We start from the raw sequence: 55,664 nt of genomic DNA on the forward strand, positions 1-55,664 counted from the left end.
GTTCGCAGCTTGGTTGCGGAAGAAAACCTCAGTAGTGGCCGTGTTTTCACGGCTGGTGCCTGTGGTAACAATAGTGTCAGGAAGGTCTTCAACCTTCCTGAGCCATTCAGCACCGCGCAGTGGCGTGGAAGTTAGGATGATGCGGGGGTGACTGCCTTCACGCACGCAGTTTTGGATGTTTTGCCAGCTAATCTCGCCCTTAGGCCATTTGATAAGCTCGTCAGCATAGGCCCATGACACAGTGAGGCCTCGAATATCCTCTGGATTATCTCCCGTTCTGACAGCCGCACGTGATCCGTTGGGCCACCGCACTTCCAAATGGCGTTCGCTGTAAACGGGCTGGAAATCAGGGGGCGCAAGGGCTTGAAGGCCTGATTTGCCGGTGAAAATAGTAGACCAAAAGTCTTTGTGCGTTGCGGCGACAATGAGGCCTGTTTCACCAGCGAAGTGATAGCGGGCCATTTCATTGAGGGCTGCTGATGCAGCGTGGTTCTTGCCGAAATTTCGGGCCGTTCGCAGAAACCAAACATACCAGCCAGATTCCAGTGGTGGTATTTCCTGCTTTGGTCGCAAGGTAAAAGCTGGGTCTTGTAATTCGTAAAGAACTGCCTGATGCAATTCAGGAGAAAGCTCTAAGGCTCTGGCGATAATTTGCTGGCCTGACAGCCCCTGCTTAATGCATCCTTTTATCCATCCTTTAACTTTCTTTCGTTGTTCCAATATACTCACTCGATAGGCTTCTCCTGATCGTTATTTTCAGTTGGGTTTTGGTCTATGATCGCCCCAATGTCCGCGTATTCTGCGGCTTGAATATCGATCACATCGATTGCTTTGCTCAAGGTCTTGGCCTGAGCCAATTCCATCTTCTCAAGATGCTGGATGCGCTTCTCTTCAGCTTCATACTTTTTGAGAATGGCTTCCTCGACCTTGATCGCATTGGCTGCGCGGTCCTTGGATTTCATATCGCCATAGAGCAGTTCCATCAGCGCGATATCCAAGCTGGTTTCGACGTGCTTCTCTGCGAATTCCTCACGGCTGATGCCGTTGACGTAGACCGCTTTGATTTTCTTACGGACCGAGACGACGATATCCTCAGCCTCGTTCTTCCATGCTGCTGGGGTATGCAGGCGCACATGGGGAACGGCAGGCGTAACAGGGTCTTCCAGAATTGCGCTGATAAGCTCTCTGCCGCTTTCCTCGTCAGGAATGTACGTATGCAGGGGATCGCGCTCGTAAGGCGCTGAGAGGGGCGATTTTGGGCTGTTTCGCAGTTCACGGCGCTCAATGGCGCGGGGATCGTCTTTGTCGGTCATCCCGTATTTAGCGGACTCACTGCTTTTCTAGGACTTCGCGTTGAGCTATGCCTTTGACAAACAGAGGTGTTCTATGTCCAAGGAAGTCGAAGAAGCCGCACGGGAATTCATCGCTAATAAGCCCAATGCTCGTGCATCGAAGGCATTGAGGGCGATTCTTGAGCGCGGAACTGTAACAACACGCGAATTGAATAAAATTGGCTACGACCATCCCCCGCGCGCCATTGCTGACGCAGTGGACAATGGCATTCCCATCAAGAAAGAGATGATTAAGGCTGACGATGGGAAGCGAATGGCTCGATATAGCTTAGGGGAACCTGGCCAGTTGCGTGGTGGGCAGGCTGGACGTGCAAACTTCTCCAAGGCGTTCAAGACTAAGATCGTCAAGCACTATGGCGAAGTTGACACGATCACAGGTTGGGAAGTTTCTGGCCGTACGCTGCAAATCGATCATCGCGTTCCATATCGTGTTGGTGGCGATGCTGGAATGAAAGAGCAAGATGTTGGATCATTCATGTTGCTCAGTGGAAGCTCTCAGCGGGCTAAATCATTTTCATGCGAGAATTGTGAAAATTGGACCACAATCCACGACGAAGCGATTTGTCGCACATGCTACTGGGCATTTCCTGAGGCGTACACGCACGTTGCCATGCGCGAGGTGCGGCGCGCTGATGTGGTTTGGCAGGATGGTGAAACCAAGCAGTTTGATGCTCTTAACAAGCTGGCGCACGAGCAAGGCACGACTGTTAGCCAGCTTGTTAAAGATGCAGCGAAGAAGCTGCTAGACTAGCATCTCGTGTTGCTGAGCAGCCTGTTCTTTACCAACTCGTATGTTCACAAAGTCGGCTTCCAAATCAGATGACAGGTACAGGCTTTCGATAGTTTCGTCAGCCTTACCTGATAACGTGGCTTGGCTTGATCGGCCCGTATGAATGAATGTCTGGGTCATGCCCAAATGAGACGGGAGCGGCGGACCATAAGTCTTCTCGCCTGTTGATCCATCATATGACAGGGCGACAGATAGACCTCTTGCCAGCACTTGTTCGAGTCCTTCGACCAACCGCTCTTGTGTCATCTGCTCCGCGTAACGTAGATCGCGACCGACTGAGGTTCCCATGTATGGTGGGTCAAGATAGATAAAATCCCCTACTTGCGCGTCATGTACAGTCGTCTGCCAGTCACCTGTAACCACCTCCGTTCGCCCCTTTAGCAGCTTGCTGACGCCGTACACCTGATTAGCCATCTTGCTTGGATTCATTCCCAAGCGTCGCTTATCCACGGACTGCGTGAAATGCCCCTTGCGATTGAACCGCACGGCGTTTTTTACGCAACGACAAAGCAGATAGAGCAGGTCGACAGGATCTTCATGCTCGTTGAAGCGTGATCGCACATCGTTGAACCAATGCCCCTCTGCATCGGTCTGACCGTTCCAAACAGTCTCGTACTTTTCCGCGACATGATCGGGTTCATTGATGATGAGTGTCCAAAGCGCCGCAAGTGATGGAAGCGAGTCTCCAAGCACGATCCGCTCTGGATTGCGCATTGTCGCCGCCCAGATTGACATCGCGGCAGACCCAGCAAACGGCTCATACCAAGTGCCGATTGTCTCAGGGACGGTTTTGCCGATCGCCTCTGCCAGACGACGCTTACTGCCTTGGTACGGTATGGGGTGCGGTAGCTTGCTCATTCATCGGCCTCTTTGAACCCTATGGGTCTAGGCGGTAGCGCGTCTGCCCGCAAACTCGCAAGCCAGATGAGGAATTCATTCACACTTTGTTCTGCAATCCACCAAACGCGGGCGCCATCTTGAGGCCTGCAGACTGGGCGAGCGATACCCTAAAGGCTGAACCTTGGCGTGTGTCAGACAGGTAGTGCCTTGCCATTCCAAAGCCATGTCAACCTATGTCTTTACCATCCACCAAGATAACGATAGTCAATAAAAAACAGACAAAGCCTGACTTTACCATAGCAATCAGGCTTATTAACTGACACTCACCATGGACCATACAGCAAGAAAAAAGAAGTCAATACCATCTTTTTTGGCTAGATGGCTCGACTTTGACATATCAGACTATAGGTAGAAGATATGGAGGTCTGTCCACCCTTGATGGTGCTGAACGATGACCCAAACCACCCACAGAACCATGTCGAGCGATTAATTAGACGAAATAAAAATATATTTGTCTGATTCTGCTCGATTCGACATATCGCCAGTGTAGGCATTAATGGTGGAGGTCTGCCTTGGATATTAAGATCAGAATAATGATCTTAAACTATCGACACTATTAGTGATGGTGTTAGGTAATATATGTGGGGGTCTGCCTTCATGGTATGAGCCTGATATCCAGACAGGAAAAACCCTACGATTTCCGCCTTTCCTGATCGCTTGCCATACGCTCAGAGCGTATATACAATGGCATGGAACAGAAGCACACGATTGTCGAAACGCAGCCCTACATAAAGCAGGCAGAGCGCATTGGTCTAAGCCCCACTGAGATGGCTGCGATTAAGCTGTATCTCGCTGAGAACCCCACAGCAGGGGACATTATCAAAGGTAGTGGGGGCGTCAGGAAAGTGCGCTTCTCACGCCCAGGAACGGGCAAGAGTGGTGGGGTACGGTTGTTCACGTTCTACTGGACTATCGACGAACCGCTGTTCCTGCTTTGGGTGATCGCAAAGACGCAGCAGGCGAATGTAAGCCCTCAGTTCGTGAATGCGCTGCATGACGTGGTGAAGGAATTGAAGAATGGATAAGGAAGACGAAGAAGGCATCCTCGCTGGGCTTCGTGAGGCGGTGGACGATATCAAGGCTCGTCGTGCCGCCAAGGTGAAAGCCATCCGTGCGAAGACCCAGCTATCGCAACCTGCATTCGCTGCCCGTTACCATCTGTCCGTTCGCACGGTGCAGAATTGGGAAAGCGGAAAGTCAATCGATGGTGTCGGACAGACTTTGCTCAAGCTGATCGATCGTGATCCTTCTTTGGTTGACAAAATGCTGAATGGTCCAGCTTAGGATTTCTGCGGTTTCTTGGCTCTTTTTCTGGTCGTTTTTGGCCTTTTCTGGTCTTTTCTGGGTTGACAGGGTGGAGGAAAGAAAGGCCCAGATTCAGCCCATCCTCCTGTCTGACCGTCACCATTCAGCTTAGCAGTCACGCATTCGTTCCAACCATCTATCCGTATGGTTCGATTTCAGCGTATGTCACTTCTCGTGGCTTTTCTGCATTGGGGCATTTGAATGGGGCAGCTTCCTACCTTCGTGACGGACATTGATGGCTGGTCTGTCGTCGGTGCTATCTTTAAGTGGATCGTATTGCCTTCCACTGTTGCCAGTATCGTTTCATGGATAACTACCAATAAGAATATCGATGCTCAGCGCGAGAGATTGCGTCGTGAGTTTCAGTTAGAGTATGCCATTGAGGCAGCTATCCAGACGCTCTTATCCAGTGAAAACTATGCGATGCGTTCGTTCGATAAAATCAGGCACCATCTGTCTGGTTTTGCTGATGACGAACTGAGGCGGTATCTCATTCGCGCAGGGGCAGTCAGGTTCTCTGGCGACGGTGAAAAGGAAATGTGGGGACTGCTTGAGCGGCACAAGGGCGGCGTGTTCAAGTAGGATCGGGCTTTAGGGGAAATTGAATGTGCCATTGCGGCATCGAGTTGGATTGGTTGCCATCCGTCATCGCGTGGCTGGATAAATGGCAGACGCTCATCACTGGCTTCATGGCCCTTGGTGCGGCTTTCGTCGCCTTACAGCCTGTCAGGAAGCAACTTGCCCTCATGCGCGCCCAAAACAACGTCATGGTGCGTGAAACCATCGGGCATATGATTACCCAACTGGATCAGCATCGCGCCAGCTTGGACGAAATCACAGGCAAGACTATTAGCGAGATTTCCAGCAGCCTGTGGCACTTTGAGCAGTATGGCCCCAAGGGCATCGATGAATGGGCATCAGCTACCCACAGTTCGTTCAACACGGTGCAGGAGGGCCTAAAAGCTCTATTCATCACGGCCCACGACGTTGCAGCCGTAGAGAGCCAGAAGGAGCATTTGCTGGCAGTCTCTGCAGAACTGTCGAGTTGCCTGTGGGACATTGTTGCCCCTGTCTATGCGGTGATGTGGCCTGAGGAAAACACATGGACAGACGAGGAAAGCAAGGCGGCTGATGTGAGGGCCGTTGAGGCGCAGAAGGAACTGGAAGACAGGAACGCGGCTGTCTCGTTGGCTATACGCCAGTTGAGGGAAGCCTACGCCAATCAGCGCGCGGTGCTGGTGCGCCAGTTGCGTGTGATCGACGATGGATTGCTCAATGGCGTTGCCCTGAAAGAAACCTGATTTTCAGGGATTCTGCTGTTTTTAGGCTTATCAAACCCCCGTTTTCTGGGGCTTTTCAGGGCATTTATGGGTATGAAATCAGAGGGATTTCGCTCTCAGCTATAGTACATGGGCCTTGGTGGATCGCGGCGGGTTATCCTCTTTCGCAGGGCCATCCGCTCGTCTCTGCTCATGTTCGTTACGTCGATACCTTCGCCGTTTTGGAACGCCTTGATGCAGGTTTGTCCGTGTTGTTCAGTCTTCTTCATCGTCATCGCTACAGAAAAACCAAGCCAGTCCTTCAGGAGTATCGAGAACTGAATCACAAAAATGCAGCATGTAGTGGAAATCTGGGTCGTTCTCTGCGCGGGCTGCATACTCGGCGCTTTTGCGTTTAAAAGCCTCAAGGGATTGGTCATCGTCATTGCAAATGCAGACGGTATTGTCCTGATCCATAGCGATCATTGCGCTGTCTTTGGCCTTTAGTAGTCGGATTATCAGGGCTTCGCAGTCCTTTTCCTCTTGTGTCATTTCAGGTTCATTGTCGTTCATTCGATAAGGTTCTCCTTAATTCAGTTAGCATGGCATTGTGCAGTTTAAGCGTCATTTCGTATAGCGTAGATGTAAGTCTATTAATTGCAGTCAAATGATGATCCTCGCAGCGATTAAGTCCGCTTCTGTGTTGAAGGTTATGCAGAGTATGTCTCTGTCATCGTTCGTATAGCCAAACTCGAATTGCAGGCCGTTCGCTTTCAGGGCCAGATATGCGTCTATGAAAGCGTCTGCTGTAAGCGTGATGCTGAGGTCTATCACAGGAGCAACCTCGCTGCTGTGAGGTCTATTTCACTCTTGAATGCGATGACGGCCTTTGATTCTGCGCCGCCATATGAATGGGCGACTGCTTCGAATGACACCATCATGTGGTCGATTTCATGCACAGCGAGCATTCTGGAATAGTAATTTAATCCTATTACGATGCCATCCAATGTGAACGATGCTTCAAATGGATAATCGCGAAGGCGTTCTTCAAAATCGCCGCTCTCTTTCAATTTGGGTTGGGTCATAGGAGCAACCTCGCTGCTGTGAGGTCGGTTTCTGTGGCGAAATATATGCGGCCGTAGATACGGTGGAAGCCGCGTTTCCAAGGTCCAGCGTTCACCACATCAATACGGGCGATCTTGATTCCGAAAGGTTCAAACTGACTGGCCCACCATTGAGTGAACCCATTAATCTGCGTCTGGGGCGATGCTTCGCCCTCAAGCGCAGCGCCAATAGGCTTCTCGATGTAATCAGCTTCATAGACATTGTTCATTGCTTCTTCCCCCAAACCTGCTGGCGTAGTCCCTGCTGTTTCTCCTCGTTCTGGATCAGCTTCGTGATGCGGCCCTGTATGTTTTTCAGGACTTCGCGGGTCTTGGTGACACCGTTGATCGCCATTGAGACGCGGCCCATCACCAGCTTGAGGTATTTCGTCTGGCGTTCGATGGCTCTGGTGTTGCGCTCGATCTTCTCAGCGAGGTTCGCCAAAGATCGTTCGTGGCTGTCGATTGCGCGCCTGTGTTCAATCCAGAGGCGCTGTTTGCTCTGGCGAACGATCTTGCCCACGTATGTCTGTGAGAAGCCTACTTCCTTGGCGATGGCCGTCAGGGGCTTTCCCTCTGCGGCAAGCTGCTCAATGCGCTGTTTCTCTTCCGCTGTCGCTTTGCGGTATTCTGGGGTGTCGGTCATTTCGTCCCCCTGCAAATCTCGTCGTTAGACAGAAGGAGGCCTATCGTTTGGGAAGCTCTGTAAATCATACCTTTACGGGCTTCGCGGGCGGAATGATCTGCGCTGCTTTCGGCGATGTAGCTCTGTAGAAATATGACCGCGATGAGGCCTGCAATTGCCCCCAGCAGAATAGGACAATCCATCTTACTCGCCCTCCTTGGTGTTGAGGTTGAGCGTGAAGGACCGTACTAATTTCTCTGCTGCCACATTACAGGCGTCTTGCTGTTCCTTGATCTTGCGGATCAATTCCGCTTCCGCCTTTTTGGCTTCTTCCTCGCGGTAAACTACCAGCGCCAGCACTTCCTCAAGGAGTTCAATGCGCTGCTCTAAATCCGTTACCGCCTTTTCTAATCTATCCATTCCCATGCTTAGTTCCTCTTTTAGCATCCAAATGTATTTATACATTCGTGCCAAAAAGGTGCCTTAGGTGCCTGAATGGTATCGACTTCAGGCTTATTCACCAGCAGACGACTGACATAGGCAGTTGGAGTTGGTTAGATGAAGGCAGTAATTCACAGCGAAGCAGAACGCGCACTTATCTTAGAGCGCATCAAAGGTCATAATCCTGAGAAGGCAAAAGCGCTTTTGCAGCTTTCATGGGCAACTGGCTTGCGCTGCGCTGAGATTGCAGGCTTGCTTGTTACGGATATTGTCTACTCAGATAATCCCAAGCTGGTTGTCCGCGCATCTATCTCCAAAACGGGAGAGGCACGAGAAATCCCGCTGTCTGAAACTGCCCTGCAAGCAATCATCATTCTCGCAGAAACGCGCCTGTCAGGGCATTTGGTGCTTGGGCGTCAGGATAAGCCATATACCCCGCATTCACTCAGCGAGCGCTTTAAGAAGCTCTACCAGAGCGCTGGAATTAAGGGCAGCACGTATAGCGGGCGTCGTGGGCTTGCAACGCGCCTCGTAGATCAGGGCGCACCACTCCCTGTTGTCCAGCGTATCCTTGGACATAAAAACCTCACAAGCACCATGCATTATATCGGTGTAACAGATAGCATGGTTAGCAAGTGGATGCAGAAAGCAGCTTGACCGTTTGATCGACCTATATATCAGCTTGATACCAACGACGCAGAAGGAGTTTAGAAAATGGCACTCAACTGGAAAGCAGCCCTCAAGCCCGTCTCGCAGAGCAAGGAATTCAAGCCGGGCAATGCGGGTGGTATGTCTGCATCTGCGCGCACTGCCGCTGGCATGGACAAGGCGCTTGCAGCCTACAAGGGCGGCAACAAGGACGTAAAGCGCGCTACCATCATCAAGAAGGGCGATGAAGTGAAGTTCAGCGTCCGCTACGCCAATCAGGCGCTCAAGCTGGACGGCAAGGACGGCGAATTCGTCGTGCCCGCTGACAAGTTCGAGGAAATCTACGGCGCCATCAAGGCCGCTGTCCTCGCTGGTGAGTTCGACAGCCAGCTTGCCCCGCTGGAAGCCAACAGCAAGCAGCGTGGCGCTAAGATGGTCGCTGCTAAAGCCGCCAAAAAGTAAGCTGTAACAGCCTCAGAACGCAAAAAGCCCGTCGCTGTTATCAGCGGCGGGTTTTTCGTTTCACTATCTGCAAATGAGATAGGCGGTCTTGTCTGACTCAGAGGCAAAGCGTCGTGCGTGAAGCCATATTCCAAACTGAGCACCTGACTTCATGGTTTTGCCTGCGACGAAGTGACCGTTTTTGCGGTCATAGATGAACGCAGTCATGTCTGGGGCGATGATTACATCATCTTCTTTCACGTCACCGCCGATGTACGTGGTCGTACGTTGCCAAGATTGTTGAGCGTGATCGCTAACTGGCTCGACGAGCCATTCATTACCAAGTGCGACTGTTAGTGCGTCTGCAAGCTGCTTTTCGCGTTGTGTGTATAGAGGCATGACTTTGCTTGCGACTTTGATTGACCCATCAGTGAGGGTCATAACGACAGGCTGAGTTAGGTGGCGGAATGGCCTCTGCTTTTGCCAAGGCGGATTTGGAACGTCCGCTTGTTGGAGGCTGCGAATTAAAGGAACCATCCACGCGACTGTGTTTGCGAGGGTTGGAAGTGAAGTAGTGGACATTTATTCTCCTTTGATTTGAACGCACTTCCCCATCACGCAAAGGCATGTCTGCGTGTGGGTTGGTGCTAAGTTGTTAGTGATTGCTGCTGTTAAGCAGATTTCAGGTTAGCGTCGTTTGTCGCCAACTCACTTCTAGTGTGTTGGGAAGCCCCACAGCAAGCGTGGGGGTCAGTGCTGATTACTGATCTTCCTCATCCTGCGCAGGGATTGCGGCTGCGATCTTTTTTTCCTCCGCGATTGCTTTGTTCGCGCGACCGATCGCGTGCCTTTCGTAGTCGCTGGCCTCCCATGCATCATAGCCCACGATCAACATACGATCCCCCGCGATCTTGAAAACTGCCCTGCCATACTGGACTGCGGATGGCAGCTTTTCAGGCTTTGCAACGTCGAACACATCATCGCACAAGTCCGCGTTCTCACCGCGCTCAATCAGCTTGTTTCGCGCATTGATCTGTCGTGGTGTCTTTGTCTGCGGAGTAGGCTTGTTTTTCTGACTGTGTGCTCGGTATCGCGTTTCAAGAGCAATGATCCCTTTCAGTGTCTTGCCTGATGACTTCACCACATACTCGTATTCTGCAATATATTGTGGAACATCAGCGACGCGAACCTTGTCGATTTCCAGAAGTGCTAAAACGCAGCCATACTTTTCGGCAGAGCGGTCGCGCTTATAAGCTAGTCCATCTTCTGCATTTTCACTGACACTCTCCCATTCTCCGTAAAGCAGGGCAGTGATGGCATTCCACTTATTATAGCGACCTTTGTGAAGCAGGTTATATCCGTGGACATTCAGGTCATGCTCTAAGAGAACTTCGCGCAGGAAGGTCGCGTTGTAGATGCTGGCGAAACAGGTCAGGCCAAATGCATATGCTTCTGCAAGCTGGTTATAGAGTATCGTTCGGCTTGCAACTTTCAGCTTCGTGATTGCTTGGTCGTCAGCAGCGAGAGACTTCTTTTTGAACGCTGCCACCAACTCCATGATCCGCTCAGCGGAAATCGGGTTCATTCCGTTGGAGACGTCTTCTTTGAGAAGTCCAAAGCGCTTTGAAGCGTAGGTCACTTCTACCCCGTTCTCCGCTCCCTCAGTTTCATAATCAAACAGTCTAGGGTCGGCGTCGAAGCGGGTAGTAAGGTAGTGTTCGCTGATATCTGACATTTTCGTATCTCCTTTTTGACGCGGCACCGTGCGGCGTCGTGAGATATTGATACGGCAGGGTTGGCCTGATACGTGATTGCCAAGATCATTTTGAGTGATTGGGCCAACCCCCGAATGTCAGAAAACCCCCTGTCAATCCTGAGTGAAGACGCGAAGTGGTTCCAGCTATGGGGGTGGTATCTCAGGGCCAGCACAAGCTACGGAAGAGCGCGGTTTTACAGGTCTGGCACCAGTTTCCTTGGCGATGACCTGCCTGCTGACTTCGACGATGTTGTGAGGGTTTTTGACGCCCTTGGCAGCGTCAGAGATATGTCGATGTTGAAATGGTGGCGGACGGTTGCCATCCCGCAATTCGGTGTTTCAGCAGACCGCCCAAAGGTAACGAGCCTTGGGTCAATACGGTATTACGACGAGGACGATCATTTTTCGCGCCTACGGAGCAGCGTCAGGGACTATTTGCAGGAGGAATGGCTGGATCAGATCCAGCCAACCAGCATTATCGCTTCCATCCCTATAGGCTTGCCCAAGGCACAGATCATGAAGCAGCTATCCGCGATGATCGACGAATTGGCGGCGACTGAGGCTGAAAGCGGAATGGACACCATGACAGGCGATGCGCCCTTCAAACTGAACAGGTCGTCCAAGCTGCATTACGACAGCGCCGTTCGTTATCTCAAGTGCATCTACGTGAAGTCTGCCTATCCTAAGATGACGCTATGGCAGGTTGGGGCAAAGGCTGGCCTAAGTGCAGCACACAGGAACCTAAAAGCAACGGACAAGCCAACCGCCAGTAACGCAGATGATCGCACCAAACTCAAGGAACTGACAAGCCGTGCTTTGCTGCGCGGGCAGATGATCGCAGAAAACGCAGCAAGGGGCATCTTCCCCAGCTACGCCAAGTGCGAACATGCAATGCCGATGGATTACGCAGCAATCTATCGACGGCGCTTCAAGTTCTTCACCCGCTTTGGGATCGAAGAGTGATATCTATATCCGCTGCTCAGCTTCCAACATTACACCATCAGCATCAAACCAATACCATTCCTTATCGCTGATCCATATTCTCGCCGTATTAGTTGCCTCAACATCAACGCGATTAATCAGCCTCTTTAAAGCTGCGTTGACCTGACATCTGGTGGCAATCCGCTCGTCCTCATCACTACTAGTGAGTTTTGTTTGTAATGACATAATCATCTCGCCGTCATCTGCGCTGCTAGGCTTTGATTCCTCTAGTGCCAGTTTTTTGACCAACGAATCAATTTGCTCTGTCTGCTCCGCAATTACCTTTTCAAGCTCTCCTGCGCGCTGAATGAACGTCAATGCCCCGCCAGCTTCAATGGCGCTGACGATGTTGTCTAGCTTGCCCTGTGACGCCGCCCGCAGGCGTTCCATTTCAGCTATCTGCTGGCGCATACCTACGACAGTGTGGTTGACCGTCTTCTGTTGCACGATGCTTGGCAGCAGCCCTTCAAGGATCGTTTTTTCCAACGGCTCGTAAGGAAGCTGTGTGGAGTTCGTGCAGTCGTGCTTGCGGCGCGCTCCATCGCATTGGAGGTAACTCGTCACCTTGCGGTGATAAGTCCGCACTTCCCCGCTCTTGGTCACATATTGGCTTGTATCAGCCCCCTTGCGGATAAATCTGACCGGCGATCCGCATTCCTCACACTTTGCGATGCCGCTGAGCAGATTGTTGGCTGTGAACCTCGTTGGTCCACCAGAGCGCGCTTTGCCTGCTCTCACTGATTGCGCTTGGTTGAATTTGTCCGCGTTAACGGCCTGTGGGAAATAGTGCGCGTTGAGCAATTCGCCCGTGTCGTCACGACCCTCGTATTTTTCACCCAAACAGGCGCGCCACTGTAACAGCTTGTGGATATAGGTTTCGCCCCACCCACGTTTGTTGTCCCTGTAGCTGACACACCACGTTGGCTCGTTGCGGCCATTAAGCTGCTTGACGATTTTGGTGACGCCTAGGCCGCTGACGTAGAGGTCGAAAATCTCATTGAGCAAGCTGACACGGTATTCGTTCAAGGTCATCATCTTGGTGACTGGATCGACGTCAATCCAAGCAGGCGTTCCTGTGATGACCTCTTTGTGTGAGGTGGTGCGGATTTCCTCGCGCTTCTTTGCCCAATTGGCGTTCGAGCGTTTGCTCTTTTTTAGGCTCTCTTCGTGGGCAAGCTGGCCTTTGATGATGATGGAAAACAAATCCATCATGTCCGTGTCATCGCCAGCCTTGTAGACGTGGCTATCGTGCCAAGTGGCTACGCTCACCCCGTTTTCGTTGAGCATCCAGATAAGCTGGGCGGCAGCTTTCGCACCTTGGCGGCTCAGGCGGTCGATATTTTCGACACACAGGACTGTGGGGGTATCTTTGAAAGCACCAGAACGCGCTTTCGCCTCAAATTCGTGGAGTGCAGCGCCTTCTAAGCGATTGCCACCGTGAAAGGCAGAACGTCCTTCGTCTTTTAGCTCGCGATCAACGCTATGGTCCCAGCCCATGCGCTCTACATAATCGCGACCGTAGGTTAGCTGGCGCTCGATTGAGTAGCCATCTGCTTGCTTATCCGTCGAAAAACGGCAGTAAATCCACGCCTGAATATGCGCCTCCACACCTTCAGCACTCCCTACGTTTTTTGGGGAGAACTCTCAATAGCGTGTCCACCCGGTGCTGTTCCCACAGCCCCCCGCCATCCCGAAAGGTATCGATGCCGCTTTCGGCGCTTACGCCTGCTCCGGTGAGGATGACGATGTTGCGGATGTCCTTCATCCCGGCCATGAGACCAGCCTTCAACGGAGACGGCAAGTGGCACGAATCGGAATTATCGGCAGCGCGGGACGCATGGGGCAGGCCATCGCAGAGGCCATCACGGCGGCAGGCGAAGAACTGTCCGGCGGCATCGGCCGCGATGGCGACCTTGGCGCGCTGGCCGCACATTCGGACGTGTTGATCGACTTCTCCAGCCCCACGGCGCTCGAAGCCAACCTCGATGCCGCGGTGGACGCGGGCATTCCCATCGTTGTCGGCACCACCGGCCTTGAGGAACGCCACCACTGGCTGATCGATGCCGCCGCGCAGCACATTCCCGTGCTCCAGACGGGCAACACCTCGCTGGGCGTCACCCTGCTCGCCCACCTCGTGCGCGAAGCCGCCAGCAAGCTGGGCGAGGACTGGGATATCGAGATCGTCGAGACCCACCACCGCATGAAGGTGGACTCCCCCTCCGGCACCGCGCTGCTGCTGGGCGACGCTGCCGCCAAGGGCCGCGAGGTCAGCCTGTCCGACACTGCCGTGCGCGGCCGCGACGGCATCACCGGCAAGCGCGAGGCGGGCACCATCGGTTTCGCGGCGCTGCGCGGCGGCACCGTGGCGGGTGACCACACCGTGCACTTCCTTGGCGACAACGAGCGTCTCTCGTTCTCGCACCTCGCCGAAAACCGCACGATCTTTGCCAAGGGCGCGGTCAAGGCGGCGCAGTGGCTGAAGGACAAGCACGCCGGCCGCTACACGATGCCCGAGGTGCTCGACCTTTGAACAAGGCCGCGATCTTCGAATTCTTCCGCCGTCTCGCCGAGCTCAACCCCTCGCCCGAGACGGAGCTGGAATTCGGCAACAATTACCAGCTCCTCGTCGCCGTGGTGCTTTCCGCGCAGTCGACCGACGTCGGCGTCAACAAGGCTACGCGGGCGCTGTTCCGCGAGGTCACGACGCCCGCGCAGATGGTCGAACTGGGCGAAGAGGGCCTGAAGGAGCACATCAAGACCATCGGCCTGTTCAATTCCAAGGCCAAGAACGTCATCGCCCTCTCCGAGATCCTGGTCGAGCGCTACGGCGGCGAAGTGCCGGAAGACCGCGACGCGCTGGTCGAACTGCCCGGCGTCGGCCGCAAGACCGCCAACGTGGTGATGAACTGCGCCTTCGGAGCGGAGACCTTCGCGGTGGACACCCATATCTTCCGCGTCGGCAACCGCACCGGGATCGCCAAGGGCAAGACCCCGCTGGCGGTCGAGAAGCAGCTGGAAAAGCGCGTGCCGCAGCCCTTCCGGGTGGGATCGCACCACTGGATGATCCTGCACGGCCGCTACATCTGCAAGGCCCGCACGCCCGAATGCTGGCGCTGCCCGGTGGTTGACTTGTGTGACTACAAGGACAAGGTTCTGGACAAGGGTGCGAAGAAAGCCGCCTGACACGGGCGGCTGATCGGGAGTTTGCCCAATGGCTGACCGTCGTTTCGCTCTGCTGCTGTCACCGCTGGCGCTGGCCGCCTGCTCCGATCACGAACCCGCCGCGCCGCCTGCGGTCAGCCCCGCCGCCGAAGCGATCGGTCCCGCGCAGGACTGCCTGCCGCTCAGCCAGTTCTCCAACACGCGTATCCGTGACGACAGGACCATCGATTTCATCGGCGGGGCAGGCAACCGCGTGTGGCGGGTGACGCTGCCGAACCGCTGCTCCGGGCTCAGGTCGGCGGACAGCTTTACTTACGAGACCTCGCTGTCGCAGCTTTGCCGGCAGGACATCATCTATCCGTTGGTGCGGGTGGGAACTGGCTTCCAGCGCGGCGGTGGGTGCGGCCTGGCACCGTTTACGCCAGTGAAACTGAAGCAGTAGAAAAGAGAAGTCCTGGGGCCCTTCGACAAGCTCAGGAGATCCCCCAGACCCTCGGAGCGTCTTCGTAGCGCCCTGCCTATCCCGTAGCGCGCTCCTTGCGGCGCAGCCATTAAGTCTCCCGACGCCACCATAGGGGTGCAGGGGGGCTATGCTCCCCTGCTTTTCCCTTCAATCTTCGTATTGAACCGGATCGATATTCAGCCCGGCGCGACCGTCCGAGGAAGTATGCGCCGGCGCCTTGGGCATTTCCTCGTCCGGATCGACCAGCGGCTGGAGCATGCCTTCGCTGCGGGTGATGACGGCCGTCGCCACCGCGTTGCCCACCACGTTGGTGGCCGAGCGGCCCATGTCGAGGAAAGTGTCGACGCCCAGCAGCAGCGCGATGCCTTCGACCGGCAGGCCGAACTGCGAGAGCGTTGCCGCGATCACCACGAGGCTGGCGCGCGGCACGCCGGCGATGCCCTTCGAACTGACCATCAGCGTCAGCAGCATCAGGATCTGCGTGCCGATGGGCACGTGGATGCCATAAGCCTGCGCGATGAAGATCGACGCGAAGCTCATGTAGATCATCGAGCCGTCGAGATTGAAGCTGTAGCCCAGCGGCAGGATGAAGCCCGAAATGCGGCGCGGCACACCGAAGCGGTCAAGCTGCTCGAACAGCTTGGGCAGGCTCGCTTCCGAGGATGCGGTCGAGAACGAGAGCAGCAGCGGCTCGCGGATGTAGCGGAACAGGGTGACGATCCGCCCGCGCAGGAATGCGCCGCCGACCAGGAACAGCAGCACCCAGAGCAGCAGCATCGCGAAGTAGAACTCGCTGACGAGCACGCCGTACGTAACGACAATGCCGAGGCCCTGCTTGGCAATCACGCTGGCGAGCGCGCCGAACACCGCGAACGGCGCAAAGCGCATCACGTAGTCGGTGATCTGCAGCATCAGTTCGGACAGCGCCTCGCTCACCTTGACGATGATCGCGCCCTTTTCGCCGATGGCGGTCAGGCCGACGCCGACGAAGACCGAAAAGACGAGGATCTGCAGGATGTTGTTCTGCGCCATCGCATCGACGGCGCTGCTCGGGAAGATTTCGAGGATGAAGTGACGCAGCGTCAGCTCACCCATTTCCAGCTTGCCGAGGTCCGAACCGGTGGTGAGGCCCGCGCCGACGCCCGGCTTGAACAGGTTCACCAGCACCAGGCCGAGGCCCAGCGAGATCAGGCTGGCGGTGATGAACCAGCCCAGCGCCTTGCCGCCGATCCGGCCGAGCGCGGCGCTGTCACCCATGCCGGCGATGCCGGTGACGATCGTCGCGAAGACCAGCGGCGCGATGATCATCTTGATCAGCTTCAGGAAGACGTCGGGCAGCAGCTTGAAGTAGTCGGCCCACTGCCCAAGCCGCGGATCGGCTCCCGGAATGGTCGCATGCAGCAGCCAGCCCACGGCGATGCCCAGCACCATGCCGATAATGATATAAAGCGTCAGCCGCCGACCCATGCCCACCTCGTTATGAAATTGCGGCGGACACTAACAGCGCGTGCCCCCCGGTCAACGCCGGGAGCGGCGGTTTTCTTGCGATTTTACGCGAAAATCAGCCGGGTCGGCGTTGATTGAAAATCCGCCGAAGGCGGATTTTGACGGCACCGGCCCGCTCCCCCCACCCGACCACCTGCGAGTGTATCCTGATGGGTGGTCGGGTGGGGGGAGCGAGCCGGTGCCGTTCCAAAATGCCCAGACGGGCATTTTCCGGTCAGACGGACAGCGCCGCTTCGGTGACCCGGCGATAGATCTTCACCAGCGCTTCCAGATCTGCAATCGCCACCGCCTCGTCGCGCTTGTGCATGGTCGCGTTGCACAGGCCGAACTCGATGACCGGCGACAGGTCCTTGAGGAAGCGCGCGTCGGACGTGCCGCCGCTGGTCGAAAGCTCCGGCTCGACGCCGGTCTCGGCACGGATGGCGCCGGCCAGCAGGGCGGAGAAATCGCCCGGTTCGGTCAGGAACGCCTCGCCCGAGATCACCGGACGGGCGCTGCCGCCGTGGCGCTCGGCAATCTCGGTGACCCGCGCCGCGAGGCTTTCGCCGGTATGCAGGTCGTTGAAGCGGATCGAGATGCGCGCCGAGGCCTTGGCCGGGATCACGTTGGTAGCGGGGTTGCCGACCGTGAGGTCGGTCACTTCGAGATTGCTGGCCTGGAACCAGTCGGTCCCCTCGTCGAGCAGCAGCGCATCGAGTTCGGCAAGCATCGCCACCAGCCGGGGAATCGGGTTATCGGCAAGGTGCGGGTAGGCGACATGGCCCTGCACGCCCGCAACCTCCAGCCAGATGTTCACCGACCCGCGGCGGCCGATCTTCATCATGTCGCCCAGGCGGTGCACCGAAGTCGGCTCGCCGACGAGGCAGAGGTCGGGAATTTCGCCCACCGCGCGCATGTGCTCGATCAGCGCGAGGGTGCCGTAGCGGGCCGGACCTTCCTCGTCGCCGGTGATGACAAAGCTGATCGTCCCTGCCTCGGCCGGGATCTGCGCGGCGGCGGCAACCATCGCCGCGATCGAGCCCTTCATGTCGACCGCGCCGCGACCGTAGAGCAGTTCGCCCCTCACTTCGGGAGCAAAGGCCCCGCTCGACCAGCCCTCGCCCGGCGGCACCACGTCGAGGTGCCCGGCAAAGGCGAAGTGGCGCGAGCCCTCCGGGCCCTTGCGAATGGCAAAGAGGTTCTCGACCGGGCCGTCCGGCGCCTCGCCCGAAATCGCCCGGTGCACGGCAAAGCCCAGCGGCGCCAGCTGCGCCTCCAGGCAATCGAACACCATGCCGGTGGCCGGGGTGACGCTGGGGCAGGCGATCAGCGCTTCGGCAAGCGCGACGACATCGGTGGTGGACTGCACGGTCTCGGTCATGGCGCCGCCATTGCACAGGTCCGCGCGCATGACCATAGGGCGCGCAACCGGCACGCCCCACGACCCAGGATCAGCCCAGCGCTTCGTCGAGCATCTTGGCCAGACGCAGGCCGGCCTGCTGGATGCGCTTGTCGACGATCGGGATCGAGGCTTCGATGGCAGCCTCGCTCCAGGTTGCCTTCACGTCGCCCTCCTTCACGTCACAGGGCAATTTACCGCCATAGGCCGCCGGATAGATCACGTCGCGGCTGATCTCCCACGATTCGCGCGCCCAGTCCTCGGTCTTGCCGGTGGTGAGGCGGGCCTTTTCCTCGGCGGAATAGCGGCGCACCAGCGGCGGGTTCGCCGCGGTGATGGCGCGTTCGGCGAGCAGCCCGTCCCACACGGAGTGGAGGTTGAAGCCGGTGGCCTCGCCGTAGCCGGTCTCGACCTTGTTGGCGCCCTGATCGTGGTTTTCGCCGACATGAAGCGGCTGGTGCACGTCCCCCACGAAATGGGTGACGAAGATCAAGGCCTCGAGCCGCAGCGCGGTCGCCAGCTTGCGGTCGGCCAGCAGGCGTTCGTTGCGATCGATCTGCGCGGTCACGCAGTTGCCGTCGCGGCATTCGGTCTTGAGGTCGAACACGCCGCAGACCGGCTGATCGTGGTAGTGCCAGGACGAGGTGAAGGCGAAGCGCCAGCGCTCGTCCTTGTTCTTGATGCAATCCGGCCAGGTGGCGGCATCCTGCAGCGTGCGGGCGCTGCATTCGGGGGTATCGAGCTCGCCCTGGTGGCGCAGCAGCGCGGCGATCTGCGCGCGCGTGTTCGGCTTGATGTTCTCCAGCGCGATCGCCGCGACGGTACGGTGGCCGAGCGCGCCCCAGGCCATGGCCGGGGTGGCGAGCGTGGCGGCGGCAAGCCCGGCCATGGCGGCCAGCGTCGTCATCGTCTTTTTCATGGAACTCACTTCACCGGTGCTTCGAACTGCTCGATCACCCATTCCTCGGTCTGGGCGGCGTGGATCCACTGCTGCATCCATTCATGCTCCCACACCGCCTGCATATAGGCCTGCGCGAAGCCGGGCACGCCGATGCCATAAGTCAGGAAGCGGCTGACGATCGGCGCATAGAACACGTCGGCGGCGCTGAAGGTGCCGAACAGGAACGGCCCGCCGCCGCCAAAACGGGCGCGCGCCTCGGCCCAGAGCGTCAGCACGCGCACGATGTCGGCGCGCACGTCATCGCCCAGCGTCACGCCTTCCACCCGCATGCGGACATTCATCGGACAGGCCCGGCGCAGCGCAAAGAAGCTGGAATGCATCTCGGCGACCATCGAGCGCGCCATGGCCCGGGCGTCATCGGCCTTGGGCCAGAAGCGGTCGCGGCCCACCTTGTCGGCCAGGTATTCGACAATCGCCATGCTGTCCCAGACAACGGCATCGCCGTCCCACAGGATCGGCACTTTGCCATGGCTGGGCGCCAGATCGTTGGAAGCGCGCTGCGAATCCCATTCGTCGCCATAGAGCGGAACGGTGATCTCGTCGAAATGCAGGCCGGACTGCTTGCACGCCAGCCAGCCGCGCAGCGACCAGCTGGAATAGTTCTTGTTGCCGATGATCAGCTTCACTTACGCGGATTCCCCATAGGTCCCAGTGCGAGGTGCAGGTTGGGGACCTATCGGTTCAGGCGCAACAAGTCGAGAATGAACGGAGGGTGTTTTGTTCGGCCTGACGGCCCAAAAGCGGCACCGCCCGCAAGCGCGTCACGGATGTGACGAGCATGCCCCTCAAAACAGCCGCGTGATCTCGTAGAACAGCGCGCCGACCACGGCGCTCGCCGGGATCGTCACCACCCAGGCCACGATCACCCGGCTCGCCACCGACCAGCGCACGGCGCTGGCACGGCGGGCGGCACCGGTGCCCACCACCGAACCGGTGATCGCATGGGTCGTCGAGACCGGGATACCCATGGCGCTGGCGCCGAACACCACGATCGAACCCGCCGTCGAAGCGCAGAAACCCGAGTGGTGGTTGAGCTTGGTGAGCTTGGAGCCCATCGTCTTGATGATCTTCCAGCCGCCCGAGAGCGTACCGATGGAGATCGCCGTATAGCAGGCGAGCACGACCCATTCGGGGACGTGGAAGCCGCCCTGAAGATGGCCGGTGGAATAAAGCAGCACCGCGATGATGCCCATCGTCTTCTGCGCGTCGTTGCCGCCGTGGCTGATCGAATAGGCGGCAGACGAGAACAGGTGCAGCGTCTTGAACACGCTGTTCGACTGGCGCGGCGTGGTGCCCTTGAACAGCCACGAGGTCACCAGCATCATGGCCATCGCGATCACGAAGCCCAGGACCGGCGAGGCGACGATGGCGATCACCGTCTTGAAGGTGCCTTCCGATTCGACCACGCCGGGTCCGGCCGCGGCGATGCCGGCACCGAGCAGGCCGCCGATCAGCGCATGGCTGGACGAGGAGGGAATGCCCTTGATCCAGGTCAGCACGTTCCAGAACATCGCGCCGACCAGCGCGCCGAACACCACGGCAGGCGTCACCGCGTCCTTGTCGATGATGCCCTTGCCCACCGTCTCGGCGACGTGGAGGCCCATGATCCAGTAGGCGGCAAAGTTGCCGAACGCGGCGAACAGCACCGCGAGGACCGGCGAGAGCAGGCGCGTGGCGACGACCGTGGCAATGGCGTTGGCCGCGTCATGCAACCCGTTCAGGAAGTCGAACGCGAGGGCGAGCGCGACGAGGCCGATCAGCAGCGGCAGGGCAAGCGAGTGGTCCATGGGGGGAGCAGCCCGTCAGGCGTGATCGATGACGAGACCGTCGATCTCGTTGGCGACGTCCTCGAACCGGTCGACCACGCGTTCGAGACGCTTGAACATCTCCTGGCGGACGATGAAGTGCAGCGCGTCGCCCGTCTTGCCGTTGGGGCCCGTGTCTTCCTTGAACACGCGCTTGAGGCCGCGGGCGTGGATCTCGTCGGCATGGCCTTCCATGCGCACCAGGCGCTCGGTCAGTTCGTGCAGGCGGTGGCCATTGTCGGCGATCTTGCGCAGCAGCGGCATGATCTCGGCGGTGAGGCGCGCGGCGTCGACGATGATCGCGGCCATGTCGCGCATCTCGGGCTCGAACTCGCTGACCTCGTAAAGGTTCACGGCGCCGGCCACCTGCTGCATCTCGTCGATGGCATCGTCCATCGTGGTGATGAGGCTGGTGATCGCCGAACGGTCGAACGGCGTCAGGAAGGTGCGGCGCACGGTCTGCAGCACTTCGCGGGTGATGTTGTCCGCGTCGTGTTCGCGTTCCTCGATCTCGCGAATGTGCTGCGCGCGGCCGGGGCCGCCCTGCGCCAGACGCGCCAGCGCGTCGGCACCGGCAACAAGCGTCGCGGCCTGCTGTTCGAACAGATCGAAGAAATTGCCCTGCTGCGGAAGCAGCTTCTGGAACCAGGCAAACATTGTATTGATCCCTGTCTTGTCGGCCATCCGGTCAGCCATCGCGCCGATCAGGCGCGCGGGGCTGGCCGCGGCGCGGAACTCGCGCGCACCGAAGGATCGGATCAGCGCGCGAAGATCCTCTTCGTCGACCGCCTTAGCGGCGTCGGCGAGCGAGAACCAGCGGCGTTCGCGCTGGTGCTGTTCGTCCCACGAGTCAAGCTCTTCGGTGACGGCGAACGGAAATACGTCGACATCCGCCCAGACCGAGGCGCCCGAGGCGCGCTGCTTGCGATAGCGGTACGAGCCCAGCGGAACCGGACAGGCGGCGCCCAGTACGCCTGCCTCTTCTTCCGCTTCGGCAGCGGCGGCGGCGTGGGGCAGCAGGCCCTTCATCAGCCCGCCCTTGGGAATGACCCAGCGGCGCGTGCTGCGTGAGGTGATCAGCAGGATCTGGATCGGTGCATCGACCGCGGGGCCGATTGTACGATAGGGAAGAACGGCGATCTGGCGCATGGCGAGTCTCCTTTCTTCTCTGACGCGCGACCGCGTGCCCCTAGGGGAAGCTGCCTCGTCACGCAATCGTCACATTGATGGTTTCCCGGGGCCTGCCGCCGGCGGACCGCCCGACAATCGCACTGCACAGGCCGATGATGACAGCCCATTGCGATATTTTCATGACGGCGGTGCCGCCCGAAATCGGCTCAAATCCCTCAGGAAAAAGAAAAAACGACGGAAAGGCCATGCCATTGCGGCAGCCTTCCTGTCGTTCGATTTCCCGATCCAGCGAAAGATGCGATTCGGTGGAAAAGGCCCGGCGCGGCGCGCCGGAGCCCGGTCAGATCAGCGAATCGGCATATACCGCGGCACGCAGCTCGGCGATGCCCATGCCCTTTTCCGACGAGGTGATGTGCACTTCGGGGTAGGCCGCCGGGTGCTTGCGCGCCTCGGCGATGGTCTCGGCGTGGACCTTTTCCAGTTCAGTCGCCTTGATCTTGTCCGCCTTGGTGAGGACGATGCGGTAGCCGACAGCGGCCTCATCCAGCATCTTCATCATGTCGGCGTCGACATCCTTCACGCCGTGGCGCGAATCGACCAGCAGCAGCGTGCGCTTCAGTTCCACGCGGCCGCGCAGATAGTCGCGCACCAGCCGGCGCCAGGTCTCGACGACCTTGGGCGGCGCCTTGGCGAAGCCGTAGCCGGGCATGTCGACGAGGCGGAACTGCAAGGGCTCGCCGACGTCGAAGAAATTGAGTTCCTGCGTGCGCCCCGGCGTCACCGACGTGCGCGCGATCGACTTGCGGCCGGTCAGCGCGTTCAGCAGCGAGGACTTGCCGACGTTCGAGCGGCCGCAGAAGGCAATCTCCGGCTCGCCCGATTCGGGCAGGAACTTGAGCGCGGGCGCGCTCTTCAGGAACGTCACCGGTCCCGAAAAGAGCTTTCGCGCCTGCTCGAGCAGTTCTGCCTGTTCTTCTTCCATGTCGATTCTCAGGCCTTCTTCTCGCGCTCGCGGGCACGAGCCTTGTCCTGGGCTTCCTTCTCCTGCTGCGCCTTGAGCTGCGGATGCATCACGTAGAGCAGCTTCTGCTGACCGATCGCGAGCAGGTTGGAGGTAATCCAGTAGACCAGCAGGCCCGAAGCGAACGGCGCCATGATGAACATCATGAACCACGGCATCAGGGCAAAGACCTGCTGCTGCGCGGGGTCCATCTGCTGCGGGTTCAGCTTGAACTGCAGGTACATGGTGACGCCCAGCAGCAGAGCCAGCACGCCGATGCCGAGGAAGGCGGGGGGCGTGAACGGCAGCATGCCGAACAGGTTGAGGATGTGCAGCGGATCGGGTGCGGACAAGTCCTTGATCCACAGCACGAAGGGCTGGTGGCGCATCTCGATCGCCAGGTTCAGCACCTTGTAGAGCGCGAAGAACACCGGAATCTGCAGGAACATCGGGAGGCAGCCGGCGAGCGGGTTCACCTTCTCCTCCTTGTACAGCTTCATGATCTCAAGCTGCTGCTGCTCCTTGTTGTCCTTGTAGCGCTCCTGGATCGCCTTCATCTTCGGCTGGATCGCGCGCATCGCGGCCATCGAGGCGAAGCCGCGCTGGGCGACCGGGAACATGATGCCGCGCACGATGGCGGTCAGCAGGATGATGGCGACGCCGAAGTTGCCGACAAGCGCGAAGAGCTTCACCAGCAGCCAGAAGATCGGCTTCTCGAACCAGCGGAACCAGCCCCAGTCGATCGCGAGGCCGAAGTTGGTGACGCCCTGCTTCTCGTAGGCGTCGAGCACGGCGTGCTCCTTGGCGCCAGCGAAGAGCTTGGTCTCGCGGGTCAGCGCCTGACCCGGCTGGATCACGCTCTGCTCGTAGACGGCATCGGCACGGAAGAGCTGGTTGCCCAGCGAGCGGAACGAACCGGTGGCCTTGGCGTTCACCGGGATCACCGCCGACATCCAGTAGACGTCGGTGAAGCCGATCCAGTCGACCTTGCCGGCCTGGTCCTGGCTGCCGGCGGTCACCAGATCGCTGTACTTGGGGCCGAATTCGACCGAGCCGTCAAAAGCGCCGATGCCGCCAGTGCGCAGCGTCCAGGCATAGGCAGCGGCGGTGCGGTCGGTGCGGTTGACCAGCGCGAAGGGCTGGACGGTGACGGGCGCCGGCCCCTTGTTCACCACCTGCTGGTCGGCGGTGATCATGTAGTTGTCGTCGACCTTGAAGGTCAGCGCGTAGATCTGGCCATGGCCGTTGTCCCAGGTCAGGGTGACCGGGGTAGCCGGGGTCAGCTTCGCCCCGGCAGGTGCGGTCCAGACGGTGCCGGCGCTCGGCGCCATGCTGCCCTGGCTGACCCAGCCGAACTGCGCGAACTGCTGCGCCGGCGTGCCCGAGGGCGAGAACATGCGGACCGGGCCGGAGTTCTTCTCGACCGTCTCACGGTGGCGATTGAGCACGAGATCGTCGAGCAGTGCGCCGGTGAGGTTGATCGAACCCGACACGCCGGGCGCCTGGATCGGCACGCGGCCGCCGTGGGTCAGCGCGGTCTTGAGGTCCTGCTGCTCCAGCGCCACTTCAGCGGCGTCACGCAGCCCCCCCTCGCGGGTCGGCTTGGCGGCGCTGGCCGGATCGGCGCTCGGCGCGGCGGTCTGTTCCACCTTGGGCTTGTTGGCGTTCGGGTAGAAATAGGCGACGCCCTGCTCCCAGCCGAAGAGCACGAGCGCGGTCAGGACGACCGCCAGTATGATGTTGCGCTGCTTTTCCACGAAGGCTTTCCTGTCGTAATCCCGTCGGTGGCAGCGGCCGGGACGCGCCCTCCGCTACCTCAAAGTCAAGTCAGTCCGGCACCGGGTCGTAGCCGTGCCCACCCCAAGGCTGGCAGCGCAATAGACGCTTGAACGCCAGCCAGCCACCCTTAATCGCACCATGCTTGCGCACTGCAATGATCGCGTACTGCGAACAGGAGGGCGAATAGCGGCAGGAGGGCGGCAGGACCTGCGAAGGACCAAGCTGCCAGGCACGGGCAACCCCGATAAGGAGCAAGCCCGGAAGGCGGGCAAGCAAGGCGAACACGCGCTTCACTGACCCCATCACTTCCTGGGTTTCCGGGGCCCCTTGCGCCGGGGCGGATCGCCCTTGCCGGCATGGGCCCGCGCCAGTGCCGCCAGCAGTTCCTCGCGCAGCAGCGCGAAATCGCGCTCCACCCCGCCTTCGCGGCCGATCAGGACATGGTCAGTATCGGCAAGGCCATGCCCGGCCAGAAGCTCGCGCAGCAGCGCGCGAAACCGCCGTTTCATGCGATTGCGCACGACGGCATTGCCGATCTTCTTGGTGACGGTGATGCCCGCCCGCTGCCCCTGCCCGCCATTGGGCCTGGCCAGCAGCACGAATCCCGGCCGCGCCACGCGAAGACCGCCATTGGCCGCAACGAAGTCGGCCCGGCGGGTCATGGTGGTATAGGCGGCGGTCATGTCAGCCGGCAGATAGGGAGGGGAACTGCAAAGTACAAACGGCGGCGGCCCGTGCCGCTATCTGATTCCTCACCACGCAACGGGGCAGGCGAGGGATCGGATAGCGACACGGGCCGGTGCCGCATCCAGCCGTGAGGCTGGAAAAGTCTCGATCAGGCCGAGAGCTTCGAACGGCCGCGGGCGCGGCGCGCACGAAGAACCTTGCGGCCACCGACGGTCGCCGTGCGGGCGCGGAAGCCGTGACGGCGGGCGCGGACAAGGCGGCTGGGCTGGAAAGTGCGCTTCATGACGGTCCTCGAAAATCCGAACAAAAGAGGCCGTCCAACCGGGACGACCGCAAAACAGAGCGCGCCGATACTGGAGCGCGCAAACAGAGTCAAGGCAAAGCCGGTGCCGCCTCGCCCCAAGGGGCAGTATTACCGGGCCCGCTCACTGTAGCGAGCCGATCCAGGCGGCGGCAAGATCGATCCGGGCCTTCGAACGCGCGGGCACGACCTCGCGGTCGAGCGCCACCCAGCGCTCCATTTCCGCCGCACCGAACCACAGCGCCGATTCGAAGGATACCGAATTGGTCATCGCATAGAAGGCACGGGCCTCCTGCGCACTCATGCCCATCTGCCGGTAATAGTCGAGATAACGCCGGTTTGCCGGGGCATCGGCGGCATAGTCGCCGGCCTCGCGGCCCGAATCGTCGAGCCAGGAATGGACCGCGAACTCGGCGCCCGAATCGGCATAGCGCCGCGCCCCCGCCAGAAACAGCTCGACCGCGCCGGAACGCACCGAACCGCCATTCGGCACCCGGGTGGCGATGCCGCGCGCACGGATCATCCGCCCCAGCCGCAAGTTCGCCAGGTCGTCCTCGGTGCCCGGGCACTCGATCATCTCGAGCTCGGCGATCGCCGGCCAGTCGTTCAGCAGGGCCGCGAACTGGGCGGGGCTGCGCGAATCGGTAACGTCGACCAGCGCGACATGCCGGGCATCGACCACACGGAACGGCCCATAGGCAGCGATGCCCCGGGGGATCGCCGCCGGCGCCGAAGGCTGCCAGGCAATGGCGCCCCCGCTGCCGACCAGACGCTCGCCGCCGGTGAAGGCAGGCGCCTCGTCCGCCACGAAGGCCGCCGGTTGCTGGACGTAACCGGGCTCCTCGAACAGCACGATCTCATAGGCGATCGTCGCGGTGCGTGCCGGGACATGCGCCTGGGCCGGCGAAGCGGCCAGAGGGAGCACGGCGAGCATGGAAAGCAGGATGGGTCGCATGGGGCCAGAGTGCGACCGGGAAACTTACCCAAACCGTGAGACATTCGGTTAAAAGGCTGTAAGGTTTGACCTAGGCGTTCTTTTCCATATCGACAGTGCCCAACGTCGATGTCATCCCAGCCCCAAGCCAAGTAATTCTACGTATTACTCCAGGAGCCAAGGGTCCTTCGTGGTCGCACTCGTTTCGACCGTTGCCTACCTCGGTCTCGAGGCACGCCCGGTCGAAGTCCAATGCCAGGTAGCACCGGGAATGCCCGGGTTCACTCTGGTCGGCCTGCCCGACAAGGCGGTTGGCGAAAGCCGCCAGCGGGTCAGCGCCGCGCTTACGGCGATGGGGCTGGCGCTGCCGCCCAAACGCATCACCATCAACCTCTCGCCGGCCGACCTGCCCAAGGAAGGCTCGCATTACGATCTGCCGATCGCGCTGGCGCTGCTGGCGGCGATGGGCGTGATCGATGCCGAGCAACTGGGCGATTTTGTCGCCGTGGGTGAACTCGCGCTCGACGGGCGGGTGATCCCATCCCCCGGCGTGCTGCTGGCCGCACTCCATGCCAGCGCGCTCGACAAGGGGCTGATCTGCCCCGCCGCGCAGGGCACCGAAGCGCGCTGGGCCGAAGGCGTGCCGGTGGTCGCCGCCCCCAACCTGATCAGCCTGCTCAACCACCTCAAGGGGCTGCAGGTCCTGCCCAGCCCCGAACCGGGCAAGGCCGATCCGCCCGAGCGCGGCCCCGACCTCAGGCAGGTGAAGGGGCAGGAAGTCGCCCGCCGCGCGCTGGAGATCGCCGCCGCCGGATCGCACAACCTCCTGATGAGCGGGCCTCCCGGCGCCGGCAAGTCGCTGCTCGCCTCCTGCCTGCCCGGCATCCTGCCCGAACTGACGCCGGCAGAGGCACTGGAAGTCTCGATGATCTCCTCGGTCGCCGGAACGCTGGAGGAAGGCCGCATCAGCCGCGCCCGCCCGTTCCGCGCGCCGCACCACTCGGCCTCGATGGCAGCGCTGACCGGCGGCGGCCTCAAGGTCCGCCCCGGCGAAGTCTCGATGGCGCACCTTGGCGTGCTGTTCCTCGACGAACTGCCCGAATTCCAGCGCGCGGTGCTCGATTCGCTGCGCCAGCCGCTCGAAACCGGCGAGATTTCCGTCGCCCGCGCCAATGCCCACGTCACCTATCCGGCGCGCGTGCAGCTTGTGGCGGCGATGAACCCGTGCCGCTGCGGTTATCTGTCGGACCCCGCCCTCGCCTGCTCGCGCGTGCCCAAGTGCGCCGCCGACTACCAGAGCAAGGTCTCCGGCCCGCTGCTCGACCGCATCGACCTCCACGTCGAGGTCGACCCGGTGCGCGCGGTGGACCTCGCCCTGCCGCCGCCCAAGGAAGGCAGCGCCGAAGTGGCGCAGCGCGTCGCCCGCGCCCGCGCCGTGCAGACCGCCCGCCTCAGCGGCACCGGCAAGCGCACCAATGCCGAACTCGACGGCGACCTGCTCGAAACCCACGCCACGCCCGATGACCCCGGGCGCAAGCTGCTGATGCAGGCGGCGGAGGCGATGCACCTCTCGGCCCGCGGCTATACGCGCATCCTGCGCGTGGCGCGCACGATCGCCGATCTTGCCGGAAGCGCCGAGGTCGGACGCGTGCATGTGGCCGAGGCGCTCAGCTATCGGCGGCAGCCGCCGAGGGGTTGATCTGCATCGGGGCGAATTTTCAGGCGTGCGCTGTGAATACGACATCCCGTCGCCGCGCAGGCGCAGGGGCGACGGATTGGTTTTAGGTGGGTACGGAGCTTCCCTTCTCCCTCCCCAACTGGCATCGCCCGCAAGATGACCCCGCAGACCGACCGCACTGCCTTGCTTGCCGGCATTTCCATCATCGTCGCGCAAAGCTCGATCAACCTTGGCGCGGCCTTCGCCAAGAGCCTGTTCCCGCTGGTCGGCCCCGAAGGCGTGGCGGCGCTGCGCACGACGATCTCCGCGCTGATCCTGCTGGCCATCGCCCGCCCTTGGCGCGTGAAATTCACGGCGCGGCAGCTCAAGTGGCTGCTGCTCTACGGGCTGGTGCTCGGCTGCATGAACCTGATGATCTACTGGGCGATCCGGCGCATCCCCATCGGCATCGCCGTCGCCATCGAGATCTGCGGACCGCTGAGCCTGGTGCTGGCCAGTTCGCGCTCGGTGAAGGATTTCCTCTGGCTGGGGCTCGCGGTCGGCGGCATGGCCCTGCTGATCCCGTGGGAGGGCAATGCCCACGCGCTCGATCCCATAGGCATCGTCTTCGCACTGGCGGCGGCGACCTGTTGGGCACTTTACATCCTGTGCGGCCGGCGCGCTTCGGAAGTTGGCGGTTCGGTCGCGGTATCGGTGGGCATGGTGGTGGCCTGCTGCGTTACAGTGCCGTTCGGCCTCGCTTCTGCCCCGGCTAGCCTGCCATTGCATGCGCTGGCATTGGGCGCGGTAGTCGCGGTACTGTCCAGCGCGCTGCCCTATGTGCTGGAGATGCGGGCGATGGGCCAGCTTCCCAGCCGCATCGTCGGCCTGCTCAGCAGCATGGCCCCGGCACTGGGTGCCATCGTCGGCTTCCTCGTCCTCGATGAGCGGCTGAGCGGGCTGCAATGGCTGGCGGTCGCGATGATGATCGGCGCCAGCGCGGGCTGCTCGCTGGCCTCGCGCCCGCCGGTCGCACGCCCGCGCGACGATGTGATGGCTTAGAGCAGTTTCCGATCCGATTGCATCGGATCAACTGCTCCAAGATTTTGGTTTTACGCGTTTTCTGAGACATCAGGTGATTCCATCTGATTAGAAAACGCTCTAATCCTCGGCGTCGAGTTGCCTGAGCACTTCGGCCACCACGCGCGGATCGCTGGCGAAGCCAAGGTGCGTGCAGCGGATCGCCACCGCCCGGTCCCGCTCGCTGGGCCAGCCGCAGGCCGAGCGCGGATGGATCACCCCGTCGCGCGGGCTCCACAGCGCGATCGTTGGCACCGGCGGCTTGGCGGTGAAATCGCAGTCGATCGGCGGCGCGCTGACCGAGTGCCCCGTCACCATCTGATAGGCCCGCCAGGCGTTGTTGGCGCGCGGATCGCCCGAAAACGGCGTGCCCATGGTGATGACCCTGGAAACGCAGTCAGGCTCGCGCCGCGCGATCTCCCGCGCGAAAAGGCCGCCGAGGCTCCAGCCGACCAGCGCGATGGGCCGCTTGTGCTGGCGCGCCAGCGTGCCGACCCGGCGCATCAGGAAGGCGAAGTTCTGCGGGTTCGGCCCGAGATTGAGCCCGAGCCCCCATTCGTGGACCTCATGCCCCGCCTCGGCCAGGGCATCGGCCATCGGCCGCATCCGGTTGGGATGCGCGCCAAAGCCGGGCAGCAGCATGACCGGCTGCGGATGCTGCGCCTTGTCCACGGCAATGGGCTTCTTCTTGCCCCGCCCCAACGAAGCCAGTTCGGCGAGGAACAGGCGCAGCGAGGGCTTGCGCACGCCCTCCGGGTGCGGCTCGCGCGCCAGCGCCGCGCGGCGCGCGATGGCGCTGCGCATCATGTCCAACTGCCGGGGAGCCGGTTCGTTCACTTCCATCCTTTACCGGCCGCCCGTCACGGGCGGCCCTTGATCACGGGCAATCACCCACCCGCTGGGTCGTCATGTGCATCGCCATCTTCATCTGCCCCATCGGCGCGGGGCCGCCGGACATGTCCATGTCTACCGTCACGTCCGATCCCTGCTCGCCCACGGTGCCGGCCAGCTTGATCGTCGCCGTGCCCTGATTGTCGGCACCTTGCCCGGAAGACTTGCAATCCATCTGGGCATCGAGCTTGCCGCCATCAACCTCGAAGCGCGAATAGCTGCATTCGCGCCCTCTGCCGATACCGTCGAACATGTCGCGGTAGCCCTTGTCGGCTTCGGCCTGGGTCAGGCAGAACTGGTTGACCTGGCCCTTGGCCATCATCGTCTTCATCTGCTCGGCCGCCTCGCTGGGCATGCCGGGCACGTCCATCTTCGTGATCTCGACCTTCTGCATGTACTGGCCGGGCTTGGGGCGTTGCAGCTGGGCCGCCTCTTCCTTTACCTCGTCCATCGACTTGGGCTCGCCGCTTTTCGGCTCCTTCGAGCTGCACGCCGCCAGCACAAGTGCCAGACCCACGATCGAAACTGCTGCCATACGCTTCATGGAGTCGAACCCTTTCGCACCTGATCCGGGAGGCGAGGACCTATCATTGCCGCGCCTTTCCCGCGAGCCCCTTCCGGCAAGACACTAAGCCAGACATTGCGGGCGGCCACGATATACCCCATATGTTCTCCCATGGCAGAGCTGATCATCCGCCGGGGCCTCGAGGAACCGGATACCTCGGGCACTTTCGTCCCCCACAAGCCCGCGCGTCCGGACAAGTCGATGCCAGGCCGGCCCTTCAAGGTCGTGTCCGAATACGAACCCAACGGCGACCAGCCGACCGCCATCGCCGACCTCGTCTCGACGGCGGGCGAGGGCGAGAAGACGCAGGTGCTGCTGGGCGTCACCGGCTCGGGCAAGACCTTCACGATGGCCAAGGTCATCGAGGAATTGCAACGCCCGGCCCTGATCCTGGCGCCGAACAAGATCCTCGCCGCCCAGCTCTATGCCGAAATGAAGGACTTCTTCCCCGAAAACGCGGTCGAGTACTTCGTCTCCTACTACGACTATTACCAGCCCGAAGCCTACGTCGCCCGCTCGGACACCTACATCGAGAAGGAAAGCTCGGTGAACGAGGCGATCGACCGCATGCGCCATTCGGCCACGCGCGCCCTGCTGGAGCGGGACGACGTGATCATCGTCGCCTCGGTCTCGTGCCTCTACGGCATCGGCTCGGTCGAGACTTACTCGGCGATGATCTTCGACCTCAAGACCGGCGACACGCAGGACCAGCGCGAGATCATCAGGAAGCTCGTCGCCCTCCAGTACAAGCGCAACGATGCCGCCTTCACCCGCGGCACCTTCCGCGTGCGCGGGGACAACCTGGAACTCTTCCCCAGCCACCTCGAGGACACCGCTTGGCGCATCTCGTTCTTCGGCGACGAGATCGAGGAGATCGCCGAGTTCGATCCGCTCACCGGCAAGAAGGGCTCGGTGCTCGAAAAGGTGCGGGTCTACGCGAATTCGCACTACGTCACGCCCGGGCCGACGATGAAGCAGGCAAGCGAGGCGATCCGCTTCGAACTGACCGAGCGGCTCAAGGAACTGGAAGCCGAAGGCCGCCTGCTCGAAGCCCAGCGGCTGGAGCAGCGCACCAATTTCGACCTTGAGATGATCGCCGCCACCGGGTCCTGCGCGGGGATCGAGAACTATTCGCGCTTCCTCACCGGCCGCCTGCCGGGCGAACCGCCACCGACGCTGTTCGAGTACCTGCCCGACAATGCCCTGCTGTTCGTGGACGAAAGCCACCAGACGGTGCCGCAGATCGGCGCGATGTCGAAGGGCGACCACCGCCGCAAGATCACGCTGGCCGAATACGGCTTCCGCCTGCCGAGCTGCATCGACAACCGCCCGCTGCGCTTCAACGAGTGGGACGCCATGCGCCCGCAGACCATCGCCGTCTCGGCCACGCCGGGATCGTGGGAGATGGAGGAATCGGGCGGCGTCTTTGCCGAGCAGGTGATCCGCCCCACCGGCCTGATCGACCCGCCGGTGGAGATCCGCCCGGTCGAGGACCAGGTGCAGGACTGCATCATGGAGTGCAAGACGACGGCGGAGCGCGGCTATCGCACCCTCGTCACCACCCTCACCAAGCGCATGGCCGAGGATCTCACCGAGTTCATGCATGAGGCCGGGGTGCGCGTGCGCTACATGCACAGCGACGTCGAGACGCTGGAACGCATCGAACTCATCCGCGACCTGCGCATGGGGGTCTACGACGTGCTGGTGGGCATCAACCTCTTGCGCGAGGGCCTCGACATTCCCGAGTGCGGGCTCGTCTGCATTCTCGATGCCGACAAGGAAGGTTTCCTGCGCAGCGAGACCTCTCTCATCCAGACCATCGGCCGCGCCGCGCGCAACGTCGACGGCCGCGTGATCCTCTATGCCGACCGCATGACCGGATCGATGGAACGCGCCATCGCCGAAACCGACCGTCGCCGCGCCAAGCAGGAAGAATACAACGCCGAGCACGGCATTACCCCGCAGACGATCAAGCGCCGCATCGCCGACATCGTCGCCGATACCGCCAGCCGCGACGGCGTGCTGATCGATATCGAGACCGACGACGGCGCCAACAACCTCGTCGGCCACAACTTGCGTGCCTATATCGAGGAACTGGAAAAGAAGATGCGCGCCGCCGCCGCCGACCTCGAATTCGAGGAAGCCGGGCGCATCCGCGACGAGATCCGCAAGCTGGAAGCCAGCGAACTGGGCATCCCGGACGAGCACAGGAAAGCCCCCATCGTCGGCCGCAGCAACGAGGGCAAGCCCGGCACCCGCAAGACCCGCTACGGCAAGATGCAGAAGAAATGGGGCAAGTAGCCGGGCTTCCCGCCTTCCCCGAAAACGACCGGGCTCTCCTCCTTGAAAGAGAGCCCGGGACCTGTTGCCAGGTCCCGGGCTGAGAGTCTCAGGATCGCAAGTACCGATCCCTCGGGTCGCGATGGCATTGTGCATCGACATGTAACCCGCAGCATACCATGAACATGGTAGAGTCCCTTATTTCAGGGCTGGATGACGGTACTTGTTAATCGCCGCTTCACCTTACATGATGCGCCGGTGGGCTCATTCAGGGATCACCGCTGTCGCGCCGAGGGGATCGCCGATCTCTTTGCGCGCGCACCTTTCGAGGAAGGGGGCTGGGACGCCGCCCTGAAAGCGCTGGCCGATGCCACCGGATCGACCCGCTCGCAGCTGCTCGCGCTGGGTGACCGGCACGCCGCGTTCAACTGGGTCACCGATGCCGAGGGCATTCCCGACTACTTCGACGAATTTCTCGCGATCGACGGTTTCAACCCTCAGGTGAACTACCGCGTCGCGGCAACACGCACGCCCTTCGAAGTGACCTGGGAAGATCACTACGACGCTGTCCGCAAGGCCCATACCGACGAGGCCTATCTCGACTATGTCCGCCGCAACGATGCCGAGTTCGGCGCGCAGGTCGTGCTCAGCCAGCGTCCCGGAGTGTTTTTCGGCCTCGCCATCCTGCGCGGCCACGGCGTGGGCCGCAGCAACGAGGCCCAGCGCGCCGTGCTGGCCGAGGCGGCGCCCGCAGTTCTCGCCGCCATCCGCATGCAGGACGCCATCGAGCATCAGGGCATCGAGTTGCTGCGCGGTTCGCTGGACGCGATCCGCAGCGCGGCGATCCTGCTCGATGGCATCGGCAAGGTCTGCGGCGTCACCGCGGCGGCGCAGGCGCTGCTTGGACCCGATTCCCTGCAGATCCGGGCCACCACCCTGCATGCGACCCGGCCGGATGTGGACCGCGATCTCCAGGCCCGCATCGGCCGCGCGCTCGCGGGACGGGAGGACGGCGCCGCCGACCTCTGGCTGCGCACCGCCGATGCCCCGCTGCTGCTCGACGTGCGCAGCCTGCCCCGGCAGGACTGGAGCTTCGGCACCGCCCCGCGCGCCATCGTCACCTTGCGCACGCCGCTGCGGCCAACCGCGCAGCAGTCCGCCCACCTCGCCACCGCGCTCGGGCTCACGCTGGCGGAAGGCGAAGTTGTCTCGCTTCTGGTACAGGGCCATTCGCGGCAGGCCGTCGCCAGCTTGCGCGGGGTCAGCGTGCAGACCGTCATCAGCCAGCTGCGCACGATCTTCCAGAAATGCGGCGTCAACCGCGAGGCAGTGCTGGTCTCCATGGCGCGCGAGGTGATCGAAATCGCTTCCCGTTGATCCGCCTCGGCAACTTGCCCCGCTGTAGTTTGCACCGTGACGGGAGGGGCGATTACTGTCATGCATCTTGCGCAATCGTCCGGGTGGACTTTGCACTGGATTCGTCGCCCCTTGAAGCCGACTGGCGCAAGCAACGTCAGTCAGAAACGAAGAGGTTGCCATGCGCATCGAGAGTGCCGAGTTTCGCTCCAAAGTCATGTCCGCAGAGGACGCCGCCCGGCTCATCACCAGCGGCTCCACGGTCGGCATGAGCGGCTTCACCGGCTCGGGTTATCCCAAGGCGGTTCCCCTGGCCCTTGCCGCCCAGATCGAGGCCGAACACGCCGCCGGACGCGGCTTCAAGGTGCGCATGTGGACCGGCGCCTCGACCGGGCCGGAGCTTGACGGGGCGCTGGCCAAGGCCGACGGCATCGAATTCCGCCTGCCCTACAACTCCGATCCCATCGCCCGCGAACGCATCAACAAGGGCGAGATGAACTACTTCGACATGCACTTGTCGCAAGTCGCGCCGATGGCCTGGCAGGGCTTCCTCGGCGATCTCGACACCGCCGTGATCGAAGTGGCCGGCATCCGCGCCGACGGCAGCCTGATCCCCTCCTCCTCGGTGGGCAACAACAAGACCTGGCTCGACCGCGCCGAGAAGGTCATCCTCGAAGTGAATGCGTGGCAGAACGAAGCGCTCGAGGGCATGCACGACATCTACTACGGCACCGCCCTGCCGCCCGCGCGCGTGCCGATCCCGCTGGTGAAGCCCGATGACCGCATCGGCTCGCCCTATCTCAAGGTCGATCCCGCCAAGGTCGTCGCCGTCGTCGAGACCGACCGGCCCGACCGCAACGCCCCGTTCAGCCCGCCGGACGAGAAGGCCAAGGCGATCGCCGGCCACATCCTCGAATTCCTGAACCACGAAGTGAAGCTGGGCCGCCTGCCCAAGGCGCTGCTGCCGATCCAGTCGGGCGTGGGCAACATCGCCAATGCCGTGCTGACCGGCCTGGTCGACGCGCCTTTCGACAGCCTGACCTCCTACACCGAGGTCATCCAGGACGGCATGCTGGACCTGCTGGACTCGGGCAAGCTGCGCATGGCCTCCGCCACTGCCTTCTCGCTGAGCCCCGAGGCGGCCGCGCGCGTGAATGCGGACATGGCCCGCTACCGCGACAAGATGATCCTGCGCCCGCAGGAAATCTCCAACCACCCCGAACTGATCCGCCGCCTGGGCTGCATCGCCATGAACGGGCTGATCGAGGCGGACATCTACGGCGCCGTGAACTCCACCCACGTCATGGGCTCGCGCATCCAGAACGGCATCGGCGGCTCGGGCGACTTCGCGCGCAATGCCTATATCTCGATCTTCATGACGCCTTCGACCGCCAAGGGCGGCAAGATCTCCGCCATCGTGCCGCAGGCCAGCCACGTCGATCACATCAACCAGGACGTGCAGGTGATCGTCACCGAGCAGGGCCTGGCCGATCTGCGCGGCCTCAGCCCCAAGGAACGGGCTCAGGTCATCATCGCCAACTGCGCGCACCCCGACTACCGCCCGCTGCTGGAAGACTACTACGCCCGCGCGCTCAAGGGCTCCTACGGCCTGCAGTCGCCCTCGCTGCCGGGCGAGGCGCTCTCGTGGCACCAGCGCTTCATCGAGACGGGCTCGATGCTGCCCTGATCGACCTTTAGAAACCTCACCGAATGATTTTCAAGGGCGCTGGATTTCCTCCAGCGCCCTTGTCGCATTTTAGGTCGCCACACTCTTGCCGTATACTATTTACCCGTTCTAGGTATCGCCCCCATAGGCGCCCCCGTCGCGGGCGCACTCAACAAGGGGTCGACCTTCCCGATGCGCACCGTTTCCCTCGCCTGCCTGGCGCTTTCGCTCGCCCTCGCCGCAGGCCCTGCCGCCACTTATGCGGCCGACAAGTCCGACCACGGCCAGGCCCCCGAGGCCAAGGAAGAGAAGAAGGACGACAGCCAGCTCGCCCCCTTCCCCGCGGCGAAGTCGGTCAAGCAGTCGGCAGTGATCGGCGGCAAGACCGTGAGCTACGTCGCCACGGTCGGCGCGCTGCCGGTCAAGGACGAGAAGGGCAAGACCATCGGTGAGGTGGTCTACACCGCCTACACGGTGCCCGGCGCCCCCGCCAACCGCCCCGTCACGTTCGCCTTCAACGGCGGCCCCGGCGCGGCCTCGGTCTATCTCAACCTCGGCGCCATCGGCCCCAAGCGCGTGCAGTTCGGCGCGCAGGGCGACGCGCCTTCCGATCCGGCCGTGCTGCACGACAATGCCAACTCGTGGCTGGACTTCACCGACCTCGTCTTCATCGACCCGATCGGCACCGGCTTCTCGCGCAGCCGCGTCGATGCCGAGGCGACCAAGAAGGCGTTCTTCACCTCCGAGAACGACATCAAGTACCTCAGCCGCATCGTCTATGACTGGCTGAACACCAATGGCCGCCTGACCAGCCGCAAGTACCTCGCCGGCGAAAGCTACGGCGGCTACCGCGTGCCGCGCCTCGCCTATTACCTCCAGACCCAGATGGGCGTGGGCATCAACGGCATGACGCTGGTCTCGCCCTATCTCGACCCGCCGGCGATCGGCGACGACGACGGCCTCTCGCCGCTGCCCTGGATGCTCAACCTGCCCGCAATGGCCGCCGGTCATCTCGAGCGTGAGGGCAAGCTCAGCGCCGAGGCCATGGCGCCAATCGAGCAGTACCTGAAGACCGAATACGTCGCCGACTTCCTCGCCGGTCCCAAGGACAAGGCCGCGACCGACCGCCTTTCGGCCAAGGTCGCCGAGATCACCGGGCTCGATCCGGCGCTGGTGCGCCGCATGAACGGACGTGTCGACATCGGCACGTACTTGCGCGAGATCCGCCGCGACCAGGGCCTGGTCGGCTCGGTCTACGATTCGAACTTCACCGCGTTCGACCCGTTCCCGGCCAGCGCCCGCCCGCAGTACGGCGACCCGCTGTTGACCACGCTGATCGCGCCCACCACCTCGGCGATGGTCGATTTCGTGACCCGTCAGGTCGGCTGGAAGGTCGATGCCCGCTACAACGCGCTGTCGTTCGAGGTGAACGAGGCCTGGGACCGCGACAACACCGACAACCCGGTGAAGGACCTGCGCCAGGCAATCTCGATCGATCCGAAGATGACCGTCGACATCGTCCACGGCTGGGACGACCTTTCGTGCCCCTATTTCGGTTCGCGCCTGATTATCTCGCAGATGCCCGAGTTCGGCCGCGCGGACCGCGTGAACCTGCACATGTACCCGGGCGGTCACATGTTCTACTCGCGCACCGACAGCGGCGCGGCGCTGCGCCGCGACATCATGGCAAGCTATCGCGCCGGGGCGTAACCTGCTCGGGGGGCGGTCTTCGGGCCGCGCCTTCCAGACATGAAAAAAGGGGCCGTGCCAGCGAAGGCACGGCCCCTTTTTGGTGTCCGGGCAAGCCGCTCAGAGCTTACCGAACTTCGCCTCGTAATCGCCGGTGTCACCGCTGGCGAGCAGCCTTGCCTGCTCAACCCAGTTGTCGCGGCGCGGGCGGCCGGCAAAGGCGCCCAGCTTGCCGTCGAGATCGTCAAGATCGGCATCGCTCCAGGCCGCGATCTGGGCAAAGCGGGTGACGCCGAGCGAATTGAGCAGCGTCAGCATCTTGGGGCCGAGGCCCTTGATCTTGCGCAAGTCGTCGCCCGCTGCGGTTTCTGCGGGAGCAGCGGCGGCCGGAGCAGGAGCGGCTGCCGGTTCAGGCGCCGACACCGGTTCGGGAGCCGTCTCTGCGGCCATTTGGGCAGCCACATCGGCGGCCCGCTCGGCTTCGGTCTCGGCCGCGATGGTCTGCGGCGGCAACGCGTTGTCGACTTCCTCCTGCGCGGCGACGGCGATCACCTCGCCGATCCCGGCCATCGTTCCGGCCATGGCCGGCGGATCGATGTGCACATGTGAAGGCGTCGGGGCTGCCGGGGCGGGCGCCGCGAACTGCGCGGCGGGCGGCGCCTCGTCGATCAGGGCCTGGTTGCGCTGCGCGGGGGCGGCCCCTTCGTCCAGCACGTCGGGACGATGGACGCGCGGCGCCGGTTTCGACGCCCGGGCGAACAGCCAGTAGGCGACGACGATGCCGATCAACAGCGCGGCGATGAAGACCAGCCAGTTGGCCTGGATCATTTGCAGCACGAAACTATCCCTTCCGGTTCCATACAAGCCAGCCGATGCCGAACCCCGCTAGGTAGGTCAGCAGCACCGAGACGGCCATTTCAAGCCATAGCGGCATGGGCGGCTCCTTTCATAGCATTTCCGAGCAGGCCCGCGCACTGCTGTGAATTACGCATTCAGCTGGGCCCGGGCGTGTCGATCGGCGTGGGCTTGACCGGGGCCGAGGCGATCACCGAGAATTCGATGCGGCGATTGGCAGGATCGTAGGGATCGAGCCCCGGGATCGGCGACTTGGGGCCGACTCCGGTCGCCCGCAGCCCGTCGGCCGGGATGCCGCGCCCGATCAGCGCCCAGCGCACCGCCTCGGCGCGCGCGCGCGATAGCGCGACATTAGCCTCGGTGATGCCGCCGGCATCGGTATGGCCGGTCACCGCGATGATGCTGCCCACGCAAGGCCGCAGCGCCTGCGCCACTTCATTGAGCAACCGCGCGCTCTGCGGATCGATCTGCGCGCTAGCCTCGGTGAAGCGGATCGAGCGGGTGGCGAGGATCGCCTCGACATCGTCCTGGCAGCGCAGCTTGGCGGACGGGCTCTCCTGCCCGCCCCAGCTGACGCCGCCGATGCCCGGCACTTCGGCCACCGCGGCGGCCACCCTGCTGCGCGTGGCATCGTTCAGTTTCTGGCCGCCGCGCAGGACCGGGTGGCGGGTCAGCCAGCCGTAGCGATCCCGGAAATCGAGACTGACCGCCTGCCCGCCCGCCGCATCGCGCACCGCCAGCGCCTGTCCGGCGAGACCGTCGATGAATGCGGGGCCCTCGAACCGGGTGGAAACGAAAGAGAGGGCAAGGCAGAGCGCGGCGCCGGCGGCGACGATGGAAGCACGGCGAGGATTCATGCCTTCAGCCTAGACGAATTTTCAGGCCTCTGGAAACAGCGGCGCGGAAAATTGCCGAACCTGCGCGGGAATGCTCAGGCCGACTTGGTTTTCTGGAACAGCTTGCGGTCTTCCGGGCCAAACGCCTTTTTCCAGATCACCAGCAGATAGGCCCCCAGGATCGCGGGAATGCCGAAGGCCAGTTCCGCCCACTCCGGCAGGAAGCGTGTCGCGAGGTAACCGATGACCACGGCCGGAACCGCCGCCCAGACCAGCGCCCAGCGCCAGTTGTTGATCGATTGCCCGAGGAACCTGGCCAGCATGTGCGACTTCACCAGCGAGGCGAAACCCAGCGAGACCATCAGCGCCGCCGCTGCCGTCGCGGCCTGGTAGAGCGAATTGTAGCCCCAGTGCTGCATCAGCAGGATGCCGCCGAACGTCAGTGCCGCCTGCACCCCGATGGTCACCAGCGACACCACGAGGTTGCGCATCTTGGCCACGTAGATCAGCGCCGCCTCACTGACGACGGCGGTGGCCGCCACCACTTCGGCGGCCAGCAGGAACGCCAGCGCCCCGGTGCCGCCCACGAACTCGCGGCCGACGAGGCCCATCACGCCCTCGCCCGGAAGCCCCAGGGCCAGCGCGATGCCCGCCTGCGCCGCGGTGATCCAGAACCCCACCTGGCAGACCTGCCGGGCAATCGCGGCATAGTCCTTTTCCTTAAGGTTGCGGGTGATGACCGGGCCGAGCACCGGCTCGAAGCTGGTCTTGAGCTTCTGCGGCAGGCTCGCCACCTGCTGCGCTGCGTAATAGACGCCGACCGCCGAGGCCGGCGCCAGGAAGCCCAGCAGGAAGATGTCGACGCGGCGGGTGCCCCACTCGATCGTGTCGGCGAGCGCGATCGGTGCCGAGCGGATCGCCAGCTTGCGCATCTCGCGCGGGCGCGGCCGCCAGCCTTGCGGCATGCCATATTCGCGCACGAAAGGAATGAACGCGGTCAACGCCGCCGCAAAGATCGAGCCGATGTAAGCGATCGACAGGCCGCTGTGCGGCGCGATCCAGATCATCGCTCCCGCCAGGATCGAGATCGCCCAGGGCTCGACGATGGCGCGCGACCACACCGTCGGGCTGACCCGCAGCCGATAGGCGAGCGCTGCCAGCCAGATCTCGGTCATCGTCAATGGCGGGATGGCGATCACCATCAGCCGGTCCATCTCGGTATAGTGCCCGCCCGGGAACATCGGCGCCGGTACGAGATAGAAGAACAGCGCCGCCGCGCAGCTTGCCAGCAGCGCCAGGATCGAGCCGTCCGCCACCACATTGGCCGGATGCACCTTGCCCTCGCTGTTCGACAGGCGCAGCGCGAGGCCGCGCTTTTCGCCCATCGTGCAGATCATCGAGGTCAGTTCGATCACCACCAGCGCCGAGGCGAACCGGCCCAGCGCGGCGGGGCCGTAGACCGCGGCGCGGCCGGCGATGAACAGGAACGGGATGCGCGCGGCAAGTCTCAGGAAGAACCCGAAGAGGTTCGTCCGCCCGCCCTTGGCGAGCGCGGCGATATCGTCGCGTTCCTTTTCCTGCCGCACGCCTTCGTCGTGGGCGATAATGCCGTCGGTCAAAGACTGGGCTCCTGCTCTGCGCGCAGGGGACGGGCCAGAATGCCGCTGACCACTTCGGCGGCGGGCGCCTTGCCTTCCAGCAGGCGGCACACCGCCTCGACGATCGGCATCTCGATGCCATCGCGCCGGGCCAGATCGCGCAGCACCGGCGCGGTAGCCGCGCCTTCGGCCACCGTGGCCTTGCCCGCCAGCGCCTCGGCGGCGCTCTGCCCCTCGCCCAGCGCGAGGCCGAGCGAGAAGTTGCGGCTGGAAGTGGACGAACAGGTCAGCACAAGATCTCCAAGGCCGCACAGGCCCGACAGCGTTTCCGCCCGCGCGCCGCGCGCCAGGCCGAACCGCAGCATTTCCGCATAACCGCGCGCGATGAGCGCGGCGCGCGCGTTCTGGCCGAGCCGAAGCCCTTCCACCACGCCGCAGGCAATCGCCAGCACGTTCTTGATCGCCCCGCCGACTTCCGCCCCTGTGACGTCGTCGGAGTAATAGGGCCGCAGTGCGGGCCTTGCGATCAAGGGCGAAAGCCGCGCCCACTGCGCCCGCCCGCCCGAACAGGCGAGCGTGACCGCGGTGGGGAGCCCCGCCGCGACTTCATGCGCGAACGTCGGCCCGGAGAGCACCGCGATCTCGGCGCCCGGCACGGCCTCGGCCGCGACTTGCGCCATCAGGCGTCCCGACCCGGCCTCAATGCCCTTGGCGCAGAGCACCAGGTCGCGCGGCGTCCCAGCAAACCCCAACTCCGGAAGCCGCGCCAGCACGCCGCCGAGGAACTGGGCGGGAACAACCGCCAGCAGCGCCGGCAAGGCCGCCAGTTCAGCGAGATCCGACGTGGCGCGAACACCCCCCGCCAAGGCAGCGCCGGGCAGATAGACCGCGTTGCAGCGCTCCGCGTTGATGCGCGCGGCAAGATCCGGCTCGCGTGCCCAGAGCAGCACTTCGCTGCCGTCACCGGCAGCCGCCTGCGCCAGCGCGGTGCCCCAGGCCCCGGCGCCGATGACGCCCAGCGCCGCGCTCACGCCTTGACCCCGGCGCCGCGCACGGCATCGGCTTCGGGATCGAGCGGCCAGCGCGGCCGCGCGGCCACGTCGAGCGGGTCCGACTGGCCAAGCGCAAAACGCTCCACCCCGGCCCAGGCGATCATCGCCGCATTGTCGGTGCACAGCGCCAGCGGCGGCGCCACGAAATCGAGCGCGTGTTCGGCCGCCAGCGCCTCCAGCGCGCCGCGGATCGCCTTGTTGGCCGCAACGCCGCCGGCCACGACCAGCGCATTCACCGGCCCCGCCGCCGCCAGTGCCCGGCGCGCACGGTCGATCAGGCAGTCGATCGCGGCCTGCTGGAAGGAAGCGGCGATATCGGCATCGCTGTACTGGCCCGACTGCTTGGCACGCATCACTGCGCTCTTGAGCCCGGCAAACGAGAAGTGCGGCTCGTCCGAGCCTTTGAGCGGACGCGGCAGCGGCACCTTTTTCGCATCGCCCGCCAGCGCCAGCCGCTCCATCGCCGGGCCGCCCGGATAGCCGAGGCCCAGCAACTTGGCGGACTTGTCGAAAGCCTCGCCCAGCGCATCGTCGATGGTGGTGGCGAGACGGCGGAACTTGCCCACGCCTTCCACCAGCAGGATCTGGCAGTGTCCGCCCGAGACCAGCAGCAGCAGGTAGGGATATTCCAGCGCGCCATCGGCAAGCCGCGGCGACAGGGCGTGGCCTTCAAGATGATTGATCGCGATCAGCGGCTTGCCGGTCGCCATCGCCAGCGCCTTGGCGGTGACCAGGCCGACCATCACCCCGCCGATCAGCCCCGGCCCGGCGGTGGCGGCAATCGCGTCCACCTGATCCAGCGTCATCCCCGCATCGGCCAGCGTCGCCTCGATCAGCGGGGCAAGGCGTTCGGCATGGGCGCGCGCGGCGATCTCGGGCACGACACCACCATAGGGCCGGTGCGCCTCGTCCTGCGAGGCTATGCGCTGCGCAAGGATCGTGCGGTCGCCGGTTACCAGCGCGGCCGCCGTCTCGTCGCACGAGCTTTCGATGCCCAAAATCGTGGTCATTTTCGGTTTACCCTGAACGGCCCTTCCACTGGACGACATTGGCGGGGAGCACAACCCGCCGATGACGACGCCAACCAAAACACATGAGACCCATTTCCGCCTTGGCACTCGCCGTTCGCCGCTGGCGATCGCACAGGCCGAGGAAGCACGCGACCGGCTTGCCGCCGCGCATGGAATCGATGCAGCGCATATAGAGATCGTGGCGGTGACCGCCAGCGGCGATCGCATCCAGGACCGGGCGCTTGCCGAAATCGGTGGAAAGGCGCTCTGGACCAAGGAACTCGACGCCTGGCTGGCCGGCGGCGAGATCGATTTTGCGGTCCATTCGGCCAAGGATGTCGAGACGATCCGCCCCGAAGCCTTCACCATCGGCGCGATCCTGCCGCGCGAGGACGTGCGCGACGTGCTGGTCGGCGCCGAATCGATCCGCGCGCTGCCGCAAGGCGCCATCGTCGGCACCAGCGCCCCGCGCCGCGCCGCGCAGCTTCTCCACGCCCGCCCGGACTGCACCGTGGTGACGTTTCGCGGCAATGTCGCCACCCGTCTGGCCAAGCTGGCGGCGGGCGAGGCCGACGCCACGTTCCTCGCCGCCGCCGGGCTCAGGCGCCTGGGCGAGACCGGCACCGGCCACGCGCTCGACGAGAACGACTGGCTGCCCGCCCCCGCCCAGGCCGCGATCATGATCGAATGCCGCGCCGATGACGCTCGCACCAAGGCCTTCCTCGCCGCCGTCGACGACGCGCCCAGCCACATCGCCGTCGCGGCGGAACGCGCGCTGCTGGCCGGGCTCGGCGGCAATTGCCACAGCCCGATCGCGGTGCTGACCCGCCATGACGGCCAGGATCTGATCATGCGCGCGGCCCTCTACAGCCCCGACGGGGCCGAAAAAGTCGAGGACGAAGCCCGTTTCCCGGCCACCGATGGCACCGGCCCCGCCGCGCTCGCGGCCCGGCTGCTGGCCCGCGCGGTGCCTGCCATCGCCGTGCATTTCAGCGGCGCGGGAGCCGATAGCTGACCAGGGCCCTGCTCCCGCTGGTCGTCGTGCGGCCCGCGCCCGGCGCCGAGGCCACCTGCATCGCGGCACGGGCACTGGGGCTGGAGGCGGACGCGTTCCCGCTCTTTGCCGTGCATCCGCTCCGCTGGGAGGCTCCGGCGCGGGCAGAAGTCGACGCCTTGCTGCTCGGCAGCGCCAATGCCCTGCGCCATGGCGGGGCGGACCTCGCGCACTATCGCGGCCTGCCCGCCTATGCCGTGGGCGAAACCACGGCGGCCGCAGCCCGCGCGGCCGGCCTTGACGTGGTGCGGACCGGCACGGGGGGGCTGCAAGGACTGCTGGGGCACATCGATCCGGCACATCGCCGCCTTTTGCGGCTGGCCGGTCGCGAGCGTATTTCCCTTGAAATACCGGCTCATGTCACGGTGCTGACCCGCGAGGTCTATGCCAGCCAGGCCCTGCCCCTGCCCGGCGCCCTGGCGGCGCGGCTCCGCACCCCGTGCCTCGTGCTGCTCCATTCGGCCGAGGCAGCGCGCCATTTCGCCCGCTTATGCGACAGCGCCGGAATAGTCCGCAGCCAGATCCACGTCACCGCGCTCGGTCCGCGCATTGCCGCAGCGGCCGGAACCGGCTGGGCCGGGATCGCTGCAGCACCCACAGCCACCGATGCCGCATTGCTGGCCTTGGCCAAAGAGTTGTGCCAAGGGTTTACGCCGGGATCGTGATCTTACAGAAACGAGCGTGATGCAGGACCAGACTTCCCAGCCTACCCCGATGCCGCACCGCCCGCGTTCGCGCGCCGGAGCGTTTTTCGTCGCGCTGCTGGCCTTCGTGCTGGGCGGCGCCCTGTCGCTCTGGGCCGTGCAGGAAGGCTATTTCGACCGGCTGATCCCGGGCCGTCAGTCGCAGGACGACCAGCCGCCCACACAGGCGGTCGCGGCGCCCGCGACCGCCCCGGCGCCCAGGGTTCCGGCGCCCTCCTCGCCGCAGGATCTGGCCGCGATCGGCGTGGTCGAAGGCCGCCTGGCGCTGATCGAGGACCGGCTCTCGCGCGTCGATTTCGAAACCAATGCCGCCTCCGGCAATGCCGCGCGGGCCGAAGGCCTGCTGATCGCCTTTGCCGCCCGCCGCATGATCGACCGGGGCGAACCGCTCAGCTACGTCGCCGACCAGCTGCGCCTGCGCTTCACCAATGCCCAGCCGCGCGCCGTCGATACCGTGATCGCCTTTGCCAAGAACCCGGTCACGCTTGACGAACTGACCGCCCGGCTCGAGGCGCTGTCGCCGGAACTCAGCGAAACCCAGAGCAACCAGAGCCTGTGGGACCGCGCCCGCAGCGAATTGTCCGGCCTCTTCACCGTCCACCGCGATTCCTCGACCCTGCTGACGCCCACCGCGCGGATCGACCGCGCCCGCGTGATGCTGACGGCGCGCCGCATCCCCAGCGCGATCAACGAAGTCCAGCGCCTGCCCAATGCCCAGGCTGCCGAAATCTGGATCGCCGACGCGCGCCGCTACCAGGACGTGCAGGACGCGCTCGACTTGCTGGAGACCACCGCGATGCTGGAATCGCACCGCCTGCAGGATTCGGCGGGCAACACGGTCACCCAGCCCAGCCCGCTCGCCGCTCCCGGTACGCAGCCCAGCGAAGAACCCAGCCCGGAGGCGACCGAAGGCTGATCGGCCAGAGGCAAGCGGGCCGCGAGCCTACACAAAGGGCGCCCGCGGGCGCCCTTTTTTCATGTCAGCCCTGGAGCAGTTCCGGTAGCGTACCCGACATGCCCCGCGCCTCGTCCATGAAGAAGCGCTTGAGCGTGGGCAGGCGCTGTACCGCCCCCATGCCGAGCCGCCGCACGGCGCTGGGCAGGCGGCCGGGCACCCCGAACAGCCGGGTCAGGCCATCGGTGACCGACATGACCATGAAGGAATCGAGGCTGCGCCACTTCTCGTACCGCTTGAGCAGTTCCATGTCGCCCGGCTCAAGGCCCAGACGCATGCCCTCGCGCAGCACTTCGACGAGGGCGCCGACGTCGCGCAGGCCGAGGTTGAGGCCCTGCCCGGCAATCGGGTGCATCCCGTGCGCGGCATCGCCTATCACCGCGAGACGCTCGTCGATGACATGGCCGGCATGGTGGAAGCGCAGCGGATAGCTCATGCGCGGGGCCGAGAGCGAGATCGTGCCGAGCACCCCGTGCATGCGGCGCTCCACCTCGTTCACGAACATCGCATCGCTCATGGCGACGACACCGGCGGCATCCTTTTCCGACACCGTCCAGACCAGCGCGCTGCGGTGCCGGCCTTCAGCATCGTCAAGCAGTGGCAGCAGCGCAAAGGGCCCGGCCGGATAGAAGATTTCCCAGGCGGTATTGCCGTGGGGCTTCTCGTGGAACAGCCCGGCGACCATCGCGCGGTGCTTGTAGTCCCACTTGGCGAGCGCAAAACCGGCCTCGTCACGGGTAGGCGACTGGCGGCCTTCGGCGGCGACCAGCAGGCTGGCCTTGAGCACGCGCCCGTCGCTCAGTTCCACTTCCACGCCGTGCGCGCCCCGGTCGCGGCGCACCGCCTCGGTCTTGACGTGCCAGGCGATGTTCGGCTCGTCCTTTGCCGCATCGAACAGCGCGAGGCGCAAGTCGCGGTTGGCGAACATGCGCCCCAGCGTGCCCTCCTCGGGCTTGGGGGTGAAGTCGATCCGGCCAGGCTTCATCCCGTCGGTGACGGCAATGGAATCGATCGGGCAGCCAAGACCGCTGAGCGCAGGCGCGAGGCCGATCTTCCCGAACAGGTTCCAGCTCGCGGTCGAGATCGCCGAGGCGCGGCCGTCCGCGCCCTCGGCGGTGAGGTCCGCCGGATCGGCGCGGTCGATCACGTGGCTGGTGATCCCCGCGCGGGCGGCTGCCAGCGCCAGCGTCATGCCGACGAGACCGCCGCCGAGGATAATCAGGTCGCGGCGATCCGCCGCGGTATCGAGCCTTGCTGCCGAGTCGTTCATCGACGGCAGCTATCGGCCTCCGTCGCGTCGATGTCGAGACACCTTCCGTCCCAAGTACCCGCAGGTGCGGACAAACCGACCGTCGCGGCAAGGGTCGGGGCGATGTCCACGGTCTCCACCGGGTTCGGCTGTTCGAAGCCGGTCATGCCCTTGCGCCAGAACAGCATCGGCACCCGGCGATCGTAGTCCCACGGGCTGCCGTGCGAGGCGACCTTGAACGGCGCCGCCTTGCCGGGCACCACGCCGCGCACGGTCAGCATCTGCACTTCGCCCGAGCGACCCGGCACGAACGAGGCGCGGACCTTCTGCTCCATCGTCCAGTCCTGCGGATGACCCTTGGGTTCGGGCCACTGCATGATCTGGTCCTGGGTATAGACCGCCGCGATCTGCGGATTGGCCTTGAGCCGGGCGACCAGCGCCGGGATCACCTTCGCCTTCTGCTCGCCCGTCAGTTCGGCGGAAAGCCAGATGCTGCCCGCCTCGCCCGCGCCGTAGAGCAGCGGGCCGTTCGGCACGGTGACGCCGGTATCCTGCGAGACGGCGGCGGCCAGCGCCTTGGCACCGAGCGCGGAATCGATGCGCACGGCATCGGGGTTGCCGCGCAGCTGCTGGCGCTCGGGCGCATCGAAGCCGCCATGGTCGGCACTGAGCACGACTTCGTAATCGATGCCGCGCGCGTCGAGCTGGTCGAACAGATAGCCCAGCGCCTCGTCCAGCACGTTCATCTGCACGCACATTTCCACGCCCTCGGTGCCGAAGGCATGGCCGACCTTGTCAGTCGCCGAGAAACTGACCGAGAGCACGTCGGGCACCGCGTCCTTGCCCATGCCCAGCTCGTCCACCATGCGCACCGCCATCTCGGCCGTCGCGGTGTCGACGCGCGGGCCGTTGACGTAGCTCTTGTAGTCGCCTGCGGTCGCAGGGAAGCGCCAGGTGCCGATGGTGAAATTGCCGATCGGCGTCGCCCGGTCGACCCTGCCGCACCAGCCCGGAACCGCCAGCGGGCCGTCACCGGCAGCGATGCGGCGGGTCAGTTCGGCGTTTTCCGCTTCTGCAGCCTTGGAAATGCGGCGCCCCTCGAACGTGGTGAAGCCCTTTTCGCCAATCCAGTAGACGGCATCGGTATCATGCCCGCTCATCATCACCGCCGCGCGGTCCTTGGCGGAGACGGCGGCATTGATGGTCCTGGGATTGGCCTTCTTCATCAGATCACCCAGCGTGGGGGCGAGCAGGTGCTTGGGGCTGACCACCGGAACGTCCGGCGTGGACCTGGGATCGCTCTCGTCCTCGACGCAGTAGACTTCCTTGTCCGCGCGGCCGATGCCGGGGACGTACCAGGAATTCGCGGTGATGCCGGTGCGCGCGGGATGGACGCCGGTCAGCAGGGTCGAGTGGCCGGGACACGTCTCGGTTGCGGCGTGCGACTGGAAGCCCTGCGCATAGACCCCGCCTTGCAGGAGGCGGGTGAAGCCCTTGGTGAAGTGCTGGCGGTACTGCGCGAAGAGGTCGGCGGAGAACTGGTCGACCGAGATCGCCACGATCAGCTTGGGCGCATCCTGCGGCACCTGCTCGGTCACATCCGGCATGGCAAGGCTGGGAGCGATGGCAGCGCCTGGCGCATCCTTCGCCATGGCGGGCGCGGCGGCGGCAAGAGCCATGGCCAGCGAGGCAAGCGAGGCGGAGAGAAAGCGCATCGAGGGGTCTTCCTTGAAATCTGGAGGCGTTGGGCGCAGATGCTGGTTGGACCGGATCACCGGCTCAACGCAACCCTCGGCAACTCGTGGGAGATTCATGAAAAAGCGCCGCTATCGCCTCTCCGTGACACTCCTGTGTCAATTGCTGGCGCTTGTCCTGATGCCCATCGCCGTTCGCGCGCAGACGGGGGCCCCGCCACATATCGCCGCCGAGTTGGTCGCCGCCCCCGCCGCGCCGGGCAGCGAGGACATGGTAGCCATCCACATGACGCCCGAAAAGGGCTGGCACGGCTACTGGTCGAACCCCGGCGACGCCGGGCTCGGCATGGAGCTGGACTGGACACTACCGAAGGGCGCGAAGGCGGGAACGCCGCGCTATCCGGTGCCGCAGACGCTGGTGGTCTCGGGCCTGATGAACCACGTGTTCGAACATGACTATGCGGTGCTGGTGCCGATCACCGTGCCCGCCGATGCCGCACCGGGAAGCCGCCTGCCGCTGCGTGTCGCCGCGCAGTGGCTGGCCTGCACCGAACAGATCTGCGTGCCCGAACGCGCCGAACTGGCCGTGGAACTGCCCCTCGTCGCCGCAGCTCCTGCGCCCGATGCGCGCTTTGCCGAATGGACCCGGCGCCTGCCCGCCCCGCTCGATGCCGCCGCCACGTTCTCGCTCGACGGCAAGGCGCTGCACCTCGCCATCCCCCTGCCCGCCACCACGCCGCTGGCCTCGCCGCATGTCTTCCTGGGCGAGGACAAGCTGGTCGACTATGCCGCCAGCCAGGCCTTCGCCTGGAACGGTGACAGGCTGATCGTCACCATCCCCCGTGCAAAGATCGACGCACGCGATGCCGCTGCGCTGACCGGCGTGCTGCGGCTCGACGGCGAAGGCAACGGCATCGCCTTTTCCGCGCGGCCCGGCGCCGTGCCGACCGGCGGCACACCGCTGGCCGGCGATACCGCTTCAACGCCAGCCCTCGCCCCGCTGCCGCTGCTGCTGCTGGCCGCGCTGGCGGGCGGGCTGCTGCTCAACGTGATGCCCTGCGTTTTCCCGATCCTCAGCCTCAAGGCGCTGAGCCTGGCCCGCGCGGGCGAAAGCGAGGCCCATGCCCGGATCGAGGGGCTGGCCTATACGGCGGGCGTCGTCACCGCCTGCCTCGGGCTCGGCGGGGTGCTGCTGGCGCTGCGCGCGGGCGGTCAGGAAGTGGGCTGGGCCTTCCAGTTGCAGGAGCCTCTGGTCGTGGTCGCCCTGCTGCTGCTGGCCGCCGCGATCACCGCCAACCTGCTGGGCCTGTTCGAACTGACGGTGCCGGGCTTCGTCTCGGGCGGATCACCCTCCAGCTTCACGCGCGGCGCCTTCGTTACCGGCCTGCTGGCGGCGTTTGTGGCGACGCCTTGCACCGGCCCGTTCATGGCGAGCGCCATGGGCGCGGCGCTGCTGCTGCCGGTGCTGCCCGCAATGGCGCTGTTCGCGGCGCTGGGTGTGGGCATCGCGCTGCCGTTCCTCGCCATCGCCTTCATTCCCCCGCTGCGCCGCCGCATGCCGCGCCCCGGCGCCTGGATGGTGACGTTCCGCCGCTGGCTGGCGGTGCCGATGGGCCTCACCGCGCTGGCGCTCGCCTGGCTGACGTGGAAGGTCGGCGGGCCGTGGTTCGCGGGCGAGGCCCTGCTCGGCCTCGCGCTGGTCATGGCGGCGCTCTTCGTGATGGGGCGCACCCAGCGCGAGGGGGGCTCTGCGCGGCCCGCGGCAGCGACGGCGATGGCCCTGGCGGTCGTTGCGCTTATTGTCCTGCCCACGCCGATGCCGCCTGCCGCGACCGTCGATTCCATCCTCGGCGCCAAGCCCTTCAGCGAACAGGCGCTGACCGAGGCGCGTGCCGCCGGGAAGCCGGTCTTCGTGTGGATGACCGCCGACTGGTGCCTGTCCTGCAAGGTGAACGAGGAAGTCGCCATCGAACGCGCCGAAACCAAGGCCGCCTTCGACAAGGCGGGTGTCGTCGTCCTGCGTGGTGACTGGACCCGCCGCGACCCCGCGATTACCCGCTTTCTCACCGCCCAGGGCGCTGCGGGCGTACCGCTTTACGTCTGGTACGGAAGGGACGGCAAGGCGGTGCACCTGCCGCAAGTGCTGACCAGCGATCTCCTCGCCCGCCAGGCCGGGGGCTGAGCCTACTGCATTTCCTGCTTCAGCAGCCCCATGAACAGAACCGCGCAGACCAGATGGACCGAGGCGATCCCTGCCAGCCAGCCCGGCATCAGCATGGACAAGTCCACATAGGCCGATGCCCCGGCGACAAGCGATGCAAGAGGATAACCATGCGACATGCCGCATATGCGCGCAATCGCGGTTAATTCCGCCTTCAAGCCTGGGGTTTACGCGTAAGTAAGGTTAAATTTTTCCACCCGCGAAGGCCTTGATCTCGGCCAGGCGGATTGCCTTGCCGCCGGCCGGCGTCATCGTCACGCGCAGGCGTTCGGCCTTGACGCTTGTCCACGCGAGCCGCGTCACGCCATTGGCCAGCGGCGGCGCCGTCGGTGCGGCGACCTGCTGCCAGCGGCCGCCCGCCCAGACCTCGACCACCAGCTTGCGCGGCGCGGCAAACTTCGCGCCGTCCGCAAAGAAGGCCAATTCGGTGCTGCCGAGCGTGACCGGCTTGCCGAAGTCCACCGCGTACCACTGGTCCGTCTTGCCGGCGGCGGAATCCCAGCCATTGGGAAGCTCGGGATAGAACCAGGCGCGCCCATCGATGGCATCGTGCAGGTTCTCCGCCCCGGTGCCGGAGGAAGCCGCAGCCTTGGGGAAATTGCCGCGCACCAGTTGCACCGCAAGGTTCGTCTCGCGCACGATCGACGCGTTGGCCTTGCGGGCGAGCGGCACTTCCACGCGGCCAAGGTCGTCGCGGCGGGCAACTTCCGCGCCGTCGACGGAAACCGTCAGCCCCTTGCGGCCATAGCGCTTGCCGTCGGCGTCCCAGGTCACCGAAACCGCGTGGCCGTGATAGGGCACGCGTTCGATGTGGAACCAGGCCAGCGCCTGCGCGTCGCCAGTGCCAGGCAGCAGTGGATTGACCTCCAGCACGTCGTCCGGACGCGGGCGGATGCCGACGAGACCGGTCAGGATCAGGTCGTTGTAGCCCGAGTGGAAGTAGTGATGGCTGCGATCCAGCCCGACGATCGGCTTGCCGGTCTCCGGATCGTAGTCCTCTTCCAGATCGAGCCTGTCGCCCTGATAGTGCAGTTGCGTGTACTGGCGCAGCAGGCGCATGTAGTCGCTGCGGGTGACCGGTCCGTGGTCATCATAGTGATCGAGCAGGTTGCCCATCGCCGCCAGCACCTGCGTCGTCTGGTAGGGCCAGATCGGGCCGTTCCACTGACACTCGCGCGCGTCGCCAAGATAGCGGTACTGGCGCATGTAATATTCGTAGCCCTTCTCGGCCGTGCGCATGCCCGCCTTGCCGGCCAGCGCATCGGGGGCGAGCAGGTGCGACCAGGCCGAGGCGTACCGTCCCTCATCCGGCACGAGGTCGAACATCCAGGGCAGGTAGCCGACCAGTTCGCGATTGCGGATCGGCTCCCAGTACTTCACGAACTCGTTGCTGACCTGATAGCGGTCGGTGAAATGGCCGAGCCTCGGATTCCACAAGTCCTGCAGGACATGCGCGCGCAGGGCCTCGGCCCGCCCGGCATACTCCTGCGCCATCGCGGCATCACCGGCCAATTCCGCCATCTTCGCTAGCGCGCGGGCATTGGCGAACATGTAGCTGTTGATCGAGGGACGGAAGCTGTCGTCGCCCCGGAACCCGTCCTTGCCGCCCGACGCGTCGATCGAGGAGACGGTGTACTCGGTCGCGTCCAGCAGCGGTTCGACGAAGTAGAGGCCCTTGGAGAAGTCGAACTTCTCGTCCCACAGCCGGTAGACATGGCGCATGGTCCCGAGGTGGGCCAGCAGCGCCTGCCTGTCGCCATCGACGAGATAACGGCCCCAGACCGAGTCCGCCATGTAGTCGGTGAAGTGGCGGTCGTTGCCGCCTTCGTACATGAAATTGATGTAGTCGTCGGTGAAGCGGCGGTCGTTGAGCCAGCGCCCTTCGGCGATGTGGAAGCCGCTGGCGTCGTTGAGGCTGGCGAAAGGCTCGCGCTGCCAGCCCACGTCGTCGGCGAATTCGGTGGTGATGTAGCCTTGCGCGCCGAGGTCGCGCTGGTGGGCGCGGAACAGGCCCCAGCGGTAGTAATAGACCGCATCGATCTTCGGTTCGGCGCTTTCGAAGAAGGGAATGCGCTGCTCATACCACGCCGCATCGTTGCCGAAGCGGGCCTTGGCGATCGCGGCGATGTCGAGGCTTGGCGCCGCGCCCGGCGAAACGGCGGAGGCAGGGGAACCGGCAGAACGTGCGAAAAGAGCGGGCGGGCTGGCCGCCGTGGCAAGAAACGCCGCGGTGGCAAGGATCGTCCGTAGATTTCCGCGCATCGTTACCCCTTCATGGTCTGGCGAGCGACTGGCAGCATTTATCGTGCAAAAACAAGAGCGGCCGGTTCCCGGGGTGTGTTGGGAGAGGAAACCCCGGGAACCGGCCGCCGGTGGCAGGCTGCAACGCGAATGGCGATCCGCTGCGGCCTGCCGGTATCAGGTCATCAGAACTTGAAGCGAACGCCCGCCGCGAAGGTGCGGTCGATCAGCAGCGTGCTCGAGTTCATCGTCACCGGGCCGCCGGCCGTGTCGTACTTGTAGTAGTTCTGCTGCTTGGCCTTGGTGAGGTTCACCGCATCGAAGGTCAGGCCGATGTCGTCGGTGATGTTGTAGGTGAGCTGGAAGTCCAGGCTCTTCTCGGGCTTGCGCCACATGCCGATCGGGTTGGCGAAGGCCCGCGCCTCGTTGTTGTTGAGGAAGCCCTTGCGCCAGACATAGGACAGACGCGCACCGACCGGGCCGCGCTGGTAGGCCAGCGTGGCGTTGTAGGAGAACTTCGACACCGCGAAGAACGCCGACTTGGTATAGGTGGTGTTCCCCTGCGCGTCGACTTCGGGGATCGTCTGTTCCGAGTCGAGGATCGTCGCGCTGCCCTGGAAGCCCAGACCGTCGAGGATGCTGGGCAGGTAGGTCGGGAAGTAGGTCAGGCCGATTTCCACGCCCTTGAGCACGCCGTCCGATGCGTTGGTCGGGCGGGTGACCTGGAAGTAGTCGGTCGCGGTGCTGCCCTCGATCGTGTTGTTGGGGATGTATTCCAGCGTGGTGAGCGGAACGACCAGGCCCTTGATCTCGCGGCGGAAGCCGGTGACGAAGATCGCGCTGTTGCGCTCGAAGTACCATTCGATCGCAAGGTCGTAGTTCTTCGAGGTGGTCGCCTTCAGGTTGGCGTTGCCCGCGCTGCCGGTACCGAAGCCGAGGCCCGAAAGGTCGCCGGTGAGCGAGACGTTCGGGTTGAGGTCGCCGAAGGCCGGACGGCGCAGCGTCTCACCGTAGTTGAAGCGGATGCGCAGGTTCGGCGTGATCTCGTAACGCGCCGTGAAGCTGGGCAGCAGCTTGGCCTCGCCGGTCGACACGCCGGTCCGGGCAAAGCCGTTGTAACGATCGAAATAGTTGTAGTCGGTATCGATCGTGACGAGGCGCGCGCCGCCCTCGATCATCAGCGGGCGACCGAAGATGTCGATCTGGCCGTCAGCCATCACGTAGCCAGCCAGCGTCACTTCGTTGATGTCGAACACGCGGCCGAACGACATCTGGTCGGACAGCAGCAGGTTCGGGTTCACCGCCTGATAGAGCGAACGGATGGCATCGGCGTTCTTGTAGAGCGCCGGGCCGTTGGCGAGCACCCAACTGGTCGGCACATCGGCGCGGCCGTCGAAGAAGCCGCTGTTGGTGAAGGTGTAATCGTCACCCAGCGAGGCCAGCGTGCCGCCCAGAGCGCCGGCGCTCTGTTCCCGCACGAAGGTGCTGGCGCTGCGGTTGTCGTAGCGGAAGCCCGCCTTGATGCGACGCAGGAAACCTTCGTCCCATTCGTAATAACCGTCGAGCTGGAACGTCCAGGCGCTGCCCTTGCTCTTGTTGCCGTTGTCGAACAGGTCGCCGACCGTCCAGGCATTGGCATCGGTCAGCACTTCGGGCGTGCCGAAGCTGTAGGACGGGATGCCGCCGCCGGCATTGAAGTCGACGTCGAGATCCAGCGGACCGCGGTTGGTGCGCATCGCGAAGAACGAGGTTTCGTTCTTGCTGTCCTGATAGGCGAGGTCGGCGGTGATCTTGCCGCGCGCACCCACGTCCCAGGCCGCGTTCAGGGCATAGACGTAGCTGTCGGTCTTGTTGGTCGAATAGTCGGCGCTGTTGAAGCCGGCCACATCGCCCATCGTGCGCGACTTGATGATGTTGGTGCCGTCGTAAAGCTCGAAGGTCGAGCCCGGCTTGCTGCCGAGATCGCCCCACCAGTCGGCGTAGCTGAACATCATCGAGTTGAAGGTCGTGCCGCGGAAGCCGGTGTAATAGAACTCGGCGGTGTAGGTCGAACGGTCGTTCGGCGCCCACTGGAAGGCCGCGTTGATCGAGGGACGCTCACGCTTGCCATAGAGGTCGGAGCTGATGACCGCGTCGCGCGAGAGGTAGTAAGGCACCTCCACGCCGTCGATGTTCAGCGTCGAACCCGGGGTGGTCGGCAGACCGGCATTGAGGCCCGGCGTCCAGTAGGGGTTGCTCGGGTCGGTGCGCGGGAAGATGCGCTGGAGCGGCGTCAGCCAGGTGCCCGAAGGCGGATTTTCGGT

General features: G+C 63.5%; 57 protein-coding genes and 1 pseudogene (1 of these 58 running past the window's edge). 21 read left to right on the plus strand and 37 right to left on the minus strand.

The window, feature by feature from the left end; all coding sequences use genetic code 11:
* A partial coding sequence (locus OKA11_RS11230; protein WP_267220267.1) for a terminase large subunit domain-containing protein occupies positions 1-729 on the minus strand: 729 nt, incomplete at its 3' end.
* A complete protein-coding gene (locus OKA11_RS11235) occupies positions 726-1,313 on the minus strand; it encodes a hypothetical protein (RefSeq protein ID WP_267220268.1) in 588 nt (195 codons plus the stop codon). The genes OKA11_RS11235 and OKA11_RS11230, both read right to left, overlap by 4 nt.
* Before the next feature lie 73 nt (positions 1,314-1,386).
* Here OKA11_RS11235 and OKA11_RS11240 point away from each other — a divergent pair, with 73 nt between their 5' ends.
* Positions 1,387-2,103: a hypothetical protein gene (locus OKA11_RS11240; protein WP_267220269.1), complete on the plus strand. Its 717-nt coding sequence runs from the start codon at positions 1,387-1,389 to the stop codon at positions 2,101-2,103.
* Here OKA11_RS11240 and OKA11_RS11245 read toward each other — a convergent pair.
* Complete coding sequence (locus OKA11_RS11245) at positions 2,095-3,000, minus strand: DNA adenine methylase (protein WP_267220270.1); 906 nt, start codon at positions 2,998-3,000, stop codon at positions 2,095-2,097. The two genes, OKA11_RS11240 and OKA11_RS11245, sit on opposite strands and share 9 nt — an antisense overlap.
* Before the next feature lie 731 nt (positions 3,001-3,731).
* Between OKA11_RS11245 and OKA11_RS11250 the strand changes: the two genes are divergently transcribed.
* The 4 genes from OKA11_RS11250 to OKA11_RS11265 all read left to right on the plus strand — a co-directional run bounded on the left by OKA11_RS11250 (position 3,732) and on the right by OKA11_RS11265 (position 5,648).
* Positions 3,732-4,067, plus strand: a complete 336-nt coding sequence (locus tag OKA11_RS11250; RefSeq protein ID WP_267220271.1) for a type II toxin-antitoxin system RelE/ParE family toxin — start codon at positions 3,732-3,734, stop codon at positions 4,065-4,067.
* The gene (locus OKA11_RS11255) at positions 4,060-4,326 is read left to right on the plus strand and encodes a helix-turn-helix domain-containing protein (protein WP_267220272.1); all 267 of its coding nucleotides are present in this window, start codon (positions 4,060-4,062) and stop codon (positions 4,324-4,326) included. The genes OKA11_RS11250 and OKA11_RS11255 overlap by 8 nt, the downstream gene beginning before the upstream one ends.
* Before the next feature lie 222 nt (positions 4,327-4,548).
* Entirely contained in the window at positions 4,549-4,929 is a 381-nt protein-coding gene (locus tag OKA11_RS11260) for a hypothetical protein (RefSeq protein WP_267220273.1), read from the plus strand.
* Positions 4,930-4,952: 23 nt separating this feature from the next.
* A complete protein-coding gene (locus OKA11_RS11265) occupies positions 4,953-5,648 on the plus strand; it encodes a hypothetical protein (RefSeq protein WP_267220274.1) in 696 nt (231 codons plus the stop codon).
* Positions 5,649-5,882: 234 nt separating this feature from the next.
* Here OKA11_RS11265 and OKA11_RS11270 read toward each other — a convergent pair whose 3' ends face one another.
* The 5 genes from OKA11_RS11270 to OKA11_RS11290 all read right to left on the minus strand — a co-directional run bounded on the left by OKA11_RS11270 (position 5,883) and on the right by OKA11_RS11290 (position 7,760).
* Positions 5,883-6,179 (minus strand): hypothetical protein, encoded by a 297-nt coding sequence (locus tag OKA11_RS11270; protein ID WP_267220275.1) that lies wholly within the window; start codon positions 6,177-6,179, stop codon positions 5,883-5,885.
* Between the two features lie 257 nt (positions 6,180-6,436).
* Positions 6,437-6,691, minus strand: a complete 255-nt coding sequence (locus tag OKA11_RS11275) for a hypothetical protein (protein ID WP_267220276.1) — start codon at positions 6,689-6,691, stop codon at positions 6,437-6,439.
* Complete coding sequence (locus OKA11_RS11280; RefSeq protein ID WP_267220277.1) at positions 6,688-6,939, minus strand: hypothetical protein; 252 nt, start codon at positions 6,937-6,939, stop codon at positions 6,688-6,690. Before OKA11_RS11280 ends, OKA11_RS11275 begins: the two co-directional genes overlap by 4 nt.
* Positions 6,936-7,355 carry a helix-turn-helix domain-containing protein gene (locus tag OKA11_RS11285; RefSeq protein WP_267220278.1) on the minus strand — a complete coding sequence of 140 codons (420 nt, stop codon included), beginning with the start codon at positions 7,353-7,355 and terminating at the stop codon, positions 6,936-6,938. Before OKA11_RS11285 ends, OKA11_RS11280 begins: the two co-directional genes overlap by 4 nt.
* Positions 7,356-7,538: 183 nt before the next feature.
* On the minus strand, positions 7,539-7,760 hold the full coding sequence (locus OKA11_RS11290) for a hypothetical protein (protein WP_267220279.1): 222 nt from the start codon (positions 7,758-7,760) through the stop codon (positions 7,539-7,541).
* Positions 7,761-7,892: 132 nt separating this feature from the next.
* Here OKA11_RS11290 and OKA11_RS11295 point away from each other — a divergent pair, with 132 nt between their 5' ends.
* Both OKA11_RS11295 and OKA11_RS11300 read left to right on the plus strand, forming a co-directional pair.
* Complete coding sequence (locus OKA11_RS11295; protein ID WP_267220280.1) at positions 7,893-8,432, plus strand: tyrosine-type recombinase/integrase; 540 nt, start codon at positions 7,893-7,895, stop codon at positions 8,430-8,432.
* 57 nt (positions 8,433-8,489) lie between these two features.
* Positions 8,490-8,885: a hypothetical protein gene (locus OKA11_RS11300; protein ID WP_086494175.1), complete on the plus strand. Its 396-nt coding sequence runs from the start codon at positions 8,490-8,492 to the stop codon at positions 8,883-8,885.
* Positions 8,886-8,948: 63 nt separating this feature from the next.
* Here OKA11_RS11300 and OKA11_RS11305 read toward each other — a convergent pair whose 3' ends face one another.
* Positions 8,949-9,446, minus strand: coding sequence for a hypothetical protein (locus OKA11_RS11305; protein WP_143840523.1), 498 nt, complete (start codon positions 9,444-9,446; stop codon positions 8,949-8,951).
* Between the two features lie 178 nt (positions 9,447-9,624).
* Positions 9,625-10,599, minus strand: a complete 975-nt coding sequence (locus tag OKA11_RS11310; RefSeq protein WP_086494176.1) for a hypothetical protein — start codon at positions 10,597-10,599, stop codon at positions 9,625-9,627.
* Between the two features lie 72 nt (positions 10,600-10,671).
* On the opposite strand from OKA11_RS11310, the gene OKA11_RS11315 reads away from it, so the two are divergent.
* Complete coding sequence (locus tag OKA11_RS11315) at positions 10,672-11,583, plus strand: hypothetical protein (protein WP_143840524.1); 912 nt, start codon at positions 10,672-10,674, stop codon at positions 11,581-11,583.
* Positions 11,584-11,586: 3 nt separating this feature from the next.
* Here OKA11_RS11315 and OKA11_RS11320 read toward each other — a convergent pair whose 3' ends face one another.
* Together OKA11_RS11320 and OKA11_RS11325 are read right to left on the minus strand one after the other, a co-directional pair.
* Positions 11,587-13,209 (minus strand): recombinase family protein, encoded by a 1,623-nt coding sequence (locus OKA11_RS11320; RefSeq protein WP_267220281.1) that lies wholly within the window; start codon positions 13,207-13,209, stop codon positions 11,587-11,589.
* 46 nt (positions 13,210-13,255) lie between these two features.
* A pseudogene (locus OKA11_RS11325) lies at positions 13,256-13,366 on the minus strand (Sir2 family NAD-dependent protein deacetylase); the annotation flags it as partial.
* A gap of 36 nt (positions 13,367-13,402) precedes the next feature.
* Between OKA11_RS11325 and dapB the strand changes: the two are divergent.
* Genes dapB through OKA11_RS11340 form a run of 3 tightly spaced genes read left to right on the plus strand, consistent with a single transcriptional unit; the run spans position 13,403 to position 15,205 of the window.
* Positions 13,403-14,131, plus strand: coding sequence for a 4-hydroxy-tetrahydrodipicolinate reductase (gene dapB, locus OKA11_RS11330; RefSeq protein ID WP_267220282.1), 729 nt, complete (start codon positions 13,403-13,405; stop codon positions 14,129-14,131).
* Entirely contained in the window at positions 14,128-14,784 is a 657-nt protein-coding gene (gene nth / locus OKA11_RS11335) for an endonuclease III (protein WP_267220283.1), read from the plus strand. Before dapB ends, nth begins: the two co-directional genes overlap by 4 nt.
* 28 nt (positions 14,785-14,812) lie before the next feature.
* Positions 14,813-15,205: a hypothetical protein gene (locus OKA11_RS11340; protein ID WP_267220284.1), complete on the plus strand. Its 393-nt coding sequence runs from the start codon at positions 14,813-14,815 to the stop codon at positions 15,203-15,205.
* A gap of 168 nt (positions 15,206-15,373) precedes the next feature.
* Here OKA11_RS11340 and OKA11_RS11345 read toward each other — a convergent pair whose 3' ends face one another.
* The 13 genes from OKA11_RS11345 to OKA11_RS11405 form a co-directional block, all read right to left on the minus strand.
* The gene (locus tag OKA11_RS11345; RefSeq protein ID WP_267220285.1) at positions 15,374-16,693 is read right to left on the minus strand and encodes a dicarboxylate/amino acid:cation symporter; all 1,320 of its coding nucleotides are present in this window, start codon (positions 16,691-16,693) and stop codon (positions 15,374-15,376) included.
* A gap of 253 nt (positions 16,694-16,946) precedes the next feature.
* Positions 16,947-18,092, minus strand: coding sequence for a succinyl-diaminopimelate desuccinylase (gene dapE / locus OKA11_RS11350; RefSeq protein ID WP_267220286.1), 1,146 nt, complete (start codon positions 18,090-18,092; stop codon positions 16,947-16,949).
* A gap of 70 nt (positions 18,093-18,162) precedes the next feature.
* Entirely contained in the window at positions 18,163-19,029 is an 867-nt protein-coding gene (locus OKA11_RS11355; RefSeq protein ID WP_267220680.1) for a S1/P1 nuclease, read from the minus strand.
* A 5-nt stretch (positions 19,030-19,034) separates the two neighbouring features.
* On the minus strand, positions 19,035-19,697 hold the full coding sequence (locus OKA11_RS11360) for a glutathione S-transferase family protein (RefSeq protein ID WP_267220287.1): 663 nt from the start codon (positions 19,695-19,697) through the stop codon (positions 19,035-19,037).
* Positions 19,698-19,856: 159 nt separating this feature from the next.
* Complete coding sequence (locus OKA11_RS11365) at positions 19,857-20,858, minus strand: inorganic phosphate transporter (RefSeq protein ID WP_267220288.1); 1,002 nt, start codon at positions 20,856-20,858, stop codon at positions 19,857-19,859.
* Positions 20,859-20,873: 15 nt separating this feature from the next.
* Complete coding sequence (locus tag OKA11_RS11370) at positions 20,874-22,025, minus strand: DUF47 family protein (protein ID WP_267220289.1); 1,152 nt, start codon at positions 22,023-22,025, stop codon at positions 20,874-20,876.
* Between the two features lie 58 nt (positions 22,026-22,083).
* Positions 22,084-22,254, minus strand: coding sequence for a hypothetical protein (locus tag OKA11_RS11375; RefSeq protein WP_267220290.1), 171 nt, complete (start codon positions 22,252-22,254; stop codon positions 22,084-22,086).
* Positions 22,255-22,347: 93 nt separating this feature from the next.
* Complete coding sequence (yihA, locus tag OKA11_RS11380) at positions 22,348-22,989, minus strand: ribosome biogenesis GTP-binding protein YihA/YsxC (RefSeq protein ID WP_267220291.1); 642 nt, start codon at positions 22,987-22,989, stop codon at positions 22,348-22,350.
* Positions 22,990-22,997: 8 nt separating this feature from the next.
* On the minus strand, positions 22,998-24,764 hold the full coding sequence (gene yidC, locus OKA11_RS11385) for a membrane protein insertase YidC (protein WP_267220292.1): 1,767 nt from the start codon (positions 24,762-24,764) through the stop codon (positions 22,998-23,000).
* 70 nt (positions 24,765-24,834) lie between these two features.
* Complete coding sequence (yidD, locus tag OKA11_RS11390; RefSeq protein ID WP_379489270.1) at positions 24,835-25,080, minus strand: membrane protein insertion efficiency factor YidD; 246 nt, start codon at positions 25,078-25,080, stop codon at positions 24,835-24,837.
* A gap of 8 nt (positions 25,081-25,088) precedes the next feature.
* Entirely contained in the window at positions 25,089-25,469 is a 381-nt protein-coding gene (gene rnpA / locus OKA11_RS11395) for a ribonuclease P protein component (RefSeq protein WP_267220293.1), read from the minus strand.
* A 152-nt stretch (positions 25,470-25,621) separates the two neighbouring features.
* Positions 25,622-25,756 carry a 50S ribosomal protein L34 gene (rpmH, locus tag OKA11_RS11400; protein WP_086494189.1) on the minus strand — a complete coding sequence of 45 codons (135 nt, stop codon included), beginning with the start codon at positions 25,754-25,756 and terminating at the stop codon, positions 25,622-25,624.
* A gap of 142 nt (positions 25,757-25,898) precedes the next feature.
* Entirely contained in the window at positions 25,899-26,729 is an 831-nt protein-coding gene (locus OKA11_RS11405) for an alpha/beta hydrolase (RefSeq protein WP_267220294.1), read from the minus strand.
* Positions 26,730-26,898: 169 nt separating this feature from the next.
* Between OKA11_RS11405 and OKA11_RS11410 the strand changes: the two genes are divergently transcribed.
* Positions 26,899-28,407, plus strand: a complete 1,509-nt coding sequence (locus OKA11_RS11410) for a YifB family Mg chelatase-like AAA ATPase (protein ID WP_267220295.1) — start codon at positions 26,899-26,901, stop codon at positions 28,405-28,407.
* A gap of 135 nt (positions 28,408-28,542) precedes the next feature.
* Entirely contained in the window at positions 28,543-29,427 is an 885-nt protein-coding gene (locus OKA11_RS11415; protein ID WP_267220296.1) for an EamA family transporter, read from the plus strand.
* Between the two features lie 99 nt (positions 29,428-29,526).
* Here the strand turns inward: OKA11_RS11415 and OKA11_RS11420 are convergent, their stop codons facing one another.
* Together OKA11_RS11420 and OKA11_RS11425 are read right to left on the minus strand one after the other, a co-directional pair.
* The gene (locus OKA11_RS11420) at positions 29,527-30,252 is read right to left on the minus strand and encodes an esterase/lipase family protein (RefSeq protein WP_407673448.1); all 726 of its coding nucleotides are present in this window, start codon (positions 30,250-30,252) and stop codon (positions 29,527-29,529) included.
* Between the two features lie 70 nt (positions 30,253-30,322).
* Entirely contained in the window at positions 30,323-30,880 is a 558-nt protein-coding gene (locus OKA11_RS11425; RefSeq protein ID WP_267220298.1) for a DUF3617 domain-containing protein, read from the minus strand.
* Between the two features lie 132 nt (positions 30,881-31,012).
* Between OKA11_RS11425 and uvrB the strand changes: the two genes are divergently transcribed.
* The 4 genes from uvrB to OKA11_RS11445 all read left to right on the plus strand — a co-directional run bounded on the left by uvrB (position 31,013) and on the right by OKA11_RS11445 (position 37,913).
* Positions 31,013-33,202 carry an excinuclease ABC subunit UvrB gene (gene uvrB / locus OKA11_RS11430; RefSeq protein ID WP_267220299.1) on the plus strand — a complete coding sequence of 730 codons (2,190 nt, stop codon included), beginning with the start codon at positions 31,013-31,015 and terminating at the stop codon, positions 33,200-33,202.
* Positions 33,203-33,439: 237 nt separating this feature from the next.
* The gene (locus OKA11_RS11435; protein ID WP_267220300.1) at positions 33,440-34,558 is read left to right on the plus strand and encodes a helix-turn-helix transcriptional regulator; all 1,119 of its coding nucleotides are present in this window, start codon (positions 33,440-33,442) and stop codon (positions 34,556-34,558) included.
* Between the two features lie 160 nt (positions 34,559-34,718).
* Positions 34,719-36,224, plus strand: a complete 1,506-nt coding sequence (locus OKA11_RS11440) for an acetyl-CoA hydrolase/transferase family protein (RefSeq protein ID WP_267220301.1) — start codon at positions 34,719-34,721, stop codon at positions 36,222-36,224.
* A gap of 171 nt (positions 36,225-36,395) precedes the next feature.
* The gene (locus OKA11_RS11445; protein WP_267220302.1) at positions 36,396-37,913 is read left to right on the plus strand and encodes a S10 family peptidase; all 1,518 of its coding nucleotides are present in this window, start codon (positions 36,396-36,398) and stop codon (positions 37,911-37,913) included.
* Positions 37,914-38,012: 99 nt separating this feature from the next.
* On the opposite strand, the gene OKA11_RS11450 is transcribed toward OKA11_RS11445, so the two are convergent.
* From OKA11_RS11450 to tsaD, 5 genes are all read right to left on the minus strand, one after another.
* Positions 38,013-38,720, minus strand: a complete 708-nt coding sequence (locus OKA11_RS11450) for a hypothetical protein (protein ID WP_267220685.1) — start codon at positions 38,718-38,720, stop codon at positions 38,013-38,015.
* Positions 38,721-38,884: 164 nt separating this feature from the next.
* Positions 38,885-39,604, minus strand: coding sequence for an OmpA family protein (locus OKA11_RS11455; protein WP_267220303.1), 720 nt, complete (start codon positions 39,602-39,604; stop codon positions 38,885-38,887).
* A 74-nt stretch (positions 39,605-39,678) separates the two neighbouring features.
* Entirely contained in the window at positions 39,679-41,202 is a 1,524-nt protein-coding gene (locus OKA11_RS11460) for a lipopolysaccharide biosynthesis protein (protein WP_267220304.1), read from the minus strand.
* The gene (locus OKA11_RS11465; protein WP_267220305.1) at positions 41,199-42,212 is read right to left on the minus strand and encodes an NAD(P)H-dependent glycerol-3-phosphate dehydrogenase; all 1,014 of its coding nucleotides are present in this window, start codon (positions 42,210-42,212) and stop codon (positions 41,199-41,201) included. The genes OKA11_RS11460 and OKA11_RS11465 overlap by 4 nt, the downstream gene beginning before the upstream one ends.
* A complete protein-coding gene (tsaD, locus tag OKA11_RS11470) occupies positions 42,209-43,243 on the minus strand; it encodes a tRNA (adenosine(37)-N6)-threonylcarbamoyltransferase complex transferase subunit TsaD (protein WP_267220306.1) in 1,035 nt (344 codons plus the stop codon). The genes OKA11_RS11465 and tsaD overlap by 4 nt, the downstream gene beginning before the upstream one ends.
* A gap of 61 nt (positions 43,244-43,304) precedes the next feature.
* Here tsaD and hemC point away from each other — a divergent pair, with 61 nt between their 5' ends.
* Genes hemC through OKA11_RS11485 form a run of 3 tightly spaced genes read left to right on the plus strand, consistent with a single transcriptional unit; the run spans position 43,305 to position 45,917 of the window.
* Positions 43,305-44,258 carry a hydroxymethylbilane synthase gene (gene hemC / locus OKA11_RS11475; RefSeq protein WP_267220307.1) on the plus strand — a complete coding sequence of 318 codons (954 nt, stop codon included), beginning with the start codon at positions 43,305-43,307 and terminating at the stop codon, positions 44,256-44,258.
* Positions 44,259-44,284: 26 nt separating this feature from the next.
* Positions 44,285-44,962, plus strand: coding sequence for a uroporphyrinogen-III synthase (locus OKA11_RS11480; protein ID WP_267220308.1), 678 nt, complete (start codon positions 44,285-44,287; stop codon positions 44,960-44,962).
* Between the two features lie 19 nt (positions 44,963-44,981).
* Complete coding sequence (locus OKA11_RS11485) at positions 44,982-45,917, plus strand: hypothetical protein (RefSeq protein ID WP_267220309.1); 936 nt, start codon at positions 44,982-44,984, stop codon at positions 45,915-45,917.
* 64 nt (positions 45,918-45,981) lie between these two features.
* Here the strand turns inward: OKA11_RS11485 and OKA11_RS11490 are convergent, their stop codons facing one another.
* Positions 45,982-47,226, minus strand: coding sequence for a UbiH/UbiF/VisC/COQ6 family ubiquinone biosynthesis hydroxylase (locus OKA11_RS11490; protein WP_267220310.1), 1,245 nt, complete (start codon positions 47,224-47,226; stop codon positions 45,982-45,984).
* Complete coding sequence (locus OKA11_RS11495; protein WP_267220311.1) at positions 47,223-48,920, minus strand: alkaline phosphatase family protein; 1,698 nt, start codon at positions 48,918-48,920, stop codon at positions 47,223-47,225. Before OKA11_RS11495 ends, OKA11_RS11490 begins: the two co-directional genes overlap by 4 nt.
* A gap of 97 nt (positions 48,921-49,017) precedes the next feature.
* Between OKA11_RS11495 and OKA11_RS11500 the strand changes: the two genes are divergently transcribed.
* Positions 49,018-51,081 (plus strand): protein-disulfide reductase DsbD family protein, encoded by a 2,064-nt coding sequence (locus tag OKA11_RS11500; protein ID WP_267220312.1) that lies wholly within the window; start codon positions 49,018-49,020, stop codon positions 51,079-51,081.
* A gap of 2 nt (positions 51,082-51,083) precedes the next feature.
* On the opposite strand, the gene OKA11_RS11505 is transcribed toward OKA11_RS11500, so the two are convergent.
* From OKA11_RS11505 to OKA11_RS11515, 3 genes are all read right to left on the minus strand, one after another.
* Entirely contained in the window at positions 51,084-51,239 is a 156-nt protein-coding gene (locus OKA11_RS11505; protein ID WP_267220313.1) for a hypothetical protein, read from the minus strand.
* A 64-nt stretch (positions 51,240-51,303) separates the two neighbouring features.
* Positions 51,304-53,382 (minus strand): MGH1-like glycoside hydrolase domain-containing protein, encoded by a 2,079-nt coding sequence (locus OKA11_RS11510; RefSeq protein ID WP_267220314.1) that lies wholly within the window; start codon positions 53,380-53,382, stop codon positions 51,304-51,306.
* Between the two features lie 164 nt (positions 53,383-53,546).
* Positions 53,547-55,664: the 3' portion of a TonB-dependent receptor gene (locus OKA11_RS11515; protein ID WP_267220315.1), read on the minus strand. 717 nt of this gene lie beyond the right edge of the window; 2,118 of the gene's 2,835 nt are visible here — the last part of the coding sequence; the start codon falls outside the window, past its right edge; its stop codon occupies positions 53,547-53,549.

Origin of the sequence: Novosphingobium clariflavum, from assembly GCF_026420865.1 — a bacterium.
In the GTDB taxonomy this organism is placed as follows: Bacteria; Pseudomonadota; Alphaproteobacteria; order Sphingomonadales; family Sphingomonadaceae; genus Novosphingobium; species Novosphingobium clariflavum.

What these genes read in the sequence shown, in the direction of transcription:
- OKA11_RS11295 (WP_267220280.1), top strand. Translation starts at nt 7,893, where the DNA reads ATGAAGGCAGTAATTCACAGCGAAGCAGAACGCGCACTTATCTTAGAG.
- OKA11_RS11245 (WP_267220270.1), bottom strand. Translation starts at nt 3,000, where the DNA reads ATGAGCAAGCTACCGCACCCCATACCGTACCAAGGCAGTAAGCGTCGT.
- rnpA (WP_267220293.1), bottom strand. Translation starts at nt 25,469, where the DNA reads ATGACCGCCGCCTATACCACCATGACCCGCCGGGCCGACTTCGTTGCG.
- OKA11_RS11510 (WP_267220314.1), bottom strand. Translation starts at nt 53,382, where the DNA reads ATGCGCGGAAATCTACGGACGATCCTTGCCACCGCGGCGTTTCTTGCC.
- OKA11_RS11455 (WP_267220303.1), bottom strand. Translation starts at nt 39,604, where the DNA reads ATGAATCCTCGCCGTGCTTCCATCGTCGCCGCCGGCGCCGCGCTCTGC.
- OKA11_RS11290 (WP_267220279.1), bottom strand. Translation starts at nt 7,760, where the DNA reads ATGGGAATGGATAGATTAGAAAAGGCGGTAACGGATTTAGAGCAGCGC.
- OKA11_RS11240 (WP_267220269.1), top strand. Translation starts at nt 1,387, where the DNA reads ATGTCCAAGGAAGTCGAAGAAGCCGCACGGGAATTCATCGCTAATAAG.
- OKA11_RS11305 (WP_143840523.1), bottom strand. Translation starts at nt 9,446, where the DNA reads ATGTCCACTACTTCACTTCCAACCCTCGCAAACACAGTCGCGTGGATG.
- OKA11_RS11365 (WP_267220288.1), bottom strand. Translation starts at nt 20,858, where the DNA reads ATGGACCACTCGCTTGCCCTGCCGCTGCTGATCGGCCTCGTCGCGCTC.
- OKA11_RS11440 (WP_267220301.1), top strand. Translation starts at nt 34,719, where the DNA reads ATGCGCATCGAGAGTGCCGAGTTTCGCTCCAAAGTCATGTCCGCAGAG.
- yihA (WP_267220291.1), bottom strand. Translation starts at nt 22,989, where the DNA reads ATGGAAGAAGAACAGGCAGAACTGCTCGAGCAGGCGCGAAAGCTCTTT.
- OKA11_RS11375 (WP_267220290.1), bottom strand. Translation starts at nt 22,254, where the DNA reads ATGGCCTTTCCGTCGTTTTTTCTTTTTCCTGAGGGATTTGAGCCGATT.
- OKA11_RS11250 (WP_267220271.1), top strand. Translation starts at nt 3,732, where the DNA reads ATGGAACAGAAGCACACGATTGTCGAAACGCAGCCCTACATAAAGCAG.
- OKA11_RS11310 (WP_086494176.1), bottom strand. Translation starts at nt 10,599, where the DNA reads ATGTCAGATATCAGCGAACACTACCTTACTACCCGCTTCGACGCCGAC.
- OKA11_RS11275 (WP_267220276.1), bottom strand. Translation starts at nt 6,691, where the DNA reads ATGACCCAACCCAAATTGAAAGAGAGCGGCGATTTTGAAGAACGCCTT.
- hemC (WP_267220307.1), top strand. Translation starts at nt 43,305, where the DNA reads ATGACGACGCCAACCAAAACACATGAGACCCATTTCCGCCTTGGCACT.
- OKA11_RS11260 (WP_267220273.1), top strand. Translation starts at nt 4,549, where the DNA reads ATGGGGCAGCTTCCTACCTTCGTGACGGACATTGATGGCTGGTCTGTC.
- OKA11_RS11255 (WP_267220272.1), top strand. Translation starts at nt 4,060, where the DNA reads ATGGATAAGGAAGACGAAGAAGGCATCCTCGCTGGGCTTCGTGAGGCG.
- dapE (WP_267220286.1), bottom strand. Translation starts at nt 18,092, where the DNA reads ATGACCGAGACCGTGCAGTCCACCACCGATGTCGTCGCGCTTGCCGAA.
- OKA11_RS11485 (WP_267220309.1), top strand. Translation starts at nt 44,982, where the DNA reads ATGCAGGACCAGACTTCCCAGCCTACCCCGATGCCGCACCGCCCGCGT.
- OKA11_RS11500 (WP_267220312.1), top strand. Translation starts at nt 49,018, where the DNA reads ATGAAAAAGCGCCGCTATCGCCTCTCCGTGACACTCCTGTGTCAATTG.
- OKA11_RS11370 (WP_267220289.1), bottom strand. Translation starts at nt 22,025, where the DNA reads ATGCGCCAGATCGCCGTTCTTCCCTATCGTACAATCGGCCCCGCGGTC.
- OKA11_RS11340 (WP_267220284.1), top strand. Translation starts at nt 14,813, where the DNA reads ATGGCTGACCGTCGTTTCGCTCTGCTGCTGTCACCGCTGGCGCTGGCC.
- uvrB (WP_267220299.1), top strand. Translation starts at nt 31,013, where the DNA reads ATGGCAGAGCTGATCATCCGCCGGGGCCTCGAGGAACCGGATACCTCG.
- OKA11_RS11285 (WP_267220278.1), bottom strand. Translation starts at nt 7,355, where the DNA reads ATGACCGACACCCCAGAATACCGCAAAGCGACAGCGGAAGAGAAACAG.
- OKA11_RS11345 (WP_267220285.1), bottom strand. Translation starts at nt 16,693, where the DNA reads ATGGGTCGGCGGCTGACGCTTTATATCATTATCGGCATGGTGCTGGGC.
- OKA11_RS11420 (WP_407673448.1), bottom strand. Translation starts at nt 30,252, where the DNA reads ATGATGCGCAGCGCCATCGCGCGCCGCGCGGCGCTGGCGCGCGAGCCG.
- OKA11_RS11415 (WP_267220296.1), top strand. Translation starts at nt 28,543, where the DNA reads ATGACCCCGCAGACCGACCGCACTGCCTTGCTTGCCGGCATTTCCATC.
- OKA11_RS11490 (WP_267220310.1), bottom strand. Translation starts at nt 47,226, where the DNA reads ATGAACGACTCGGCAGCAAGGCTCGATACCGCGGCGGATCGCCGCGAC.
- OKA11_RS11405 (WP_267220294.1), bottom strand. Translation starts at nt 26,729, where the DNA reads ATGCGACCCATCCTGCTTTCCATGCTCGCCGTGCTCCCTCTGGCCGCT.
- tsaD (WP_267220306.1), bottom strand. Translation starts at nt 43,243, where the DNA reads ATGACCACGATTTTGGGCATCGAAAGCTCGTGCGACGAGACGGCGGCC.
- OKA11_RS11505 (WP_267220313.1), bottom strand. Translation starts at nt 51,239, where the DNA reads ATGTCGCATGGTTATCCTCTTGCATCGCTTGTCGCCGGGGCATCGGCC.
- OKA11_RS11445 (WP_267220302.1), top strand. Translation starts at nt 36,396, where the DNA reads ATGCGCACCGTTTCCCTCGCCTGCCTGGCGCTTTCGCTCGCCCTCGCC.
- OKA11_RS11450 (WP_267220685.1), bottom strand. Translation starts at nt 38,720, where the DNA reads ATGATCCAGGCCAACTGGCTGGTCTTCATCGCCGCGCTGTTGATCGGC.
- OKA11_RS11235 (WP_267220268.1), bottom strand. Translation starts at nt 1,313, where the DNA reads ATGACCGACAAAGACGATCCCCGCGCCATTGAGCGCCGTGAACTGCGA.
- OKA11_RS11280 (WP_267220277.1), bottom strand. Translation starts at nt 6,939, where the DNA reads ATGAACAATGTCTATGAAGCTGATTACATCGAGAAGCCTATTGGCGCT.
- OKA11_RS11355 (WP_267220680.1), bottom strand. Translation starts at nt 19,029, where the DNA reads ATGAAAAAGACGATGACGACGCTGGCCGCCATGGCCGGGCTTGCCGCC.
- OKA11_RS11495 (WP_267220311.1), bottom strand. Translation starts at nt 48,920, where the DNA reads ATGCGCTTTCTCTCCGCCTCGCTTGCCTCGCTGGCCATGGCTCTTGCC.
- OKA11_RS11265 (WP_267220274.1), top strand. Translation starts at nt 4,953, where the DNA reads ATGTGCCATTGCGGCATCGAGTTGGATTGGTTGCCATCCGTCATCGCG.
- OKA11_RS11270 (WP_267220275.1), bottom strand. Translation starts at nt 6,179, where the DNA reads ATGAACGACAATGAACCTGAAATGACACAAGAGGAAAAGGACTGCGAA.
- OKA11_RS11425 (WP_267220298.1), bottom strand. Translation starts at nt 30,880, where the DNA reads ATGAAGCGTATGGCAGCAGTTTCGATCGTGGGTCTGGCACTTGTGCTG.
- rpmH (WP_086494189.1), bottom strand. Translation starts at nt 25,756, where the DNA reads ATGAAGCGCACTTTCCAGCCCAGCCGCCTTGTCCGCGCCCGCCGTCAC.
- OKA11_RS11300 (WP_086494175.1), top strand. Translation starts at nt 8,490, where the DNA reads ATGGCACTCAACTGGAAAGCAGCCCTCAAGCCCGTCTCGCAGAGCAAG.